Here is a 57,671-nt window from a genome sequence, read left to right on the forward strand (position 1 = left end):
CTCCGAACAAAATTACACGGCGATGAATGTGCCTCCTTTCTGGTTAGAGGGAGGAAGCAGTCTCATCTTCTTGGAACCGATAATCTTGGTAGGGATATGCTAAGTCGGATTATATACGGGACTCAAGTTTCACTGCTCGTCGGTATTTGTTCAGTTGTCGTAGCGGGGTTGATCGGAATGTTCTTCGGTTTAATTGCTGGATTTTATGGTGGGTTTATCGATAATGTTCTGATGCGGATCGTCGATGCTTTTCTGGCTATTCCGAACATCTTGTTCATTCTTGTCATTCTTGGCGTTATCGGTCCTGGGTTATTGACGCTCATCTTTGTCATCGGCCTAACAAACTGGGTGATCTACGCCCGACTCGTTCGAGGAGACGTGCTTTCCATTAAGGAAAGAGAATATGTCAAAGCGGCACGGTCAATTGGGACAAGAGATCATCAGATTATTCGCAAACACATATTTCCGAATGTGATTCCCTCCTTTATCGTCATTTCAACATTGAGCGTAGCGACGACAATCGTATTGGAAGCTTCCCTCAGTTATCTTGGGCTTGGCGTTCAACCACCAACAGTTTCATGGGGGGGAATGTTATCTGCAGGTCGAGATTACTTGGCGACGAGTTGGTGGATTGCCACCTTCCCTGGCTTGCCATTACGTTTACGGTCCTCGGCATTATTTTCCTCGGCGATTGGTTGCGGGACGTACTAGATCCTCGCTCACAGACATTAAGGGCGTGAAAGTGACAACGACCATAAGGAGGTCAGGACATGAGTGAAGAGAAACACCTATTGGATGTGGATGATTTAAAGACCTACTTTTACACAGAGAATGGAACCGTACCGTCTGTAGATGGTGTCTCATTTCACATTAATAAAGGAGAAACCATCGCCATCGTTGGAGAATCAGGTAGTGGGAAAAGTGTCACATCGTTTTCCATCATGGGGTTGATTAAACCACCAGGCAAGATTGTAAGTGGGTCAATTCAGTTCGAAGGCAAGGAGATGACTTCGCTATCCAAACGACAGATGCGAAAAGTAAGAGGGAACGACGTATCGATGATTTTTCAAGAGCCGCTCACTTCATTGAACCCTGTACTAACGGTAGGCTATCAAATATCTGAAGCAATATTGCTGCATCAAGATTTGAATAAGGCACAGGCCAAGGAGAAAGGAATCGACATGCTCAAACGGGTAGGCATCCCGCGTGCTGATAAGGTGTACACATCGTTCCCCCATTCCTTAAGCGGAGGGATGCGTCAGCGAGTGATGATTGCCATGGCACTGTCTTGCAACCCTAAGTTATTAATTGCAGACGAGCCCACTACCGCTTTAGACGTGACGATTCAAGCTCAAATTATGCACTTAATGCGGGAACTTACCGAGGAGCTGGATACGGCAATTATTTTAATTACCCATGATCTAGGGGTGGTTGCCGAACTCGTTGACCGTGTGGTCGTAATGTACGCAGGACAAGTCGTGGAGCAAGCCGATGTGTATACGCTGTTTTCAAATCCGAAGCACCCATACACTGAAGGCTTACTTGATAGCACCCCGCGGATTCATGAGATGCATAGCGAATTGAAATCTATTCAAGGTACAGTACCTGTGCCAACAAACATGCCAAAAGGATGCCGCTTTCACCCTCGCTGTCCACATGCGATGGACATTTGTGCCCAGAAGGAACCGGAGATGACCACTTTGGATGAAGGACAAGTCCGGTGTTGGCTCTATGACAACAACAAGGAGGCAGCGGTATGAGTAAGAAAACGGCGATGGAGACAAAGTCTACTGAATACCTTTTAGAAGTGAAAGGGCTAAAAAAGCATTTCGATGTCACACGAAGCCTTTTCGGGCGCAATAAGCAGTTTCTAAAGGCAGTCGATGGCGTCGATCTTATGATCAAAAAAGGCGAAACACTTGGTATAGTCGGTGAGTCAGGATGTGGAAAATCAACAACAGGCAATGTGATCACCCGACTGCTTGACGCGACAGCTGGTGAGGTATTGTTTGAGGGTGAAGATTTAATGAAGCTGAATAAAAAAGAAATTCGTGAAAAACGAAAAGACATACAAATGGTGTTTCAAGATCCTTTTTCCTCGTTAAACCCTAGAATGCGAGTGTTTGAGCTCATTGCTGAACCGTTACGCACACACAACATCGTCTCTGGATCAGCTTTAAAAGAGGAAGTCTATAAGTTGTTGGACGTCGTTGGGCTCGATCATTCCTTTGCTCGCCGTTTTCCCCACGAATTTAGCGGAGGCCAGCGGCAGCGCATTGGCATTGCTCGGGCGCTGGCGTTACAGCCGAAACTCATCGTCTGTGACGAACCCGTTTCTGCACTTGATGTGTCCATTCAATCGCAAGTGCTGAATTTGCTCGCACGACTGCAAAAAGAGTTTCAGCTCACGTATATATTTATTGCCCACGGCCTACCAGCGGTAAAACATATTAGCGATCAGGTAGCCGTTATGTATTTGGGGAGAGTGGTGGAATTAGCCCCGACAGAAGCCCTTTTTTCTCGACCGAAACACCCATATACAGAAGGCTTATTCACGCAATTCCTGTACCCGACCTACATTGCGGGCAAAAACAGAAGGGGATCTGTTGGAAGGAGACTTGCCAAGTCCGGTGAATCCACCCCCTGGTTGTCATTTCCATACACGATGTCCATATGCACAAGAGAAATGTAAAACCGAGGAACCGAAACTGTTGAACACGACGGACGAAGGTCATCGAGTCGCTTGTCACTTCCCTCTTGAAGCAGGTCACGGTGTGATTGTGGGTACAACATAAGTCAAGAATGTGGAGGAGAGCGTGAATGAATCGTTGTTTGAAAAATCTTTATGACTATTTACCGGTACAGGAAGGGTTGTCATTTTTAAAGGATGATCATAATCGGACACTTGATGAGCAAATCAAGCTAACAGAAATACCTGCACCGCCATTTAAGGAAAAATTGAGAGCTTCCTATATGATACAGGCGTTTGAAAACTATGGTTTGGAAGATGTTGAACAAGACGTTGAAGGGAATGTAACAGGGTTATATCGTGGATGTTCCGATCACCCGTTGCTCGTGGTTTCAGCTCATATGGATACGGTGTTTTCCGAAGGAACAGACACGACCGTACGTCGGGATAAGGAAAGGCTATACGCTCCAGGTATATTCGATGACACGCGTGGCCTTGCAGAAATGCTCTCCATCATCCGAGCATTACAGAAAAGCCAATTGCAAACAGGCGGGTCAATTCTGTTTGTTGCTACGGTCGGAGAAGAGGGCATAGGGAATCTGCGCGGAGTAAAGGCGCTGTTTGATCATCGATCTGATATTTGTGGATTTATTTCCATAGACGGCACGAATGTCGGTCGGCTCGTATATGAAGCCACAGGGAGTCGCCGATACAAAATTGAATACACTGCGACTGGTGGACATAGCTACGGTGATTTTGGTTTGCCTAGTGCCACTCATGCTGCAGGCCGAGCGATAGCAACGATTGCCGATCATAAGTTGCCTGCACAACCGAAAACAACGTTTACCGTTGGGGAAATTCACGGTGGCACAGCGATCAATGCCATTGCCAGTTCAGCTCACTTCTTACTTGATATGCGGTCCACGAGTATAGCGGCACTCGACACGTTGGAATCGGAAGTGTTAGATGCGTGTAGAAGAGCCGCGGAACAAGAGAACTTCCACTGGGAAGCGGGAGATGATGTGAAAGTCAACATTACATGCATCGGAGAACGTCCAGCAGGCAGTCAATCGCAATCAGCGACGATCGTACAAATTGCTGCGGAAGCGGGTCGGCTCGTTGGGATTAAACCCATTTTCCATGGATCCGGAAGTACAGATTCAAATGTACCGATTCACCTTGGCATTCCTGCGGTTACCGTAGGTCGAGGCGGGGAAGGTGGAAGTACCCATACATTAAATGAATGGTTTGCACCGGAAAAAGCATACGCCGGTCCTCAGCGCACATTCCTTGCAATGCTCGCACTTATCGGTATCCTCGGTACGTCTGACCCTATGCTCTCGTCTAGAAATGACGCGTCAATGATCTCACAAAATGAATAAAGGGTCAGATGAAGCAAATTTAATGTAAATAAGGTGAAAAGGATGCCAATCGAACCTGAAAAAACGCATACTCCACGAAAGCGCATCTTTACCGAGCCCGTCTATAAATATTTGTTCGTCTCCGCTGCTCTTTTGTTTCTTGTGATGTCCCGTTATTGCCGGTCCCTGCAGAAATGGGGGAACGAGGCTGGAGTACGCTGGCCATCGTATTTCTAGGTATCTGTCTTTGGTTTACAGGATTAATCCTCCCGCAGTCACAGCAATGATGATCATTGTGCTCTTTCCATTGTTTGGTGTACTTGGCTTTGAAGAATCAGCCAGTACATTGGGTCGTGAAGTCATCTGGTTAATTATTGCCATGCTAATGATGGGTGCAGCCGTTGAAAAAACAGGGATGGACAAGCGGATTACTTACAATATGTTGGTCTTTACGAGAGGAAACATGAATTTAATCACTCTAGCCCTCATTACTGCAGGTTTTATTCTTACATTTTTTGTTCCTAATGCAATTGGTCGCGTTGTTGTGCTTGTTCCGATTGCGCTAGGCATTGTCCACTCCATAGGCGGAGATGAAAACCCTAATGTCGGTAAGGCGAGTATGTTTGCGATTACGTATACGCCGATCATTTGTGCCGTCGGCTCATCACCGGTGCTACGGGATCGGTTTATGCTGCTAGCTTGTTTGAGTCGATGCTAGGATATAGCTGGACCTATGTGTATTGGATGGTTGTCATGCTTCCGAGCACAGCTGCTACCTTGCTCGTATTGTGGCTCGTAATCAGCTGGATGTTCCCGGTTAAAAACGTCAATAAACGTGCGGGTTTAGACTACTTCCATAAAGAAAAAGACAAGCTTGGTCGGATGTCTATGAATGAAAAAAAGCTTGTAGCGCTTTATGCAGTTCTCATACTGCTTTGGATTACACAGCCTGTCCACGGTTTCTCCATCTCACTCTCAGCTCTGATTATCGTCATTTTTCTCTACCTTCCAGGTATGGAAATTATGGTGTGGAAAGAAACGGTGAAAACTGTCGATTGGTCAGTACCTATTCTTTTTGCTGCCGGATTTACGATGGCACTTGCCTTTGAAGCAGGGGGGATTGTCAGCTGGGCATCATCATTGGCATCAGCGCATCTGAACGAACTTCCGCCACTGTGGCTGGCTGCTACACTACTCGGTGCCTTTTCGCTCATTCGTATTGGGTTTACAAACATGACGGCAATGATTGCGTCAATGTTGCCAGTCGCATTAACGTTTGCCGTTGGCACAAGTTTTAACCCGGTGTGGCTCGGCATGATCTGTTTGGCTGCCTGCAGTACAGGGTTTCTTTTTCCGTCTCAATCCATTGGTACGATGACTACGTATTCATTAGGGTATTACACAAGCCAAGAACTTCTGAAAGTCGGTACGTGGATCACAATCGCTGTTTTTGTGTTCACGTTGCTTGCTGCGTTTCTATACTGGCCATTCATTGGTCTGCCCATTCATTAATAAAGAGGAGGAATTACCTTGAACAAACAAGTCCTTTCTGCAAACAAACAACTCATTGCTTCTGCTGTCGATACTCGTAAAGATGAACTGCGGGAACTTGCGCTCAACATCCACGCTCATCCAGAATTAGGCTATCAGGAATTTAAAGCGTCAACATGGCTTAGTGATTGCTTGGAAAAAGACGGGTTCATCGTAGAACGTGGAACGGCCGGACTGGAGACAGCCTTTTCTGCTGTATGGGAAGGTAAACCAGGTGGACCGACACTCGGTATACTCGCTGAGTACGACGCCTTACCTGGTCTAGGTCATGCATGTGGGCATAATCTTATCGGCACATCATCCGTTGGTGCCGCCCTAGCATTAAAAGATGCATTTCCCGAGCTCCCTGCCAAAATTCAAGTGCTTGGTACACCGGCTGAAGAGGGTCTTGGCGGGAAAGTTATTATGTGCGAAGAGGGCGTTTTTGATGATCTTGATGCGGCGATGATGTGTCACCCAAAAAACCAAACGATGGTACTGCGCGGTGGTTTAGCTCGTGTAAGCGTAACGTTCAAATTTTTTGGAAAAGAGTCTCATGCCGCATCCGCACCGGAAAAAGGCATTAGTGCACTGGACGCAGTCATCCAAAGTTTTCACGCAATTAATAGCCTTCGTCAGTTTTTTACCGATGACGTTCGCATTCACGGTGTCATTACAAAAGGCGGAGATGCCGCAAATATTGTACCGGGATACAGTGAAGCGCAGTTCCTGATTCGAAGCAATACACGGACAATGCTTGAAGAAGTGAAGGAGAAAGTCTATGCCGCTGTCCGTCAATCCGCTGCTAGCGTCGGCGCGAAGTGTGAGATTGATGAGCACCTCGTTTACGCTGAACGAAACACGAACGTATCCTTAGCCATGCTATTTAAAGAGAATCTTGAGGCCATGGGAATTGCTGTTCATGCCCCGCCTGCTCAAGGTGGTATTGGTTCATCAGATATTGGCAATGTCAGTCAAATCGTTCCGACAATTCACCCATATGTAAAAATTGGGGAAGCGACCAACCATACACATGAGTTCACTGAGGAAACGAAATCTGAAGGTGGAATTGCGGGTATGATCCAGGCAGCAAAAGCGCTCGCCATGACAGCTTATGATTTGAGCGTACAGCCCGAAGCACTTCAACAAGTTAAAGATGAATTCAAAAAATGGGAAGAAGAAAAGAACGATAAAGGAGTGGTGAATCAATGATTACAGAAAACATTTCCGTAGAAAAAGATAAACTGCTCGTAGCATTAAACAATCATGACAACGCGTTGCGAGATCTAGCCCTGAAAATCCATGCTCATCCGGAGCTTTCCTTCAATGAACAAAAAGCTGTGGGGTGGCTCACATCCTACCTACAAAAAGAAGGATTTAAGGTGAATCAAGGGGTCGCTGGTTTGGGAACAGCATTCACTGCCGAATGGGAAGGGGCACCAGGCGGTCCAATTATCGGGATCCTTGCTGAGTATGATGCCTTGCCTACGCTTGGCCATGCATGCGGACACAACCTCATTGGAACAGCTGCAGTAGGAGCGGCCGTGGCGTTAAAGGAGGCCTTTCCCTCATTGCCCGGGACGATAAGAGTCATCGGTACACCCGCAGAAGAAGGCGGAGGTGGAAAAATATACATGTGTGATGCAGGCGTTTTTGACGATCTGGATGTAGCGATGATGGTTCATCCTAAAAACAGTTCGATGGTTCTGCGAGGTGGCCTCGCCTGCGTGAGCGCGAAGCTAAAGTTCTTCGGCAAAGAATCACACGCGGCTTCTGCTCCTGAAAAAGGCATAAGCGCCCTGGATGCAATGCTCAATAGCTATAGCGCCATCAATAGTTTGCGCCAATTCTTCACAGATGACGTTCGGATTCATGGGATTGTTACCCATGGTGGCGATGCGGCTAACATTGTACCCGGATACTGTGAAGCAGAATTTATTATTCGAGCGTCAACAAGAAAACAGTTGTTGGACGTTAAAAGCAAAGTTTTCGAATCAGCACTTCAAGCAAGCCGTGCCGTTGGTGCGGAGTGTGAAATTGATGAAGGACTGGTCTATGCGGAGCGCAACAACAATAAAGCACTTGCCCATCTATTCCAAGCCAATTGGGAAACGATAGGTGTTGAAGTGGTAGAGCCCCCAAAGGTGGGAGGCATCGGGTCATCTGACATCGGCAACGTCGGCCAAGTCACCGCCACGATTCATCCGTATATAAAAATCGGTGAAAGTATTAATCATACGTTTGAGTTTACAGACGAAACAAAATCCGAGGGTGGCATGATCGGGATGCACCAGGCCGCCGCAGGTTTAGCAATGACTGCATACGACCTTTGCACAGATGCAGAAGCGCTCAAAAACGTCCGAAATGAATTCGAAAATTGGAAAAAAGAAAACGAAAAACAATAAACACGAAGCCTAAGCAATAAGACGGGGACACGAATGAAGAACAAACATGCTGTCGGCGCGAGCCGCGCCGAAGTAAGACCGGTTTCGTCCGGCCCCGGTGGGGCCGCGCAAGATTGCTCGTTGTTTGGCAGAATTCCCAAACTGCGCGCAAGTTTGGCGAAATCGTAGCTAAAATCGGTAAAAAGCGCAAACTTGCGCGCAGATGGGGGAAACTCGCGCGCAGAACGCGGGTTCGTCCCGCTCCTGCCACTCCGCCCCCCCTGCGGCAACCGGCCCAAAAACCATTCTCTGCATCCCCATAGCCAAACCCCTAACATCTTGTCGGCGCGCGCGCCGAACCGACGCCGGTCTTGCTTCGCCCTCGGCCCGCAAGCGTTCTTTCTACCCTGTCTTTTACTCCCCACAAAAAAAAATCAAAAAAAAGTTTTAAAAATAGGTTTAGTTTCTTTGAAAATGGTGAATATCATAAGTAACCCCATACCCCCTTAGTTATATATATGACCGGGCGCTATCCCCTGAATGCGAACGGTCGCTGGAGTGAATGAGAGTACATAGAACTCTTCAGAAGCTCCGGTACATATTGGAGGCCGCAAGAGGATCGCCCTCTTGCGGCCTTACGCGTTTCTTCCTATTATAAAGAAAACCCGCAAGGCGGCTGCCTCACGGGTTGGTTCACTTATTGAATGTCAAGTGCGCGGTGCAAGAATGCTGCGAAATGTGCGCGATTTGCGGTACGCTCTGGTTGGAAGTCTCCGTTGTTTCCAGTTGAGATGCCTGCCGTTGCAAATGCGCTAATGGCATCGTAGTTGGCATCGTCTGAGCTAATGTCGTTGAAGCTTTCACCACCAACATACTCATCAAGTTCAAATGCTTGGAAGAATACGGATGCAACGTGAGAGCGTGTCATCGGTTCTGATGGCATGAATTCGTTGTTCGAGTTTCCGCCGAAAAGTCCGGCTTGCTCTACAGCTGCAATGGCTTCAGCGTTATGGTGAGTAGCAGATACGTCGCTAAATCCTGGCTCGCCGTCAGCACTCAAATCAAGTGCGCGTGCGAGAAGTGTAGCCGCTTGTCCACGGTTTAATTCAACGCGTGGGCGGTATGTGTAGTCAGAGTAACCGTTGATGATGCCGCCTTCGCCAAGCTCTGTAATTTCAGTATAAGCGAAGTGGTCACTGTTTACATCGTGATATTGTCCTGCGGGTAGTGGTTCTGGTTCCGGCTCTGGTTCAGGTGTTGTTTCAGAAGCAACCTCTTCTTGCTCCGTGAGGACACGCTGTGCGCCTACATAACGGCTTCCCCAGTAGTATGGGTCGTTGATGCTGACGATGGATACGCCGCGTGATGATGCTGAGTGGATCATGTCGCCTCCACCGATGTACATGCCGGAGTGAGATACGCCACTTCCAGAAGTGTTAAAGAAGACTAAGTCTCCAGGTTTCAAGTTGCTTTTCGAGACGCTTTGGCCCGCATTTGATTGTGCGGCGGCGGTTCTCGGTAAGTCTTGGTCGAGTGCGCGATCGAAGATGTAGACGAGATACCCTGAGCAATCAAAGCCACTCGGTGATGTCCCTCCGAATCGGTATGGTGTTCCTAAATGTTTCTTTCCTTCTGCAATCACTTCATTTGCAGCTGAAGAAGCGCTCGCTGGTGTGTAGTCTGCAGCAAATGCAGAGAACGCCAGCACGGCACTGGCCGCAGCCATTAAGAATTTACGCAATGTTACTTTCCCCTTCCCCCGTAGCACCCCTGCTACTTAAGTAATGAATAATAAAACTTATGTAAGTATGTAATTGTGTTTGTTAGTTGTCGTGTTGGTTGAACAATTCATAGTCTATCATAGGAAAATAGCCATGACGTTTACAGTTATGTAACAAGTTGAAGACAGAATGAAACATTATATGTCACAATATCGTAAAATAAAGGCAAATTAAGCTTCGGAATAAAGAGGGTTCGACAGAATTCTCCGTGCAAATGTCGATTCTTGCCGCATTTCTCATGTATAAGTCCCTAGAAGCGCCTTGTATTCTCGTTTGTAACATGGTTGTAACAACACTATACAAAGAATTCTCGATCGGCTAAAATAAGATAGAATTGAACACAGGCACACGAAGGAGTATGTATGAAGAAACTCGGATTATCGCTCGGCCTTTCTTTGCTCGTTGTGGCAGCAGGCTGTGGGCAACATGAGCAACCTGAAGAGATTTTTAACCGTTCAAAAGAAGTGATGGCAGACTCGACGGAAAGTACCCATTTTAAGCAGTGGCAGAATTTGAATGTGAGCGGCGAATCGACGAACATTAATACGCGCGGGGCAACGCGTTTGCAGCCGTTTGAATTATATATGATCAGTACGATGGATCTTGTCGACTTCAATGAACCGTTGGAATTCGAATTTATGATTGATGGTGACGAAGCGTACTATAAAGAAGACGGTGAACCGACGCAATTTGCAGACGACGTACAAAGTACGGTCGTTGACATGATTAACCCTCTCGATGAAATGGATCGGTATGCGCCATTCGAACAGTCGATGCTTATGAAAGAAATTGAAGACTACTATGAAGTGTCGTTTCGTACCGACCAGGAGCAACATATTCCTCTCGTTATGGAAAAGATGGAACAGTGGGGTGTAGTTGAAGAGGACTTGGAAGGTGCAATAGAAGATTCTATTGAAATTGAGCGAATTGATATGGTCGCGTTTATCGATAAAGAGACGTATCAACTTCATCAATTTGATACCCGGTATCGTTTCCTCGTCAACATCCAAGGGGACTTGCATCAGATTGATGATCAGCAAAGCCTTCGTTACGAATACATCAATGAAATCGATGGCGATTTAGAAACGTTCGTCCGTTGGTTAATTGAAGAAGAGCAGCAAGAAGAAGATGATGAAGAGGAAGACGAAGAAGAACTGCTTTAAAAGAATGAAGAAGAGCGGACGATGACTCATCGTCCGTTTTTTTAATTTGTAATCCACTGCCGAGCATGTATGATCAGATACATATTCCTATAAATAATTCATACGCATCAAATATAATGACAAGTAAAACAATCGAAAAAGTATAATAAATGGACTAAAATCCTAATTTTGTTAAGAAGATTAAAATACTCTCGGAAAAAACTAGCAATATATGTCTTCATATTGTAAAATTGGTGACAACTTGTCGAAATATCCATACTAGTGCAAGAACGAACTGGAATAAATTGCATGGATTTATGAAAAACCGCCTAGTTTTTAATTGACAGGTGGTTTTCAAGGTCTATATAATGAATCTTGGTAGTCTTGCAATCTAGGAAAATATGGTGATTGACGAAGTTACCAAGGAGGCGATGAGGAACGAGTTACTAATGATCATCATGTAGTTTGACCATTTGTCGCCCGTCCGAAATGTCTCAGAAGTTAAGAATGGCGGTACAAAGTTGTTTCATAATTCTAAAGAGGCAACTTGTGCATTATACAAAAGGAGGAGTAAGAATGGCTTACCAACCAAAGTCTTACCGAAAGTTTATTGCAGGTACGATGACTGCAGCAATGGCAGCATCAGCATTTGCTGTCACTACGCCTCAGCAGGTTGCTGACGCTCAGGAGCAAAGATTCTCGGATGTATCTCCATCGCACCACGCGTTTGAAACAATCCAAAGAGCAGCAGACAGAGGGATTGTAAATGGTTACTCCGATGGTACATACCGTCCAAGCGAGCAACTCATCCGTGGGCAAGCAGCACGTATGCTCGCAAACGCAATTGATTTGGATACACCACCTGTAACATCAACACCATTTGAAGACCTAAGTGCAGATCACGTATATGCAGATGTTGCATCGGCAATGCATGAAGCAGGTATCATCATTGGACGTCATGGCGGTACGCAATTTGATGCAGGTACAGTCATCTCCCGTGAGCAAATGGCTTCTATACCTTGTTCGTGCATTTGACCTTGATCCTATTCCAGGCGCAGATCACGGAATTGTTGACCTTGATGACGCGTATGAAGCTCACCTTGAGAACATTGAAATCCTTTCCCACCACGGCATTACACGTGTCGACAACGGGAACTTCCGTCCAAAAGAATCTGTTGACCGTACACAAATGGCTGTCTTCCTTGACCGTGCCATGGACGTACGCAACACATTGGATGCAGGCCTCGTAGATATCGAAGCCGTAAACAACCAAACTGTACACGTTACATTTAATAGTGAAGTTACAGGCGTTGACGCTGAGCAGTTCGATATCCCTGGTCTTGAAGTTCTTGACGCAACTGTTGTTGCTGGACCAGAAGGTGAGAACAACGTCGTAAGCCTTACAACTTCTTCACAAACAGCAGAAGAAGAATACCGCCTTTACTACAACGGCGAGCGTACTTCTCTTACATTCCTCGGCAGTGGCGCAGAAGCAACAACTCCGGTTGATGTAACAGAAGTTACTGCGATCACTCCTTACGGCGTTTACGTAGAATTTGACGCTCCAGGCGAAGAGCTCGTAGACGCAACTGTCGTTGTTCAAGACCCTAATGGTTATACACACGAAGTATATCCACAAGACCTTGCTGCTGACGATACGGAAGCACTTTTCGAATTCGTTGAAGCCCCAGTATTCCCTGAAGCAGGTACGTGGATTGTTAACGGCGTGAACTACACAATGGAATTCGGCATCGGTGTAGAAGCTCTTGACCGCATCGGTGAAACGGTAGAACTTACATTCAATTCTACAGTAGAAGAACTTTCTGTAAACGACATTGTCGTTCGTGATGCGATCACAAACGAACGTCGCGGAATTGCTTCTGTTGTTCTTGCCGAAGATGGTAGATCAGCACAAGTAACGTTCTTAGCATCATCTGATCAAGGTGGCGGTGCATACTTAGAGCCACTTCGTGAGTATGTCTTCCAAATGACGATTCCTGGATTCCCTCCAGCATCTTACACATATGAGCGCCCGGGGTATCTTGAAAATGTACGTGTGGTTGACTCAAGCGCGAGCAACGAAACAGTCACTTTTAACGATGGAACGACATTGAATGCATATGAAGGAACAGACTTCGAAGCTGTTCTTGGTACAGGCGGTACAGTAGCATTCAACAGCAACTATGACATCGTTGATTTCTTCATCGCTGACGAAGAGGTACTTCTAGGTGCTGTAACTGATGTAGAATTCGATGGCGATACACCAGTTGAAATTGCCCTTAATGGCGAGTGGTATGACCTTGCTGATGGTTATGACCTTCGTTACAATGGCGAAGTTGGAACATCACTCGCATCTGTAGGCGGCCCAACAGCTGACTATGCGAAGTTTGTTTTAAACAGCCAAGGTGAAGTTGCATTCTACGATGCGTATGATTGGGATGCTTCAATTCTTGTTGAAGAAGTAAATGACGGAATCGTCTCTGGATTCGGTCAAGAACTTGACGTTAACGATTACACAATCGTTGAAGATGGTCAAACGATCAGCTACGGGGATCTAACTCGTGGAGATAACCTCTTCTTCAATGACAGTGCAGAGTATGCAGAAGTATACAATGACGTTGTTGTTGGAAACATTGACCGCATCTTCCAAGACAGTGTAGTCATTGATGGCGTCGAGTATGACTTCGATACAGACAGTGCGTACTACATTGATGAAAATGATGAAGTAAGACCATTAACTGCTCAAGTTTTTGAGGACTTCGAGAACAGCGATGAGCCAGTTTCTCTATATCTTAACCGTGCAGGTGAAATCTCCTTTGTTCTAGGTGACCTTGGTAGCCTAGTACGTAGTGAAGATGGCGCTTACCTTACTGCGGATGCAAATGCATTCTCTCAAGGAAACCGCGAAATTCTTGAACTAAACTACGTGAACACTGCAGGTGAGGCAGAAGCTGTCACTCTAACCAACCAAACGATTACTACATTGAATGGGTATACACCTGGTCAAGCGGTTTCTAGTGACGATGATCGGATTGTTGATGACTTTACATTTAGTTTCGCTGGTGACGGCACTGGCTCAATTCAAATCAGTGCTGAGGGTGACTTAATTAGTACAGTTACTATCGACGAAACCAATAACGTTGCAGGACAAATCATTGACCTTGTTCGTAACTCAGATGGAGAAGTTGTAGGGCTTAATACTCTTGCACCAGCAGCAAGCTTTAATGTTGGTCGTGATCTAGACTCTGCAAATGTAGGTCAAAACTTCCTAAACCTTGGTACGGAAGATGATCCAGCCAACGTTCGTGTATTCAGTCAAACTCCAGTGTTCCTTCAAGATGGAGATGGAGACCTTGAGGGTGTATATAGCTGGGGTGAGATTGAAGACTTCGATCTAGTACACGAAGCAACGGTATACCACAGCAACAGCACTGACGGTGTCGTTGATTACCTGGTCGTTGATATCGACAATACAGATATCGAGAGTGCAGTAACAGACTATAACGTCGTTGTAGACAGCGTTACGCTGAATGCTGCAGGAACTGAAGTTGCTCGACTTACTGCCATCGTAAATGGTGAGCGTCAAACATTTGATGTAGACCTCGACGATGAAAATGAAGGCAATGACAGTGGTCTTGTAGACGCTGAAAATGCAGATGATGAAACAGTTCGTGGCGCATTAGCAGAAATTGGTGTGAACGAAGACGGAGTTGTTACAGAACTTAGCGCTGTTGAAGATGCTTCAGTTGTAGCTGGTGAGTTAACTGTTGAATCACTTACAAATCGTACAGTTAGCTTCGAAGTAGATGGTGTACAAACAACATTCACTATTGAAGCTGACGGCTACCTTGTAAGCAACACAGGTGACACACTAACAATCAATACTTCAAACCTTAACTGGTTAAGTGATATTGGTGAAGGAAACAGCGTTCGCGCAGTCCTAGCTGAAGAGAACAGCCGTTTCATTGATTACATCGTAATTGATGACGCTGGTGAAGTTGATGAAGAAGACGAAGAAGCTCCATTTGAAACTTTCTCAGAAGCACGTGCAGCACTTATTGCAGCATTCGCTGATCGTGAAAGAAACGACTTCCACACAGCTCTGGGCGCTATTGCAGATTTCGTAGACGTAGACTTCTATGATGAGAACCAAGAAGCATATTTTGAAGCATACGAAGATCTAGTTCTTTCTTCTGACGATGACGCTCCTGTTACTAGAGATGAGTTTGCAAGCTTCATTACAGACGTAAATGCTGCTAACCCAGTAGATGATGATGAAGATGAAGATGATGATGGAGACGAAAACGAAGATGTATCTATCACAATTAACTCCGCTACTCTTGAACTTGAAGATGGAGAATTAGAATTAGACATCGATTTATCTAATGAAACTGGCGATGTAACTTATGCAATTGTTATTGAGGATGACAGTGAAGAAGTAGTAAGCATTGCAGATGGTGATATAACTGCTGAAGACGGAACACTTACTGCAACTGTTTCTGAAATTGAATTATTTGATGCTAGTGAAGAATACACTGTTACTGTTACAGTAACAGATGAAGATGCTTCTGCTAATGATACATTTGATTTAACTGTTAACCCTGAATAAAACTAATCGAAACGTTCTCTGTTAAGCTCTGAAACAATGAGTAAACCAGAGGGAAAGTCCCCGCCTCCCGAGAGGTGGGGTTCTTTCTAACTGTTATGTGGAAATTGGTTGGTGAAAGCCTAACCCGTGGTTCAGCAAACTTTATATGACCACGTGCTTAATCTCCTGCGTCCAGTGACACGCATTTCCGTGGAAGGGGGCGAAGTCAGGTGAAGTCGTAGCGCCAAATGGCGAGCGGAGCTCCTTAAAAGGTTCCTATGGCTAGGGTGACGAATCCGTGTAGATGGGGCTAGAGGGAGCAGGTGCTTTGGAAAATATCGCATGCTAGGGTTTCGGCATCTGCCTCCTTACGATAGGTTGCAGTCGTAATTGCTGTAGTCGACGTCTCTCTTGCTCGAGAGCGGGAGCCTAAGGGAATCAAAACAAGGGATACACATAACGGAACGTTTGAAGCTTACAAACGCGAGGCTGGAATGAGCCTGAGACCTTTGTAAGTGGCAGCGGATTCGTAGTAACTGTGAAGCCTGCCGTTTGCACAATGCAGGTAACTGTGTTGGAGGAGAAAACAGGTGGAGTGAAGGAATCCAGTCAATGACGTTGCACAATAATAATCGGCTAGTGTGACCCCCTATTTCACACTAGCAACGGAGAAGGAGCCAATTGGCTCCTTCTTTTTTGTTATGCAAAAATAAGGTATTTGTCAGTTTATGTGTCTTAAATGGGCTTTTATCTGATATATATTGTAAACTAGACACTTTGTTCGTCGAAGCTATTGAACATAGGTCTTTCCTGCATCATACTTTTCTCAACAAGTGGGGGCTTGTTGTGCGAAATTATTGACGGATCGCCGCGTGCGATGAAAGTCGCCTGCGTGGTGAATGCCTGATCGTGAGACAGGAATAGCGAACCCGTACCAGACATTTTTGATTTTCAAGAGGTGATGCAAAAAACAATACGTCAAGCATCAATCACTGTCACTTTTAATTTTGAAGAGCCACAAGATGGAAATGTAATCGTAGAAATGATTACTCCAGAAAGTCGTGAGTGGGGTCAGATTGAGTTGCGAGAAAATGTCTATCATCTCCCTTTAAATCAGCGTGCAGAAACAATGTTTCGCTTACGAGTTGACGGTGGGGTGTATGATGGTCAATACAGTCGTGAATACATTTTAGAAAATATCTAGCAAGTGCAGCATAGTTGCTTGCTTTAGACACCCAATTTATTTGGGTGTTTTTTTTATAAATATTTTAGTCTAGCCTATATTTCATGCAAATCTAAATATACTATAATAATTAAATAATTAAGTCGATTAGTGTTGATATTGGAATATTAAACTAATATAATAGTAGGAAAGGTGGGGGCCTTTTGTGCAAATTTGACGGATCGCTTTGTGCATGAAAGTCGCCTGCATGGTGAATGCCCGATCGTGAGACGGGAATAGCGAATATGAAGAAATAGATATTAGTATAGACTATGAAAGACCTTACAATTTTGATGGACAAATTTATGGAAATCAAGTGCGGGTTAACCTTCCTAGTGAACTTCAAGGAAAGACCGTTGCGCCAGGTGATTTTAATTTTACAGCCATAACTACCAATGGTGTTGAAGTGAGAAACACCTCTAAGATTGAATTATTGTTAGGTAATCGATTAACAACAACCTTTCTATGGAACCCAAATAATGATAGGGAAGGCGGCTCTTGGACTTTTGGAACCAACTTTGAAGAAGGGGATACGATTGAAACCGTGAGGATTACCGTTACACTAGATGGAGTGACTTATGTTGGTTCAGATGACGTTTATTAATTCTTACTTTAATTCACAATGGAGTAAATAAATGGTATGAGAGAAGGACTGGAGGATAACCTCCAGTCTTTTTACCACTTCTCTTAGTCAGTACTAAATAAACAAGAATCTTTATTGGCAATGGATTCATATTCAAAAACAATTCTAAAGTAAGCCTTGAGAAAGCTAATTTTCTTATTTTAAAGGTGGGAACTTTATAAGAAGAAATTTGCAAAGTGAAAACAAGATAGAAATTGAGGTGAAAAGCGGAGTGTTAAAAGTGTTTAATTGCCATGAAGCCATATCACCACCATATTGAAATTTTAATAACCTATGACAAAGAGTTGGTTGAAAGTTTTATTGGTTAGTGAGCTATTCTCAATTATCTTGTTTGTTAGTTAAAAACGATGCTCAATGACTACTTACGATTTTGGAATTGATACAACTTTTGGTTAGAATTTTTGTCGTGGTCAATTGTTTACCCCTGTTCAAATTTGAAATATTTATTAGGAGGATTTTTTAATGGATAATGCAAGAATGACACGATTAAAAAAATTGAAAAATAAGAATGAAGTTGATAACCCGGCAACTCTAAATGATTTGGTCGTTTTATTTACCCCTTTTGCAATATTTGTATTGTTAATATATGATATTACTTGGTTAATGGACTCGGAAATGGCAATTGTTTTTGCAGTTACTTCTTCATGCTCTGCAATAGGTATACTCAAGGTCATGAATCACAGAAGACAAAAGAAAACAAATCGAGTTTTTAACCGTGAATATGCTCAGATGATAAAGTTTAGACGTGCTATATTCTCAATTTCATTATTGCTAATTGCTTCTACAAGTTTTGCTTCAGAACACATTACAATGCTTGTTGGGCTGTTTGCCATCTTGCAATTCGGGTTTTTAACTGTTTACAGTGTTGCATTGCGAATTTACTGGGAGGGAATCCTCAATTCTAATCAGCACATTGGAAAAAGTTTGAAGAGACTGAGCACCTCGTTTTTCATGCCAAATACACAATAACTATATAATTAAATAACCGCCCGTCTACGGGCGGTTATTTTTTACATCAATAGCCTTCGCCGTTGCTGCTCTCTTCCAAATAGGCTTCACGGAATGAGTGGTGTTCGGATGCAAATTGCTGAAACCCTTGAACATCTTCATGGACACCTAATAGATAATTCGGATTGACATAATCAATACGCGGGACGTCTTCTGCTAAGATTGTCTGAACGTCTTGGTACAGTTCTTCGCGACGAGCGTCGTCGCTTTCCTGTCGTGCTTCAATCAGCATTTCGTCGACGTCTTCATTCTCGTAAAACATGCGGTTGCCTGGACCTCCGAAATTCGCAGAATGGAACTGACGATAAAGGGCGTCATTTGGGTCTCCGAGATTGTTCGACCAACCGAGCATGTACATATCATGCTGACCTTCAGCCGTTTCACTTAGTAGCGTTCCCCACTCAAGCTGTTGCAAAGACACATCAATGTTTAGTGTCTCCTTGAGCCGATCTTGAATGTACTCTCCTGCTTGCAAAGCAAGCGCGTCACTTTCTTCAACCCATAACGTCGTTGAAAAGCCACCGTCAACGTCTGTTTCAGACAACAATGCCTGTCCTTCATCCACATCATAGGCTGGATAAGCGGCATTCGGATTATAGCCGAAGATGAATTCGTTAATGGCGGCTGTCGCTTTGCTTCCGTAGTCGCCATAAAGCCCTTGAACAAGCGTGTCCGTATCAATCGCCGCTGCAATCGCCTGACGGACGGTCGGATCATCAAACGGTTCAGATTGAACGTTAAACCCAAAGTAGTTGGAACGCATGCTCTCTGTTGCCAGTAGGTTTGCGTGCGCCATGGACTCAACCAAGCTACTGTTTACAGGCTCAATATCATCAGCAATATGAACCTCGCCGGTATCAAGCATGGCGATGCGCGTCGACTGCTCAGGGACAATCTGATACGTTAAGTGATCAAGGTGTGCCTCTTCTCCCCAGTAGTCATCATGTTTAGTAAATTCAATGCGGTTTCCTTGATCCCAAGAATCAAAGACGAATGGGCCGGTACCGACAGGATGAAGGTCAAGGTTGTGATTTCCTGCTGCATCATCTTCCATTGCTTTTGGACTAATCATGCCGCCTCCAAAGTGCGATAAATTATTCGGCAACGATAAAAATGGCTCTTCCGTCACGATGTGCACGACATGGTCGTCGATGACTTCAACCTGATCAATCATATTAAATTGCGAAGCCATCGGAGAGGCAACTTCTGGGTCTAACACACGGTCAAAGTTGGCTTTTACCGCTTCTGCATTAAACGTTTCACCATCATGGAAGGTGACGTCTTGTTCCAATACAAACTCCCACGTATGATCGTCCAATTGTTCGTAACTTTCGGCTAGAAGGGGTTGCAAATCCATGTTTTCATCAGGAGCAACTAAAGTCTCGTACACATTTAATTTAACCGTTCCGGATGTACGGTCACTTGCACCATGGGCATCAAGATCGGTAATGTCCGCTGGAATGGCCATGGTTAGTTCCCCACCCGCAGTGGGCTCGCTAGCAGAATCAGCATTGGCATCGGCTTCTGATTCAGTATCTTGATTCGGTGTTTCTTCTAAATCAGTTGAACAACCAGCAATGATGAACAAAGCGCTAAGCAAAAATACAAATCGTATGTGACGCATTAAACCCATCCCCTTTTTAAGTAATAATGAGCGATTCCAAGTCACGCGGATAATACGTTAACATGTCCATTCCCTCGTCTGTAATTAGAATGGTATCTGAATGCCTAAAGCCACCGAGACCTTGAACGAATAACCCAGGTTCTACGGAGAACACCATTCCTGCCTCAAGAACGGTGGCGTCTCCAGTATCAAAGAACGGGGCCTCATGAGTATGAACAAGACCGAGAGCGTGCCCGGTGTGATGCAGAGACAAGTGGGATATTCCTTCCTCTTTAAAATAATTTTGGACAGCGATGTCCACAGCTGACGCCTTGACCCTGGCTTAATGGCATCGAACGCGATTTCTTGTGCGGTTTTCATGTGGTTGAAGTAGCGCTCCTGTTCTTTGCTCACTTCTTCAACGAACATCGTTCGCTCAAGTTCACTAATGTAGCCCCACACATGGGCTGCGGCTTGGGAAATGACATTATAGCCACGTTTTAATACTAAATTTTGATTTTGTGAGTGTGGAAAAGCGGAATGGGGTCCGATCTGACCACGATAGAAAGCGTGAGCTGGACTTCCGTTTGGTAAATATCCTTTCCCGAGCGTTTCAATCATCGCCAATGTCGCTTCCGCTGTTGCCTGTGTCTCAATTTCAACTTCTGTTTTGCCCGCGTTTGAATATTTGACGAGAAGTGAATGGGCGAGGTTCGCCCAGCGGCACGATTCTTTGATCAATTCAACTTCATTTTTAGATTTCACACTTCTCAATTCTTCCACAAGACCGTAGACCGATGTATAATGATTATCGAGCAATTCACTCAGCTTCGGTCCCCGATATCCTTTAGGGGAGCTGTAGCCGTCGCCATCAATCCCAATGGTTAATTGAGTCATACCTATCGAATGAAGATAATCTTTAAAATGTTCCATCGGGTGTTTGAGCCCCGGGTACTCAGGATAATCGTGAACGTGATCAACAAGGGCATACGTCTCTGCATGATCTTTCTCCATTAAAGGAACGAAGAGGTGAGAGCTGCCTTTTGATCAAAACTAAGGCAATGGGCCGTTCTGAGGGCCGAAAGTGAAACGCGGTCAAGTAAAAAATATCGATGGATGCGTACAAAATGGCTCCGTCAATGGTACGATCTTGCAATCGCTGTTTAAATATTTGCTGCCTCTCTTTAATTTCAGTTTCGGGAATTTGCAGTAGCATCATGACCACCCTCTCATTTTTTCCAAATAGTATTTCATTTAGCATAACAAAGGTGAAGGCGCTTTCATCATACTTATGAGTCGGTGTATAATACGCAATAAGTATTAAACAAATATTTAAATTACGAGGGAGAGATTTATGCGTGGAGCTTAGACATTTACGCTATTTTATTGCGGTAGCCGAAGAACTTCACTTCGGTAATGCCGCCAAAAAATTAAAGATTTCCCAACCTCCACTCAGCGCGCAAATCAAAGAGCTTGAAGAAGACTTAGGTGTCCAGCTATTCGAACGGACAAAGCGGACAGTCGCTCTCACTGAAGCGGGGAAATACTATTACGACATGTCACGTAAAACATTACAGCGAATTGATAAAGACCGGGATACTGTTCAAGTTATCGCCCGTGGTGAACAAGGAAAAGTTGCCATCGGTTTTGGAGGATCGGTCGTCTATGAAATCTTACCGAAAGTATTGAAACAAATTAAGAAGAGTTTCCCGAAACTTGAGCTACACGTCTCGCAGCAGACGACAAATCAGCAAATGGCATCACTAAAAACGGGGGAGATCGACATCGCTCTGCTCGTCCCACCAGTTGATGATGAAGATATTCATACATTCCCTTTTTACAGGGAGGCACTGATTGTCAGCTTGCCGAAGACTCACCCTCTCGCTAAAGTTCCGGAACCATTGACGATGGATCAGCTGCATAAAGAACCATTAATTATCAGCCCCGTTCAGCAGGGGAAGGTTATTTCGATGCAATAAATGCCCTCTTTATAAAGTCACATACGACAATGAACATTTCTCAATATTCAACGGAACAACAGACCATGGTCTCCCTCGTCGCTGCTGAATTCGGCATTTCCTTCGTTCCGGAGTCAACCCGACTCATCAAACATGAAAACGTTGTCTATCGACAAATTGATGTTCTCCATCATAAAGAAACGGTCCTTGCCTGGAGTAAAGCAACGCAAGTGCCGGTCGTTCACCGGATTGTGGAGCTGCTGCAAAAGATGAAATCGGAGAGGTGAAAGAAAGCCGGTTACAACATGAAAAAGCGATAAGGGACTCACCCCTTATCGCCGCCACGCTATGAAAAAATTCCCTTTTTCCCCCTACTCGTCCTCATTTTTCTATACAATTTCCCGGGTGCTTCTGACGATATACCAATTACCTGATTTCTTTTTACCTGCCGTATGTTTATGTGAACGGAGTGCCCACACGTTCCGTCACGCACTCGTACGAAAGGAAGTTGCCGATATTCAGAGTCCATTAGCCCATTCAGATATAAAAACGACCGAGCGTCTACGTGCCCACCGACCAAGACTCATTATTGGCCTCCGTCGATTTGTTATAACAGCGTGCACTCCAGTAGCCCTTTCGGCTTGTATTGCAAAAAATACTCATTTTTATCGCTGGAACACATAGCCTTCTTACATGGCCTTATAGCCGAAAGGAGATGGGTTTGTCATGAGCGAAGAAAATAAGCACCACCATCCAAAAAAGAAGGATAATTTCGTTAAGAATACGTCTCGGGAAGTGACGGACGCATTTGGGAACACGGTCGATTCGGCGGGACGCATCGTCAAGTCGGTTTCTGGAGAAGGCGGTCTCGTCGGAAAAGCAACCGACACGTCGGGGCGAATTCTAAAAGGCACGGCAGGCAAAGCCAATCAAGTGATTGGCAAATCGTCAGAAGCTCCCGGTAATCTGTACAGAAAAGCAAGAGGGACACGTAAGAAAAGTGAGGACGATAAGGAGTAACCTGGCGGTGATGGCGATAAGGATTCGTTCCTTATCGCCATCAATGCTTTTATCCTCGACGTAACATTCATGTGGGAATTTGATGGACAAGCCGCAGTTGTAAGGTGACAGAATAGGCCGATCCGTCAAACTCCTGTTTTTCCTAGCGAGCAGTGAACAGAATTAAAGCAATGCTTGCATAAACTAATGTTATTAGTTTATGCTGTAACTAATACCATTAGTTTAAGGGAGTGCTTTTTATGAAGGTATCTACATGGGGTCATATTTATCAACTTGCGTTTATGCCAAATATCTTTCCTGTGAATTGTTACTTGATTGAGGAAGAAGCATGCTTAACATTAATTGACACGGCACTTCCGACTAGCCATAAAAAAATTAAAGAGGTGGCAAGGAAGATAGGTAAGCCGATTACACACATCGTGTTAACCCATGCCCATAGTGATCATGTCGGTTCGCTCGATGCACTTAAGGATACGATAACGAAGGTTGAAGTGAGCATATCCGAAAGAGATGAACAGTTGTTAAGAGGAAATAGAGAGTTACAAGCCGGGGAACCAAATTTGAAAATTCGTGGGGGAGTCCCTAAAAACATCCGAACAAAACCAGATCGAACGTTACGAGAAGGAGATCGAATCGGTTCGCTGGAGGTTTTGGCAACACCGGGGCATACTCCAGGTTCAATTAGTCTGATTGATACACGAACCGATGCTGTGATTGTTGGAGATGCTTTCCAAGTGCGTGGGGGTTTTTCTGTATCGGGAACGTTAAGATGGACCTTTCCAGCACCTGCATTGGCAACATGGAACAAAAAAGAAGCCATTCAAAGTGCGAAAAAAATCCAGACGATTCACCCAAGTATGATAGCAGCAGGTCATGGGAAAATGGTCGATTCACCTGCGAAGTTGCTTGATCAGTCGATCGAAGATGCGATAAGAAGGACGTATAAATGACACCAAGAAGAGGATTAACGAGCAAGGATATTGTCAATTCCGCAGCCAAAATTGCAAATCAAAATGGACTAAGTTATGTTTCCATCAGTGTGGTCGCTCAAGATTTGGATATAAAACCGCCGTCTCTTTATAATCATATTCGTGGATTAGACGAATTGCATGAGTTGCTAGCGATTCACAGTTGTCTGCTTCTTTATCAAAAACTTCATTTAGCCACTCACAACCAAAGCAACCGTGAAGCGTTAACATCTTTTAGTTATGCATACATTGATTTCGCAAGAGCTTACCCTGGGCAATATGAAGCCGCTACGCATTCTTATGACGAGCACCATGCGCAACTGAAAGAACTGCAAGATCAAATAATCAATCTTGTGCGCACACCGCTCTATGAGCTCGGGTTTGAAGAAGAATATACGGTTCACTTGGTCCGAATGTTACGAAGCCTATTACACGGCTTTGTTATGCTAGAATCAGCGCAGGGATTTAAGATGGATTACCAAATAAACGATTCTTTAGATGTAATGATTGAAACGTTTTTAATAGGTATCCAACGATTCGAAAAGTAATTGTCCATGTGGCATCACTTGCTTGGAGTTGTTCCTCTAACCAATCGGCTTGGATTTCTATCTCTTCTAGCTCCGCCTCACTGTTTAGCAAGAAGAATTTAACATTCCCATACGTAAAGAAGGAAATCGATGCTTCTTGCCTGGTCGGTTGTGCGCGTTAAGAAAGCAAGTGACTATGAACGTTCGGAAGACTGGGTGGGTATGTGAAATGGGTACTGCGAGCGAGACGATACGATGAGCTCGGGGAAAATGACATTGAAGGTTCCGCGCACCCGACAAGGGGAGTTCTCACCTTCCACTGCTCATGCAGCTTGAAGAAAGCAATTCAAACGATTAAGTGGGTAATGGTGCACCGTTCATTTCAAAAGAAATTTAATCGCAAGGTTACCTAAGAAAGAGACTAAAGAATTCCGTACAATCCTGACGCATCTATTTTTACAGAGCTGCCCAGATCGCGCACGCCGGATGAAAAATGAGCGTGTGGCTTCCTATGAGGACAGCCACAATTTGAGTATGCTTTAGCCGTGTTCGATGAAGGCTTTGAAGATGCCATTCAGTTTATGAGTGAGCCTGTATCGTTATCATCCACAACGACGGACAACCAAATACATCGAACGACTCCACCTTGAAATTCGTCGATGGGAGCGCATCATCAACATCTATCTGAACCCCCAGCCAGCATTCCGACTTATCGGTGCGGCACCGAAAGATTATGACACGTCGTTGTAGCATAACAAACGACCATTGTTACGAGAAAGTTCTTCTAAGAATTGGTTTTCCAAGGGGCCTGCAAGCTCTTTGAAGACAACACCTCAAACCCAAATGAATGACTTGGCTCCTCGTTGTAACACGTTTACACATAAAGATGGACTTGACCTCGGCAACTGCCCTTTAATGTGCACTATCTCTTGCTTTTTTATTTCTGGCATAGAAGTCAGCTGCTTTTTGGCGATTTCCGCATAAATCCATACTACACCAACGTCTTTTTCCTGCTTTTGAAGTATCAACGAAATGAAGACGGCACTCTGGATGATCACAATTCCTAATGCGCGAAATTGCCACATTGTCTAACGTTTCAAAAATCGACTGAAATAATGTGTAGAGAACGTGATCTATAGTCGTAACTCCCTCTGAAACCAACACTAGCTTTTCAGCTTCAAGGTTAATTTTTAGGCCTTGCCGTATCTCTTTAGTGAACGCTTGCAACGAATCTACAACAGCTAAAGAAACCTTCCCTTCGATTTTTAAATCCCTTAGAACCAATCTGCTAAGGTCACGAAGTAAAGTGAGCTTAACAATTAGCTGATCAAACAATTCCTGATTTCCTAATGCTTGAACGTCTGAAGGACGAAGTAAAACATTTTCATCTAGCCAGTGCAGAGCACTTGATGGTTGAAAGAGAATATCAAATTCTTGATTATCAGCGATATAATTCGTGTTTATTAGGTTAATCCACGCCTTTCCACCTAATGTGAATAGTTGTTTGTCCAAAACTTGTCACCTCACGCTTCATTCTAACCTATAAAAAATATGTTTACAAGTTAAGTGGATGGGGGTATTATGCTTATTATAACCTTTAAAATAATTTATTAAAGGTTATAATATAAAAAGAAAGGAGATCGTGGTGTTCATTCGTTTCTGTTAATAAGGTGAATAAATCCTACATGAGGTGATAAGATTGTTTATTCAATATAAGTCAGAAGAAATTGATCAGATTAACGTTTTTTACAGAGAAGCTGGCAATCGGGAAAATCCGACAATCCTCCTGCTGCATGGTTTTCCGTCTTCTTCCCATATGTTTCGCAATTTAATACCTAAGTTAATGGATGAGTTCCATATTATTGCACCTGATTATCCTGGTTTCGGAAACAGCGATCAACCAGACATGGCGAATTTTGAATATAATTTTGATAACCTTGCGCTTACAATTGATAAATTTGTAAAAAAAATAAAGTTGAAAACATTCAGTATATATGTCCATGATTACGGGGCGCCTATAGGCTTTCGATTGGCAGTAAAGCATCCTGAACGTATCCAAGCCATGATTACTCAGAACGGAAATGCATATGAGGAAGGACTAATGTCAGCTTGGGATCCTATACGCACGTATTGGGAAAATCCTAGTGAAGAAAACAAGAACAGTTTAAGACACCTCTTAAAAGTAGATTTTACGGAATACCAGTACAGAGATGGCACCCGTAAACCTGAAGCAATAAGTCCGGATGCTTGGAACATGGATCAATTCGTTTTAGATCGCCCAGGTAATGATGAAATACAGCTTGCGTTGTATTACGATTATCAAAACAACGTTAAGCAATATCCAGAATGGCAAGACTACTTCAGAACCCACCAACCTCCAACATTGGTTGCATGGGGGAAAAATGATATGTTCTTTGGTCCAAAGGGAGCTTTAGCTTTCCAAAACGATCTAAAAGATTGCGACGTTCATCTATTAAATACGGGACATTTTCCACTAGAAGAAGAATTAGAAACAAGTGCCCACCTAATTAAACAATTTTTGAAAGATCGTTTAGCTTAAATACACGCTACGAGAGCTCTTCACTGCGCTGTCCAGTGAAGAGCTCTCATCCAGAACAGTAGATGTACTGGCTATGATCACAAGTACATCTCAAGCAGCGTATGTCAGATTACGATACCGACTCTGGAGAACATTTGACTTTCCAATAATGAACGTGTTTGAAAAAGATTTAATCATCTGTATCGTGACGTGAATTTCGCTTTACTTTCTTTGAAAAACCATGCCCCCCATCATCTAACACGAGGTACCCAATACCTGACTCTGTGCTGCGCAATACTTCAACAATTTTATCTTATTCTTCTTTCATAACGCACGAATCATTTGCCCCTTGAGTGATTAGCATGGGTCTTGTCGTCGTATCGAATTATGTGATTGGAGAATCTCTAGTAAACCGTTCGGGCTTGTAATCCACATTTCCATGATTGGCTTCTAGAATTCAGAAACAGAATGATAGGAACTAAAGAGGTTGGAGACACCAAAGATGTCAACTTCTTAAGTGTCTACTTTGGAGGGGCATATCATATCAAGCAATAAGCGGGTTTATTATTATTAAGATGATCAAAATTTTGTTTGATAATGTGATGAATGATAATCCTAAAAAGAGCCCGCATATCGCGGGCTTACCGAACAGTTAGGCAATCGTGGAAACTTTCATCCAATTTGTGGATTGTCCGTCAAACGTGCCTCCGTCAATAACTAGCCTGATTTCAATCTCCTCGAAAGTATAATCCCCTTTACGAACCAAGGGCACTTCATTGCCACTGGTAACGTTCTCAATTACATATTCGCAGGTCGGATTATTCATTTGTAAATTAACTAGACCATTATCAGGTTCAATGAATGAACATCTAATAGTGACATCCAGAAGCGATTGAAATCCTACTCTCTGATCTCTCTAAATTCGGCTCTATATGTTGGGGTGGAAAAATAACTGAGTCAAAATAAAATACGCAGGCTCCTATGTCCTCTATACTTGAATTTGCCAAAATAATTCATAGACAAGGAGCTGCGTATCCATGCATAAACGGATTAGACGATCATTCCAATATTCCGCGCAGGAGGAAGTAGTCAGGATATGAAAGCCTGACTGCTTTTTATTTGGCAAAGTGACAAAAATATCACATTGCCTCCCAATTTATCACCTAAAGCGTACGACCCATACCCATATAACAATTACACTATATATAGAACAACTTGATTGGAGTGTATGGAATGAAAAGTCAAAAGACACCAAAGACCGTTTTAAATGCTGAGGGAGTAAGTAAGTCTTATGGCCAAAAGGGAAATGCACAAGAGGTATTGCAAGGAATTAATCTTCGAGTGATAGAGGGAGAGTTTGTTGGCATTATGGGCCTTCAGGCTCAGGCAAGACCACTCTTCTTAATACATTGGCTACGATTGACCGTGCCACAGACGGACAAATATTTATAAACGAGCACGAGATTTCGAAAATGAAAGATCGCCAACTTTCAAGCATTCGCCGTCAACATCTCGGATTTATTTTTCAGGATTACAATTTGCTTGATACGTTAACGGTAAAAGAAAATATATTGCTACCTGTTTCTTTAACAAAAATAAGCAAAAATCAAGCTGAAACGGAGTTTCGTGCCATTTCAGGGATTTTAGGTATTACGGAATTAGCGAATAAGTACCCTTCTGAAATTTCGGGTGGACAAAAGCAACGCACCTCTGCAGCAAGAGCGTTAATTCACTCGCCTTCCCTTGTTTTTGCTGATGAGCCCACAGGTGCCCTTGATTCAAAAGCAGCCTCCAATTTATTGGAGAATTTAGATGAAATTAATCAAACACGACAAGTCACGATTGTCATGGTCACTCATGACCCATTGGCCTCTAGCTATTGCAACCGTGTTGTCTTTCTAAAAGACGGAAGAATTTTTTCTGAATTGTACCGAGGAGAGAAAACGAGAGAATCCCTCTTTAAGGACATTCTTGATATGCAAGCCGTTCTTGGAGGAGGCACGCAGAAATGAATACACAGAAACTAGTGATGCGGAGCATGCGAAAAAACATCAAAATGTATTATCTCTATTTTTTCGCCATGATCTTCAGCATAAGTTTGTATTTTATCTTTTCTACCCTACAAAATGACGAAATGATTGTTACTATGGGTGAAGCTAGCGTGAACTTCTCCATGGCCTTTCAAGTTGCTGGATTATTACTCATTCTCATTACCATTGTGTTTACGATGTACGCGACGAGCATCTTTATTCGAAGACGCAGTCAAGAAATCGGATTGTACCAGTTAATTGGCTTGTCAAAGGCTTGGGTCGCTAGGGTACTGATCTTGGAACACACAATTCTTGGTCTAGGCGCTTTACTCATCGGGTTGCTAGTCGGCGCTTTGCTCTCGCGACTCTTTCTTTTACTATTTATGAACCTGATCGGTATTGAAACTACGATTGGCTTAAGCTTCTCCAGTCAGGCGCTTATCCAAACCATTGCTGTTTTTTCCTGCTTGATTGCGGTTACATCCATTCAAATCATATGGACGACTTATCGAAGTACACTACTGCAATTGTTTCAAGCAAATCATCAAAATGATGAATTTGTCAAACGTCCAAGCATTGTTTCAAGCATTTTAGGGGTAGCAGGAATAAGCCTCATCGGGTTTGGCTATTACGTGTCTACCTTGATAGTAGACAATGCCGATCAGCTGCTGTTTCTTATGCTACTCGTTCTCACAAGTACCATTCTTGGAACCTATGTCGTCTTCCATACGACAATAAGTTGGATATTATATGTTTATCGAAAAAAGCAAAATGGAAACCTCGGTCTGTATAATAGCCTGTCGATCGCACCATTAATGCACAGAATGAAGGGACACGCCAATTCACTAACCGTAATCACAGTATTGTCTGCGATGACCATCACGATGATTTCCCTTTCTTATTCCTTGTATTATTCAATCGAAAATGATACGAGGTTGGCGATGCCTTTTGATTTTGCGGTGGAAAATATGCCGGAGGAAGCTGCCGCGATATCAAGTAGGTTAGAAGAGGAGCAGATTAAGTTCGAACATTATCAACTAGATGCCATACGATTTGATGGCGCGTGGGTGGAGCAGGATCCAAATGAAGACAATCGTCAAACAACGTTTATGCTTTTCTCAGCAGAGCAGGTGGCACAGGCTGGATTAGATGTTGAGTTTCCCCAAGATGGAAACGCCATACTTCATAATAATCGAGCCATTATCGAAGGGATGCAGTTTTCATCTCCAAAAGATGTGCAGTACACATCAAACGATGAAACAAATCGGCTAACTGTCTCCGAGTATCGGTTAGATAACGTAATGAATTACAGGTTCTTTGGCAATCAATTGCTTGTTACTGAAGAAACATTCGAAGCAATGAGAGATAGCATTCAAGACGATGAACACAAAGAATACTTGAGTTTTGATACATTTCAGTTATCAGAAACTGAAAAATCAGATATCGCCTCCGAGATCTTTCTAATCAGTGTAAATAGTGATTTTATCATTGACTATTATACCTCATATGAACAATCGGTCCAAAACTTCGGACTTCTCATTTTCATCGCCGGATTTTTAGGTTTGGTGTTTCTCCTTTCAACAGGAAGCATATTGTATTTTAAACAAATGACGGAAGCTGAACAAGAAAAAACCCATTATCGAACACTACGACAACTTGGATTCCATGTAAACGATTTGATGAAAGGCATCGTTCGTAAACAGCTCTTTGTTTATTTGATTCCTCTAGGAGTTGGGTTATTGCACGCTACTTTTGCTCTTAATGTGGGCTCTGTTCTTATTGCCGCAAGCATGCTCACCCCAATCATCATTAGTATGGTAGTGTATATTGTCATCTATTTGCTGTTTATCATAATTACCATTCGCTATTACAAAAGAATCGTCACAAATGCTTTATAGAAAGGAAGAAAAGTGATGAAAAAGAAGATCATCATTTCTTGTCTCGCTGTCATCGTCACTATAGTTACGATTGCTAGCTTGTACCTGCTATTTCGTGAAACAATTGATCGTTTTAATCCATTGATGGAGCAGGAATATGTATATGTCGAGGTTCGAGAAGAACCTGAAGATGATGACGGAAGATATAGATATAGGGAGCAAGGTGTCACTGAAAGCGGAGAGACGAAACGAGTAGTATTCACCACCAGCACTACACTTGATCAAGGTACATTCGTAAGAGTACTCGCCAAAGGGTCTTATACAGAAGAATACGAACTTATAGAGGAAGAAAATATGCCACGGAATGAATAAACTAGCTAATGTTACGGTGTTCAAATACAGCGCCCTGTGATAGGCAAGAGAATACCTTTTTACACGGAGCTGCATCAACAAGTTTGTGTAACTCAGTAATGCTATTACTCATGTCTAGAGGGGAAGATTCAAATTTCCCCTTCGCTTCATTTTCATATCGCGGATTAGGTGGTCTGGGTGGCTGTTCATGGTTCTCGCTTATTGAATGATATTTATTGTATAACCCTTTGATCGAATGAATGAGGGAAACTGAAGGAATGTCAGAGAAGGTTGAAGGACTTTCTGATACTTCTGTAAATGCCTAAAGAATTGATTAGCTTCTACTCTTGCTATTGCTTTGTGCATTGCTTTTTAATCTTTAGCCGTTTTTTAGAATATCCTCGTATAGTTAAGATTAATTTTATAATTATTGGATCGTGTAATTTTTGCTGTGTTTTTCTGACACCTGATAAAAAATGGAACTTTCATGCCGAAGTGTGTAGTTAAGGGTACTAAAACATGTGTCGTTTCAGGAGGCAGGTCCTAAATCTCTGCAAACCTTTAGCCCTTTCGGCTTGTATTGCAAAAAATACTCATTTTTATCGCTGGAATACATAGCCTTCTTACATGGCCTTATATCCGAAAGGAGAGGGGTTTGTCATAAGCGAAGAAAATAAGCACCACCATCCAAAAAAGAAGGATAATTTCGTTAAGAATACGTCTCGGGAAGTGACGGACGCATTTGGGAACACGGTCGATTCGGCGGGACGCATCGTCAAGTCGGTTTCTGGTGAAGGCGGTCTCGTCGGAAAAGCAACCGACACGTCGGGGCGAATTCTAAAAGGCACGGCAGGCAAAGCCAACCAAGTGATTGGCAAATCGTCAGAAGCTCCCGGTAATCTGTACAGAAAAGCAAGAGGGACACGTAAGAAAAGTGAGGATGATAAGGAGTAACAAGGGGGATTATCCCTTACCATTACATGTGCCTTAGAGGACATATGTCTCCAACATGGGCATAACGGCAGAACCACAAAACCAAAGAACACCACCGAATTTCGGTGGTGTTCTTTGGTTTGAATGGTGAATGCCATACCAATCTCTTAGAAACGATGGGTGCGGGTTTATGAAGGCCGTGCGTACCGATTGATCAATGTGTGTAGGCTCGACTTCTTCAGCTTGTGATTCTTCAAGATGATGAGGTTAAACCCGGTTTTGCCATAACTTAACCTATAACAAAAATAATTGACATACTCGACCAATGAAAATATCAAAATTGCTATGGCGATGATGATGTCTGTTCCATTGCTATAATTTATCGCGATGTTCAATACGACAGGTAAACATAAAAGGCTCGTTATTTTTTGTAAATATCGATAGGTTTTAGCGACTTGAGTATGAAAGTTCAATTTAAATTTTATGGACAGGTAGCGATATAGCCAATAGAAGATCCCCTGCAAAAGGATAAAAACAAGATAAGCGAATGCAAAAAGGCTGGCAGCCCCCAAATCCAATAGGTAATAAACATAAATAAATATACACACGGCTACAAATTCACCTAATGCAAGGTTGACTAAGCGTGCTTTCATCTTTTTTACCGTAATTTTTCCACCACCTTCATCTTCAATTAATGAAAAGTAATCTCGCCTAAAGAAGTGAGCATTCTGTGATTCCGTGCCCATTGAAGTAAAGTGATTTGTGCATAATGCCCCACTGAGATAACAGAAAAGCGGGATTCGTCAGATTGATTTTACGATAGATCTTGCTCAAGCTCTACGTTCAAAAGAGGATGAATGGTGAATTTAACTTCCTCAAAGCCCCATTCGTTAAAGAGAATAACAAAGGCAAACATGCACCTCTTGCTTGCTGTTTCGTTCGCCCGGGCGATCTCTTGCCATTAGCGCTTATGGAGATTGTGAAAGGTTCTTATGAGCACGAAATGATCTACATGAACACTCGGTGTTCATGTAGAAAGTGATGAATCGCAAAGGAAGCGGTTCCTTTCGCACAAGAGTAATGCCCAAGTCTTGAATAAATGACAGAGGTCGATTGACGGTTTTGGGTGGGGAGCCTCTGATCGAGAGATCGATGAATCCCATTATTTAACCAAGGTTCAAACCTCGCGAGTCGATTGCCGATGATGATTTTTTCAGGGTTAAATGTGTTGATAATGGTCACTAAGCCGATTCCTATATTAACGCCTATATCATGTAAACGTTGAAGTACTTCAGCATCTCCCTTTTTCGCCTTTTCTTCTAATACATGAAGGTTCTGATCATCGGTTTTGTCGAGTAGTGCCTTTTCAGACGCGTATAACTCCCAGCAGCCTCGGTTACCACAACGGCATTTTTGACCATTTGCTTCAATGGTCATATGCCCCATTTCCCCAGAAATTCCGTTTGATCCCCGGTACAATTCATGATTAATAATGATGCCAGTGCCAATTCCTATGCCTATACTTACATAAACGAGATTGGCTTCTCCTTTTGAAAGGCCATAAAGGTGCTCAGCATAGACGCCTGCATTTGCTTCATTTTCTATAGTTACGACTAGCCCTGTCTGAGACGCAATCTGTTTTTTAAGATCTACATTTTCCCACGCCAGATTCGGTGCAAAAAGAATTTCTCCTTCATGATTGACAATACCAGGAACGCCGATGCCAACACCAACGATCCCATAGGACTTTCAGGAGCACGATCTTTCAGGGAAGAAATCATGTTGACGATGATACGAACGGCAGCCTCTATACTTTGTTCCTGCAAACTCTCCGTAAGTGTATCTAAAATATTTCCACTCAAGTCTGTTAGAACCGCTAATACATAATTAACACCTAAATCAATACCGATGGAAAAACCGGCTCGATTGTTGTAGTAGAGCATGACAGGTTTTCTCCCCCCATTTGAATTTCCTGTCCCGATTTCATAAATGAGGGAGTCATTCATCAGGTCATTAGCCAGTGTCGATACGGTGGCTTTGTTAAGACCTGTGTCTTTTGCAATTTGTGCCCGTGAGATGGGGCCTCTTGTTTCTATAGTATTTAACACAATGGATGTATTGATTTTCTTCACGAGGTTCAAATCTCCAGTTTTCTGAGAGCGCATGTATTTACCCCTACCTTCGTTTAATGCCTATCTTAATTCCTTTTATTATACACAATTATTATTGACAACGCTTACAAAAAAACCTATAGTTAGTTTAATCATTAAACTAACTATAGGGGAGGTTCTACAATGTTCAAAAAAACAATGGGTGTTGGCTCGTTGATTCTACTATTAGGCGCGTGCAGTGGTGAATCCATAGACGAAATGGGGAATACTGAAGGGGAGACGGATGTTGAAGGCGGTAATAGCGGGGAAGTTACACTTTGGTACTACTTTACAGGCAATCAAGAAGATCTATTTGTTGAATTGATTGAAGAATACAATGATTCTCAAGATGAAGTAGAAGTGGTTGGAGAATACATACCTTTTCCCGACATTGCTCAGCAGCTTTCTGTTGGAATCGCAGGAGGGAACCTTCCTGACCTTGTGTTTTTAGACAATGTTGACAATGCATCGTTCGCAGCTATGGATGTGCTGGAAGATATGACTCCTTTAGTGGAGGATTGGGAAGAATTAGAACATTTTTATGAGGGACCGCTTCAATCGGCGATGCACGATGGGAAGCATTATGGTTTGCCATTCGCCAGTAATGCACTCGGCCTCTATTATAACGAAGAATTGTTGAATGAAGCAGGGGTAGAGCCACCGGAAACGTGGGATGAACTTCGGGAATATGCAGAAATGTTGACGAATGATCATATCCAAGGTTTTGCGATGTCAGCCGTCCGCTCAGAAGAAGGAGCGTTTCAATTTTACCCGTTTTTAAAGTCGACAGGTGCCGATTATGATCGCCTCAACACAGAAGAGGGAATCCGTTCACTAGAATTTTTAAAGAGTCTCATGGATGACGGCTCCATGAGTTCAGATGTACTCAATGCGACTCAAGATGATCTTGCTCGCCAATTCGCTCAAGAGAACCTGGCAATGATGATAAATGGGCCGTGGAATATCGACCGGCTCACTTCTGAAAACCCGGATTTGGAGTTTGGCATCACACAAATTCCACGCGATGAAGAGCATGCGTCCGTACTTGGAGGAGAGAATCTCGCCATTATTCGTGATAGCAATGTGGAAGATTCATGGGAGTTTTTCCAATGGTTATTTGAACCAGAGCGTTATGAGCAGTATACAGCCGATACAGGTGTGTTTCCTGCAAGACAAGACATTTTAGAAGGATCTGATTTTTGGAGCGAGGATCCCTATTTAAGTGGGTTTGTTCCAATTATGGAAGATGCTCATCCGCGAGGCCCATCACCAGAATGGCCACAAATATCAGAAGTGTTGCAGTTGGCTCTCCAGGAAGTGCTTACTGACAGTTCAACACCAGAAGAAGCAATGGAAAACGCGGAAAATCAAATCGACGATATTTCGGGTGAGTAACGAATTTGTGGGTCTAACGTCGAGACCTTAGGCCCGCCCTCTAAGGGGACCATGATCGTGAAAAAAATTGAAGGTTATGTATTTGTGTTGCCTGCAGTCTTGTTTATGATTATTTTGATTGGTTATCCACTGGTGTACAACGTAGTCCTAAGTTTTCAAGATGTTGACCTAAGCAACCTCGCCGGTGATCGCAATGCTGTAGGTCTTGATAACTATCGTGAGCTAATGAATCGTGATGCATTTGGTCTTTCCGTCTGGAACACGTTGGTGTATACCGTAGGTAGTGTTTTCTTTCAGATGGTCATTGGGTTTTTGCTTGCGCTTTATTTCAGTATGAAATTTAGGTTTGCGGGTTATTTACGAGGCATTATGATGATTAGTTGGTTGATTCCACTTACGGTAACTGCGTTGTTGTTTCGTTTTATGATGGGATCATCAGAAGGAATTTTCAATCAAATGCTGATGTCGGTAGGAATTATCGACTCGGCAATTCCTTGGCTTTCAAGCCCGGAGGTTGCGCTTTGGAGCATTATCATTGCAAATATCTGGGTAGGGATTCCATTTAACATGCTTTTGCTCTCAACAGGATTAAGCAGCTTGCCAGAAGATGTATTTGAAAGTGCGAGTCTTGACGGAGCCAATGGTTTCCAGAAGCTCGTCCATATTACGCTTCCAATGTTAAAGCCGGTCATACTCATTGTGATGATGCTTGGTTTTATCTATACGTTCAAAGTATTTGATCTTGTTTTTGTGATGACAGGAGGAGGTCCACTAAATTCAACTGAGGTGTTGTCCACATTGGCATACCGATTGTCATTTAATGAGTTCAATTTCAGTTTAGGTGCAGCCGCTGCGAACGTACTCTTTTTAATCTTGCTCGTCGTGAGTCTCGTCTACCTTTGGATTATGCAAAAAGATGAAGGAGGGGACAAGATATGAGTAAGAAGAAAGAATGGGTGTTAAACATTGTCGGTGTCGTGATTGTTGCTCTGTTTTTGTTTCCTGTCTATTGGATGGTCATTACGGCATTTAAGACACAGACAGAAGTCTTTCAAACACCGCCAACTTTTTTTCCTGTAAACTTCCAGTTTGAGAGCTTTGTCAATATCTTTTCCAGTGGGGTAGGCGGGTATTTTCTGAACAGTGTGATCATCGCTTCGGGTGCGACCCTTCTCGTGTTGCTATTGGCAGTTCCGTCTGCATACGGGCTGGCTCGTTTGCGCGTACGCGGGAAAAAACGATGATCCTGCTTTTTTTAGTCACGCAAATGTTACCGGCAACGGTCGTTCTAACTCCACTATTTATTGCCTTTAATGAATTGGCTATATTAAACAGTTATTGGGCGCCGATCCTAGCCACTTCCACACTAGGCATTCCTTTCTCCGTGTTAATATTACGGACGTTTTTTATTGGCATACCTAGAGAACTGGAGGAGGCGGCAACGATTGATGTTGCAACCGATTTACCGCATTCATCCGCGTGATTATCCCAGTCTCTTTACCGAGCATTATTGTATGTGCAGCGATTTCGTTTTTCTTTGCTTGGGGAGATTTGATTTTTAGTATTACGTTTAATCGTGACCAGAGCCTTTGGCCGCTGACCGCAGGCATTCATAATGCAGTGGGACGATATGGAATTGAATGGAATGATCTGATGGCGTTTGCCACCGTCTCTGTCCTTCCAGTCATTGTGATCTTCGTGCTTTTACAAAAGCACTTAGTGAAAGGATTAGTCAGTGGTTCAGTGAAGTAAGAGAGGGGAAACATTGTTATGAAATTTACCGACGGGTATTGGCTGACAAAACCAGGATACACCATCCACCACGTATATGATGTTCGAGATGTGCGAATCGAACCAAACGCGGTCACAATCTATGTTCCTTGCAAGAAAATTAGACACCGTGGAGATACGTTGAATATTCCTCAACTCACCTTGCGACTCTCGTCTCCACAGCCTAACACCGCTAGAGTGCAAGCTTGGCATCATCAAGGTGTAAGAAATGCAGGGCCCAACTTCGCGATAAATCATACGGAAACGCCCATAGACACTGAATTAACCGATGATTTGGTCATTGTCCATATGGGCGCCATGAGAATCGAGGTGAATAAACACCCATTTCGCATGACATTCTTCCAAGGGAACCGCGTGCTAACCTCTGCAGATGAGAAAGGTTTCTCGTGGATTGAAGGCCCTAACGAAGCGACCTATATGCGAGGTCAGTTGACCCTCGGTGTAGGAGATGTTCTATATGGGCTTGGAGAACGATTCACTCCATTTGTTAAAAATGGGCAGGTGGTTGACACATGGAATGAGGATGGGGGGACGAGCTCAGAACAATCGTATAAAAACGTTCCCTTTTATTTAAGCAATAAAGGGTATGGCGTGTTTGTCAATCATCCGGAACGCGTAAGTTTTGAATTGGCCTCAGAAGCCGTTTCAAAAGCGCAGTTCAGTGTTGAAGGGGAGGCGTTAGACTACTTTGTTTTTGCGGGTGAACCGAAAGAAGTACTTGGTTTGTATACAGATTTAACCGGAAAGCCAGCGCTACCCCCGAAATGGTCGTTTGGTTTATGGCTGACTACGTCGTTTACAACAGATTATGATGAAGAGACGGTGCGTCACTTTGTGGATGGAATGTTGGAGCGGGATTTGCCGTTACGCGTCTTTCATTTCGACTGTTTTTGGATGAAGGAGTTTGAGTGGAGTAGCTTTGAATGGGACCGGGACAGCTTCCCGAACCCGGAAGCGATGCTGAAGCGTTTAAAAGCACAAGACATAAAAATCAGTGCGTGGATTAATCCTTATATTGCTCAAAAATCCTCTAAATTCCTAGAGGCTGCAGAGGCAGGTTATTTATTGAAGAAAGAAAATGGAGACGTTTGGCAGTGGGATCTCTGGCAATCGGGAATGGGGATTATTGACTTCACAAATCCACAAGCCGTGCAGTGGTATCGCAATCAGTTGCGCGCATTAGTTGAGATGGGGATCGACTCGTTTAAAACCGATTTTGGGGAAAGGATTCCAACGAATGTGGTTTATCACGATGGTTCCGATCCGAAACGAATGCACAATTACTATTCCTTTCTCTATAACAAAGTGGTCTTTGAATTGTTACAAGAATTATTAGGTGAAGAAGAAGCCGTCGTTTTTGCACGCTCAGCGACCGCTGGCGCTCAGCAATTCCCGGTCCATTGGGGAGGAGACTGCGAAGCAACTTACGAGTCGATGGCAGAGAGCCTTCGAGGAGGGTTATCCTTAGGGCTTTCTGGATTTGGGTATTGGAGTCATGACATTGGAGGCTTTGAAAATAAAAGCACTCCTGATGTGTTTAAGCGTTGGCTCGCATTCGGTCTACTGTCGAGTCATAGTCGGCTCCATGGAAGTGACTCTTACCGTGTTCCGTGGTTATTTGATGAAGAGGCGGTTGAAGTCACGAGGGAATTTGCAAAGCTAAAAAATAGGTTAATGCCTTATTTATATGATTGTGCATTGGACAATAAGAAATCGGGCGTACCACTGATGCGGGCGATGATGCTTGAATTCCCCAATGATCCGACATGCGCGACATTAGATCAACAGTATATGCTAGGGCCTTCACTGCTCGTTGCGCCCATTTTCAATGAGGCAGGAACGGTAAAGTACTATTTGCCACAAGGCCGTTGGACGCACCTTTTATCAGGTGTCGTCAGAGAGGGTGGCTGCTGGTATGAAGAGACGTATGATTATTTTAGCTTGCCGTTATTCGTACGTGAAGGGTCTGTTCTTCCCGTAGGTTCAGTAGATTCAAAGCCAGATTATCATTATAAAAAAGACATCACCTACTATGTGTACCAAGCCATAGTAGGTGCTAGTGCCGGCGGTATGACAGTTGAAAAAGTGACAAACGAGAACATCACCATGACGTTCAGTGCAGGTGTTGAGAACTCTACAGTTGTGTTCGTCGGAATGGATGAATTTTTGAATGCAGACGGCAATGAGTCTGTACAGGAAGGGAACACTCATATTGAAATACCGGAAGGCACCCGTGAGATGAACATAAAAAGAGGTGAGAGTAATGACTTGGTTTAAAACAATTTCTTCTGTTAATTTTGAAGGATTACATTCTAACAATCCGATCGCATTCAAGATCTACGATTCGAAAGAACGTATAGATGGCAAGACAATGGCTGAGCACATGCGCTTTGCGGTTGCCTATTGGCATACGTTTACGATGGATGGGTCCGATCCTTTTGGCAAGGGCACTATGATGCGCCCGTGGGAAAGATACAGTGGGATGGATTTGGCAAAAGCCAGGCTTGAGGCTGCTTTTGAGTTCTTCACTAAATTAGGGGTCCCGTACTTTTGCTTTCATGACATTGATATTGCGCCCGAAGAGGCCACGCTTCGAGAAACGAACCGCAACATCGATGTGATTGTTGAACGAATGAAGGATTATATGAAAAGCAGCAACATGAAATTGCTATGGAACACCGCAAACATGTTTACGCATCCAAGGTTTGTTCATGGCGCCGCTTCATCCAATTCTGCAGACATCTTTGCCTATTCGGCCGCAAAAGTGAAAAAAGGATTGGAAGTAGCCAAGGAGCTAGGTGCTGAGAATTACGTATTCTGGGGTGGCAGAGAAGGCTACGAAACATTACTGAACACGAACATGCAATTAGAGCTCGACAATCTCGGGCGCTTCTTCCACATGGCCGTAGATTATGCAAAAGAGATCAGCTATGAAGGTCAATTCCTCATTGAACCGAAACCAAAAGAACCGACGAGCCATCAGTACGATTTTGATGTGGCTTCCGGCTATGCGTTTCTGCAAAACTATGGTTTAGAAAAGCAGTTCAAATTTAATGTCGAGGCGAATCATGCGACACTGGCTGGCCATTCATTCGAACATGAATTGCGTTATGCACGTGTTCATGGAATGCTCGGTTCAGTAGATGCCAACCAAGGCCATCCTTTACTCGGTTGGGATACCGATGAGTTCCCTACTGATTTGCAAATGACAACGTTAGCGATGTATGAAATCTTACAAAACGGTGGACTTGGGAGCGGCGGACTGAATTTCGATGCGAAAGTACGACGCACTTCGTTTGAACCGGAAGATCTGTTTCGAGCACACATTGCAGGAATGGACAGTTTTGCTGCAGGTTCAAGATTGCACATCAAATGCTGATCGATGGTGTGCTCGATCGTATTATAAACCATCGGTACTCAAGTTTCGACTCTGGCATAGGCACCCAAATCGTAGAAGGAAAAACGAGTTTTGCGGAGCTTGAGCACCATGCTCTAAATCTAGGTGACATTGAACAGCAGTCCGGAAAGACGGAAGAAATAAAAGCGACCATCAATCAATATATTTTAAAAACATTAACCTAAGCAAGGGGAGGAGATGAATGGAGTACGTTGTCGGTATTGACTTGGGAACAAGTGCTGTAAAAACAATGTTGTTAGGCAGAGATGGCGCGGTTGCCGCGGAACGATCACAACGTCTGGCGCTCATTCAAGATCAAGTCGGGCATAGCGAACAAGACCCAGAAGCTTGGGTCAATGCAGTCATCACCTGTTTACGGCAGTTGCCAGTCCAAGCTCATGAAGTAAAAGGGATTAGTTTATCCGGTCAAATGCATGGCCTTGTTCTTCTTAATAAAGAAGGCAAGCCTTTACGACATGCAATTCTTTGGAATGATACGAGAACAACAGCGCAATGTGAATATATTCATGATGTAGTGGGGAGGCAAGAGCTTCAACAGATCACGAACAATTGGGCACTTGAAGGATTCACACTTCCGAAGCTATTATGGGTGAAAGAGCATGAGCCAGAAATCTATGAGCAAGCGGAAGTGTTTTTGTTGCCAAAAGACTATGTGCGCTATCGGCTGACCGGGGTAATCGGAACGGACTACTCTGATGCGGCAGGGACGTTATTATTAGATACGATCAAGAAGGCGTGGAGCAACGAATTGATGCAAGCCCTTCACATCAAGTCCTCAATGTGCCCTCCGATCTTTGAGTCGACGGAAGAGGCCGGTCGAATATTGAGTAGCATCGGCTGTATGGAGAATGTACCGTTTTTGCTGGTGGCGCAGATAACGCGTGCGGTGCTGTCGGTGCAGGTGTATTGGAGCATGGGGATACACTCGCAAGCATCGGAACCTCAGGTGTTGTTCTTTCACAGAGTAGTACGCCACAAACGGGGTTGCACTTTTTCAATCATGCAAGCCCCCATGATCACTATATAATGGGGGTAACATTATCGGCAGGTGACGCTCTTGAATGGTTTCGAAAGACATTCGCTTCTCAAACCAGTTATTCAGAGCTTATGCATCTCGCTTCCCAGTCTGTACCCGGAGCCAACGGACTGTTGTTTGCACCATATATAAATGGTGAGCGGATGCCGCATACCGACGCTAAAGCCCGAGGCAGTTTTATTGGTATTGATCGCCAGCATACGCTTGAAGATTTTGCGCGGGCTGTCGTTGAAGGAATCACGTATTCATTAAATGACTGTTTGCAGTTCATGCATGTCGACCAGGTCATTGCCATTGGTGGAGGTGCACGCAGTTCATTTTGGCTACAGATGCAGGCAGATATCTTTAATCGTCCGGTGATTACTCGAGCGAGTGAACAAGGACCAGGATATGGTGCGGCGATCATTGCCACGGTCGGATGTGGTTGGTATTCTTCGCTTAAGGAGTGCGCCCGGGATTATTTAACGATCTCCTCAACCTACCAACCTTCAAATGAATACGGTAAAGCCTTTAAAACTTTTCAAGAGGTGTATAACGCGACAAAGCTGATGAACGATCAATTAACAGATTTTCGTAAATCACTTAAGTAAAAAGAAAGTGTGGTTGAATGATTGAGTAGCTCTGGTCTATAAAGGGATTCGGTGTTACTTGTGTGCACGTAGTCTAGCCATGAGCTGCTTGTAGCGAATTGGAAAGTGCCCGACACGCAGCGCAAATGGAGGTACTCAAGTATTGAATCTTTCCGAATGAGATTCATCACTCAGCTATGGTAGTGCAGAAGAAGTGGAGGGGTATGACGTACAAGAATTGATTGAGTTTGGATGAGGGAATTACGTACACTGGATTAATCAAGAAACGTCTTCAGCATGAGATCAAGGTGTAACGGTCCTTAATGTTCAATTGTCATCCTTGGCGACGCAGAAAGGCATGCGATGATCATACCCCGACAGAGCCCGTCATTCTCACCCCTTTTACCGGCAAGGAGAACATTAAAATATAGAGGCAGCTCATATCCGTTTAATGTTTCGACAGAATATCTCTGAGGGATTGTCATGAGCTGTTAACCTCTACATACACGGTGTCAGTCCACCAAATCCTCCAATTCCGTGTCACTTGAAATTCTAGCAACGATGGCCACCGGATAAGGGGGCCATTGAATTCTTCAATGGCCCAGAAGTGAGTTTCTTCGCCATGATCAACGCTTACAATTTTTCCACCATCACGACAATAATCCTCCAAGTGTTCAAATCCTTCATCAGGGAAATAGTCATACGAGGCGTACTCTGGGATGTCAAGGCTGTTATAGCCGCCTGCCCAGCCCATGAAATTAACAAAGGTCATGCGGTAATCTTCAATCTCTTCTGCGCTAACATTCATGGGCATTCCGTCGAGATGCTGAATCGCATACCAAAATAAAAGACAATTGCCTATTCGTATTCAGTGTATTCGTCCGATGCGATCAGTTAGAATGTCATTCTCTCGTTGCATCAATGAATGAATGGTCAAACAAGGGGTTCTCACTTGGTCATATGCAAAACCCTACGCGAAGAAAAACCGAATTAACCCGAATAAAGCGAAACAAAATAGCACGAATCCAGACGAAATCCCAGTAATGGCGCTGTTGCGTACGTTCATTTTCTTGGAAATAGTAGGGGACATTGCGGAAATCACGATGAGCAGTATGGCTAATAGATATAAACTCGAATCGTTAAAGACGTTAACGAGGAAGATAAAATGAATGCCTACGATGAAACAGATCCACGGAGCCACGTAATCGCCTTTATTGGCTCGAATGAGCAGAAAAGCGACGATTCCGCCAATAATGAATTCGGCATAAAACACGATCAGATAGGTAGTTAACGAACCGACTTCGGACAACGCCGTTGCTTCGTTCCAATTCATAACGCTTAGATAAATACCGAGTAAACTGACGAGTAGCGCAATGCCTGACGCAATGCCGATGTATTTGCGCCAGTGTTCCCTCGGACCTTCCTGTGCCCACCCAAACCAAGCAAAGCTGAACATACCGAATACCGCTGTGAACATCGCATAATCTCTTATATACTCCATTTTTCACCCCTTCTTCGGAATCGTATCCATGCAAAACCCTTTATTAAAGATTCTTATGCACCATACCCTCTCATGAGGAGAGTAATTCTTATTTATGGCTTGACCGTAAGGCAAACGAGGAAGCGCAATCAAAGGTGGCCGAGCGAATAGCAATATTCCAACGATGCCGTCGGGACATTGCTAGTGTCCCGACGGCATCATTTTCTTAAGCTTTCGTCTTACTTTTCAATCACATATTCATCGACCGTCTCCCCGTGAATGTTCATCGCTTCTAAGCGAATATGATCGTTAGTAATGGCAAAGGAGACGATTACCTGCTCATTGTCATCATAGAGCACATCGGTATACTCGTACGAGACACCGGGATAGAACTTCGGCCCTGCCGACCCACCGATGACATAGACGGTTCCCCCATCATCGGCAACGTTGCCGTCTACCATTGGATGGGTACGCATGTACGAATGGTCATGCCCCATGAGCACGAGGTCAACGCCTCCTTGTTCAAGAACCGGTGCGAAAATGTCAGCGGTTCTTTCTCCGCTCGTGAGCGGATTGCTTGAATAAGCCGGACGGTGGAACATCGCGATCGTCCATGTCGCATCGCTTGTTTGAAGCTGTTCTTCCAACCAATCCGCTTGCGCCCGCATCTCTTCTGCCTCTGCCTCGCTGTTTAGTAAGAAGAATTCGGCATCCCCGTACGTGAAGGAAGAAACCGCGCCTTCTTGCCCCGCCGGTCCGTTGTGTGCATAAGGAAGCAGCTGTTTGAACGTATTGTAACCATCTCCATACACATCGTGATTGCCGAGCACCGCCATGAGCGGTCGCTCCCGAGCAAACGCGCCGACAGCGTCTAATAAATAATTCCACTCCGTTAAAGAATCCCCATTCTCCACCAAATCCCCGGCATGCATGAGAAAGCGATGTTCGTCTGTGGCGAAGTCTTCAAGTAATGCGGTGAGCAGTTCAAATTGCTCCGGAGTTTGCGCTTGTGAATCGGCCGCGAATAAAAAGCTAAAGTCGTCGTCACTCGCCGTTTGAAATGTCGATGTCTCGCTCCAGTTCTCATCTGTACGCACACGATACGTGTACGATTGCCCTGGCTCGAGATCCTCCACGGTCGCCTGAAACACTTGCACTTCCCCGTCCTCGTGGTAATACAACTCGGAATCTGCAAGGATTGTAGTCCCTTCGACTTCGAGTGCACCGCTGTCAACGAGGGGAGACGCTTGCCACGTAACGGTTTGCGACGTGGCCGGATCAGCGCTCCACGTGAGCGTCACATGCTCTGGGTTGTTGCTGCCGAGCGCGCTCACAATGCTGCCATCCCACCGTGCACTCACGTCCCCATCAGGAGAAACCGCCTGCAAACGCACATCTCCTCCGAACGCAGTCAGACGTTCGGTCCGCACCTTTCCGTCCCGATCTGTGACAGGTAGCGACGCCCAGTCCACTTCCCGAATGGCATCAGTACGCACGTATCGTTCAGTTTCCGTATCATCAATCACGCGCGCATAGCGTTCATCTTCGTCTAGAAGCTGAAACGACGTGCCTTTTCGAACCGGTAACCAGCGGCGGGTAAACTCGCCGTCTTCTTTCGTGAACGCCCACGTGTTTGCGATCGCCTCCACCCGTGTCGGGTCGGTTCCTACATCGAATCGCACCCCCTCGACCGGTTTGCCGTCCCGGTCAGTCACCGTCAACTCTGTCGGCGTCCCGATTGATCGGCCGTCAATTTCAAGTGTGAGCGGAGGATTCGCCGGAGCTTCGAAGACATCATAAAAGAAAACAGCATCGTTCACCTGGGCTTCGGTGAGTTCTATCACAACATCCTCGCTCACATATCGGTCAACATCAAACGTCAATACGGCGTGATCGTCCATTGTGAGGGTAACGGATTCTTCGTCCGCATCATACGTTCCATCCGCTACGTGCACGCGGTCGAGGGTGACTTGGTCTGTGTCAAACTGCAACACCGCCCGCGCATCTTGGATGTCTTCGGCATTGACGAGGTCGACGGTTAAATCAAACGTCTGATTGGGGCGCACTTCCTCTGGCCCTTGTAACACAAATGCGGCTGATCTGCCCGAACCTCAAAGCGCCAGCTCGTGTACATGAGATTCCCAGCCTGGTCGCGAACCTGTATCTCGACTTCATGAAACCCATTGGCGAGCGGCTTCTCAGGTGTGAACTGTACCGTCTCTTGTTCGTAAACAAAACCGACTTCTTTTCCATCCAAGTGTACGGCAATCGTTTCTGGATCAATTCCTGATTCTTCATCGCGTAAGGTGATTTCGATGTCGGGTTCGTTCGTTTGCACGGTTTCGCCAGCGGCTGGCGTTTTCTGTATAATTTCAGGGTTGGTTACGTCTTCGTCGAAGTCCCGATACACCGCACGGATGTCGTCAATGTACAGCGTGCCTGCCCCTTTCGTTTCTTCCCGCGTGGCCATATAGCGGACGGGCATGTCCATGACATATGGTGCTTCGAAGTCTTCGGATATCGGGGCCTCGACATACTGCCAGCCTTCCCAAGTCACGCCCTCAGGCGCTTCGGGTGTGAAGTCGATATTGAACGTTTGGCCGTTTGCGTCTTTCAGCTGAGAACGGAGCCAATGCCCGGCTGCATCGCCATACACCCACATGCCGATTCGTTCAGGGTCGCCAGGGATGTCAATCCCGCCATCGACAGCTGCGTATACCCCTGACGTGCCGGCAAACCCGGTGAAGTCATAGTCGATTTTCAGTGCGTAGTCTCCAAAGCGCACCTGCTCATTGGAACGATCTAACTGTACCTTGTGATGGTTGACGCCGGTGGCTTGCCAGCCATCCAGCTCTGTTTCGAAGTCTTCCACGACGACATAAGCGGGATCCTCCGCGCTGGAAAAACCGGCAAACAAGCAGAGTGTCAGGATCAGGAACAACGGTTTGCAGAAACGTTTCAAATGAACCTCTCCTTTCATTATAGGGCGCTGGCATTGAGAACGGTTACTACGAGGAACAGAACGGCGAGTAGGGCATAAATAACCACTCTAATGTAATTTTTTCGTAGGAAGTTCTTGGATGATTTTATAGAGAAAATTGCGAATATAAAGACCGGAACTATTATCGCCATTGTGTTCGTGTACCATTCGATATTTGCAGCCTGTGCGAGCACACTTGAACCGAGGAGTAGCGCGAGAACAACCCATAGAAAGGCTTCAATCCTTGCGAGCGTTCGTGTAGACAATGTATCACCTGCCATAATTATATATTTCTATAGGGCTGGGGTTGCTAGGCGCCTTGAAATCACATGCTTCAACTCAGCTAACCAGCTAAACACACGGCTTTTGCTGACTAGACACCCTCTCTGCCTATTTATGTGACACTTCAATCTTAAAGCGTGTCATTTTAAGGTGCAAACTGCCCCATAAATTTTTATTTGTGACACTTCGCGAAGCTTATGTGACACTTTGCGTTCATCATGGTGCGTTTTACGAAGTGAAATGTCTCAAAAACGAATATTTGTGACACTTTGCGTATTTCTATAAAATTTTGCGCCTGCTGTTGGAGTACCGGTTTTAAACTTAGAAAAATCTAAAGTTTACGATTTGCAGGTTGCAATGAGCTCCCATCTGCACGCCTAGTCACCTAGGTCTAGCGTAGCAAAGAATTCCCCGTCTGTGTATAGGTAAAAGTGTACTGGGTCGTTAAAATAGGGTATAAAGGTGGAAAAGGGTGACGATTGATCAACTAGGCGGTCAAGCGCAGACAATCTTCTGGTTCTCGAAAGTCGATTCACCCCTTATTTCGGCTAACGATGTACGTTCTGAAATATAAAAGTGTTGGACAGCTTTACAAGGTGGCGACGAAACATTTCATGTACATCTTCTTTTTGAACCAGAGCTTGAGCAATATCTTTAGTAAAATTAGATACAAGGAAGTTTTTTCTGTGTGTAGTTGTAGTGACTTACTTCTACTAGAAAAGGGGGTCCTTTTTTCGTGCTTTTATTCATTTACACATGATATTTTACACTGACCTTACACAGCTTAAGTAAGGAATTAGAGAGGAACAATATAGTATATGAATTTATTGATCCTCCTCACTAAGGACATTACGAAGTTGATTGTATTGATGTTTAACACTTTCGCTATCTTCAAGTAATTCATATAACCTCATGAGTGCCGTGTAGCTTTCAGTAAAGTAGGGATCAACATCTTGAATGCGCAAGTAAATTGTTACGGCTTCAGTTATCCTATCTTTTTTTAAGAAATATTCCCCTAGTTGTGTACCAAGTATGTGCCATTTTTTTCTGAGTGATAATCGCGTACTCTCTGCCCATAAATATCCTTCTTCGTTTAAATAATCACCGGTGTAATCATAAAACAATTTCTCATATTGCCTGATGTTTTCTTCGAGACTTGAGGGCAAGGAGAAAAATCTTTCTTCCCAGTCATAAACATCCAATTTAATATTTTCGGTAAATAATCGATAACTTTCTTCTTCATTAATCACTTTTATTTGTGAACTGACAAGAGATAGAGTTTTACGAATCTGATACACGGTTGAATATAACAGGGCATAACTTTTTTGTGGATCTTGGTCCGGCCAGTACAAGTCGAGGAGCGTATCTTTTTTTACCGACGTGCCTTTTGCATGTAACAAGTACAAAAAGATCTCTTTCGCTTTTTTTGTACGCCATTTTACTGAAATCGGTTGCGTGTAGGACATGAACACTAGAGCGTTGAAGCAGCTGATAGAAGTAATCGGTGTGCTGCTAACGCCAATTTCTTTGTCCGTTTTTGTAAAATGGTCAATCGTTTTTAGTAATCTTTGGAATGTGACCGGTTTTAACAAGTAGTCGACCGCGTTTACTTCAAAAGCTTGAACCGCATATTCTTGAAACGCTGTAATAAAGACAATGTTCATGGACGGATACTCGTTATAAATTTGCTCTGCAAGCACCATGCCACTAGCGCCGGGAAGTTCTACATCAATGAATAGAATCTCTGGTTTATCACGATTCAACGCGTCCCATGCCGATTCAGAAGAGGTATACATCCCACAGACGATAAATTGATTCGTACGTTTTATTAGATGCGTTATATATTCAAGTGCTAACGGTTCATCTTCAATTACAACTGCTCTAATCATATAGTCCATCCCCCTAGCTGGCACGCGATAGATATAAATATATAAGACTAAATTACTGTTTTCAATCATTCATCCCTGCATAGTCAATGATTTAAGTGAGGGCAGTCATGTACTTTTAGACGGGTAAGTAGAAGCAAGATGCACAAGCGTTTACTCCACATAATAACTTTCATTGAGCATTATTAAAAAAAGAGTATCTAGGATGTCTTTAGGTCTAGTGATTAACTCGTGAGTAGTTATTTATTACTATTTGTAAATTGCGTTATCATCGTAAAAAATCGAATATGTACAGGATATGTTCAGAACTTCCCTCTATTGTTTACGCTATATGCGCAAATAACAAGGCAATAATCATTCATTGCGGAGGAGGAAGTTAGACATTGAAAAGAAAATCGACGATGGTTTTGCTAGCCATTCTGTTATTCATGCAACCCTTTATGAGCACGTTAGGCATGGAACGTGCATTGGCTGAAGGACCATCAACCGAAATAACCGGTGAGGCAAAACTCCTTGATTCAGAGGGTAACGAAATAAGTGAAAACAATCAAGTAGAACCGTCTTCATCGGTTCATATTGCATTAAGTTGGCAACTAAACCATGAGGGTGAGCAGGAAGAATACATCTGGACGTTGCCTGACCAATTACATTCAACGGATGTGGAAGATTCACTAGTGAGTCACAATGGGCAAGTAGTGGGGAAATATAGTGTGAATAGTGGACGTGTACATATACAGATTGAAGCATCTGAAGATCCTTTGAACGAGCAAGGGACGATGTTACTTGAATCCACACTAAACGAGGGTGCTCTAGCTGGAGAAGAACGTGAAGATGTACTGTTCAATTTTGTTAAGCACACACAAAGTGTGCCAATTTTCCTTCAAGGAGCATCTCCGGAGGAAAATCAGGAGAATGAAAAATCGACGGGTGTAGAATCCGAAGATGACCAAAACAGTGATGAGAACAGTGAAGAAAATCACGAAAATAAAGAAGGGGAATCTACTGAAACAGATGCTGTCAACGAAATAGAAGGTTCTTCTGAAGAAATCCAAGAAAATATAATAACGAGCGTTGAGTTGCGAGACGAGAATGGGAATATCATTGATGCGGGTGAGAATCCAGGGAACAATCCATCATTAGGGGATGCGGCGGACATTTCTATGGATTGGGCTTTGCCGAATGGTCATGGATACCAAGCAGGATCTACCTTCACCTTTCAATTGCCACAGCAATTCGAAGTGTTTAATGATGTGGAAGGGGACCTATTAGCCGATAACGGTTCAGTAGGCACGTTCACACTGAGCATGAATAACACGGTCGTCATGACGTTTAATGAGCAAATTGAAGAACTGTCCAATGTCCATGGAATTCTTTGGTTTCAAACCGTCATTCGTGAAGAATTAGAGGGGGCCGTCGAGCAGGAAATTGTTTTTCACATTAAGAACGAGGATGTTGCCCGCATCCCTGTTCGGTTTCAACCGCCAGCTGGGAATGATCTGGACAAGGCTGGAGAGGTTGATCGCGCCTACAATGCTACCTCGGTTACGTGGACCGTCGATCTGAACAAGCAGATGAAATCCTTGGATAATGTTGCACTCCAAGATCCAATTGAAGACAATCAAGCATTAAAACCCGATACTATAAGAGTCTATGAACTAGACGTGAACTTAGATGGTTCGGTTTCTCGAGGGAATGAAGTACCAGCGAATGAATTTACCATCAATGATCATCCATTTGCGATTGAATTTGGTGACATATCGAAAGCGTATCGCGTTGAGTTTGAGACGACCATTACCGATGAAGAAGGCACGAACTATCGTAATGTCGCCACTCTCATTGCTGACAATCAAGAGAACATGACCGCAGATGCCTCCGTCTCGACTGGACGAGGAGTCCCGTTGGCAAAGGAGAGCAAAGATTACGATCCAATCACTCAAACCATCGATTGGGAAATCCGATACAACTACAATGAAAATGAAATTCCAGAAGCGGATGCATTGCTCGTTGATTCTTTCAGCGATGAACATAATTTTGTAGACGGCTCACTACAAGTGGAGCGAATCACAATTGATGCGGATGGAAATGAGTCAGGTAGCACAGTCGTTAATTATGTTTCATTAATCCCAACGAATGAAGGCTTCAACCTTCAATTTACCCAAGATATTGAAGACGCCTATAAGATTACGTATCAAACACGTGCCAATGATCTTGTTGTAGAGAATGGCAGGATTACAAATACAGTAGGAACTGGTGGAAATGAAGCGAATGCTGGTGTAGGCACTGAGCAGCAGGTTCTTCATAAATGGCACACAAACATTAACTACAACAGCAAAACCGTCGATTGGGTGATTGACATCAACCGTAATGGGTATGAATCAATAACTTAATCGTTTCTGACGAATTTACGAATCGCGGGTTGATTCTAGATGAGGATAGTTTTACGATCACGAACATCCGTACTGGAGAAGCACTGGGAACGGATGAATACTCGTTCGATTATGATCTAGATGGGTTCAATGTTGAGTTTCAGAATACGATCCATGATCGACATCAGATTACGTATACAACCGAATTTGAGTATGACGACCTGAATGAGGGCAGCAACCGATTTAACAATGACGTTCGTATTGACTGGACCGATGGTCAAAACCGTGAACAGCGTCTAGAATCAAATTCCGGATTCATTCCTGATGAGTTCACGCAGAATAACGGGTTTAAAAACGGTACGTACAATGCGATCAATAAAGAAATTACGTGGAACATCGGAGTGAACTATGACTTAAAGACGCTCACCGATATTCAGGTGAACGATCCGATACTTGGCAACCAGAACTTGATTGAAGATTCTGTGACGATCCACTACGCCAATTTAGGCGGTGGCAGTAATCAAGCCGAAAAAGGCGATCAAGTCGATGAGGGTGACTACACACTCACAATAGCAGATGGTTCGATTAATGTTCATATTCACGGAGAAACAGAGAGAGCATACTGGATCGAATTTAAAACAAGTCTTGAAGGTGAATTGATTGAAAAAGAGTATAACAACCTAGCAACAGTGAGCAGTGAAGGTCGAGAAGATATTCATTTAGACAACACTGTGTCGATAAATCACGGCGGGAGTTACGTAGAGAAATCGGGTCTCCAAAGTGGCAGTGTGATCGATTGGAAGATTGACATTAACGCCGGACAGTCCTTTGTTCAGAATGCCGCAATTAAAGACGAACAATCAGCAGATCAAATCTTGTTGGAGGATTCTTTTGCACTTTACAGCACGAATGTAAATGAGAGAGGCGTCATTAGCAAAGCGGACCCACTCGTTAAAGGGGAAGATTACACCATTGAAATTGATACCGCTGATGACGGATCGCAAACATTTGATCTCGCTTTTAACGATGATATTGATGAAGCGTATATTCTTGAGTACCAATCGTTCATTAATACTGGCAATGGGGAGACCGTCAGCAACAGCGTGACGTTTAGTGGTGAGAATATTACGACTGAAACCGTTGAGTCGGGAGAATCAATTGTTGTTCGTCAAACGGGCGGGGGAGGTACGGGTTCAGGAGAGCGCGGAAGCCTTGAAGTCATTAAAGTTGATGCAATTGACAACGAAAAGGTGCTTGACGGTGCTGTATTCACCTTGTTTGATTCCGAAGGTGAAATTGAGCTCCGTACGGTTGAAACCGCTGAAGACGGGAGAGCGTTATTCAATAACCTACGGTACGGCGATTATATTTTAATAGAGTCTGAAGCACCTGAAGGTTATGTTGTCGGCATAGAAGACGAAAAATCCGTTACCGTAGACGCAGAGTCTACAACCGTAATGATTGAGAATGAGCAAATCACACAAGCTGTCGAGTTAACGAAGCAAGATTCAGAAACTGGAGAAGTGTTAGAAGGAGCAGAATTCAGCATCAAACATGTCATGGATGGTGAAGAAACGCTCATTGCAAATGAATTGATGACAGACGACGAAGGAAAGATTCTCGTTGAAGATTTAGACCCTGGATCCTATTATTTTGTGGAGACAGAGGCGCCAGAAGGATATGTTCTTAATGAGGAACCGGTAGTCTTTGAGATTATAGAAAATCAAACAACCGTAACGACGGTAACAAAGAGTAACGACATTATTAAGGGGAGTGCTGAACTCCTGAAAGTAGCATCTCATAACGGGGAACCACTCGCAGGCGCAGTATTTGAGTTAAGGACTGAAGACGATGAAGTGATTCGTGAAGACGTGATGAGCAATGAAGAGGGTGTCGTATTGCTAGAAGGTTTACGCCCTAGTCAATACAAACTAGTTGAAACAAAAGCACCAGACTGTATCAGCTGGATTCAACGCCAATTCCATTTGAGGTAGGGTTGGGCAATGCTGAGACCGTTTTTCTAGAGGACTTTACGAATGAGCTCATTACGAGCGGTGTTCGAATCACGAAAGTTGATTCTGAAGATGACAACATCGTACTAGAGGGTGCAGAATTTACTCTCTACGATGAGGAATGGAAAATCGTAAGAGACAATCTTCGCTCTGACGCTTATGGCGAAATCATAATTGAAGACTTCATCCCGGCACGTATCAACTCGTAGAAACAGCGGCACCTGAAGATTATCTACTCGACACGGAACCAATTGAATTTACAATTGATCAGCGTGACGAAGTAGGGATTGTCGTTGATCGGCAAGTTCCGAATACGCTCATACCTGGTGATGTAGAACTTACCAAAGTTGATGATCAAGATGACGTGGTTTTAAAAGGTGCGGTCTTTGACTTGTATAATGAAGCAGGTGAGCGAGTGGAGGAAGGGCTGGCAACGAATGAAGAAGGGTCAGTAACCGTAACCGGCCTCAGACCGGGTAATTATTATTTTGAAGAAACCGATGCACCGGAACATTATCAATTGTCTGTTGAGCAACATGAGTTTACCATCGAACGCAGCCAAACAACAACGTTGCAAGTAGAAGTGGAAAATCAATTAGTAGATGGAGCTGTCGTACTTGTTAAAGTCGATCGAGCCAATCAAGACCGACGGTTGGCCGGTGCAGAATTCCAATTGGAAAGTGTAGATGGAACGATTCTTGAGAGCAATCTTGTTACAGATCCACTGGGACAAATTCTGATTGGAAAATTAGAGCCTGGGGAGTATGCATTTAGAGAAACAAAAGCACCTACAGGATATAGACTCAATCGCACGCCGGTTCAGTTCGGGGTTGAAGGAGATGAACAAGGAAGATTTGAAGTATTTGTAACGAATACTCGCCGCACTTCCCCACCAACGAACCCACCTGATCCGGGAGACCCAGGCCCAGGTGATCCGGGCGAACCAGATCCAGGTGACCCGGTAGACCCAGGCGACCCGAGTGACCCAGGTCCAGGTGACCCAGTAGACCCAGGCCCAGGCGACCCGAGTGACCCAGGTCCAGGTGACCCAGTAGACCCAGGCCCAGGCGAACCTGGATCGGGTGAGCCAGGCACGGGAATTGAAAGAGTAAATGATGTAGGGAATTCGAACGATCAACATGGAACATCAAATGAGAATGAACGAAAAGAGAACAGCGTTCTTCCGCAAACAGGTGAGGAGAGGTTACTTTATCTCTTGATCTCCGGCATCCTGCTTCTCAGTAGTGGTATTTATTTCGTTACTCGTTCAAGAAGACGACGTATAATGTAATTGAAGAGGTGTCGCAATGCAAAAGAAGACATTTCTATTTGGTTCGCTGCTTATAATCGCGGGATTGATATGTCTATCAATCCCGCTTTTCCATGAAATTCAACAACTAGTAAAAGTGAATCAATTAGAAGCAGCGATGAGTCAAATCAGCTATGAAAATCACGAAGAAGCAAACGATGAAGAAATCGATTTCGAAGGCTCTCCATTGAGCGAGATCTACACGGTAGAAGTACCATCAGTACGTGTTAAAGAATATGTGAAGGCAGAAACGACGGAGGAGAATTTGAAGATTGCGGCGACTCAAATTAAGCCCAATCAAAAACCTGGCGAAGGAAATTTCGCCATTGCCGGTCATCGTGGTTATCGAGGTGATCGCTTGTTTGGCTCGCTTCCTGATGTGGAAGTTGGCGAATCCATCTATCTCCATGATGAATCAAAAACGTATGTATATGAAGTCAGTCAAGTTAAGAAAGTTTCACCTGAGTCGATAGAAGTGGTAGAAGACATTTCAGATCACAAAATAATTACACTCGTGACATGTACCCGAGACGGTAAAAATCGCATTGTCGTTCAAGGTCATTTGAAATCGTAATGATAACATTCGGAGGTTGAGTCGTATTGGTCAAAGAAATTACAATTAAGATCACATCTCAGTCCGATGGTGGGACGGTTGTGTACCCAATGATGAGTGAAGACATGACACAACAGGATATAGCGATTGCGATGCTTTCGCTTTTCAGCGAACTGAATGATCGTAATTGGAGTTATGAGCATACGAAAGATGCAATCGATGCTGCTTATGAGCTTGCGTCGATGAAATAAGATAAATACCGGGATGCCGAAAATTAAAGTCGGTTTCTCGGTATATTACGTTTCCATTCCTAAGGAGTAACGCCAGTGAATACAAAAAAAATCCTTGCGATTGTGCTGATTTTTATTTTTGCACTTATGGGTGCAAGACTTCTTTGGATTACCTCCTTTACTAGTTCTGTTTCTGTAGAGATTGAGGAGGGGGTGCTTGATCTTAGGGAATGGAGTCGTCATGATTTGAAGAATGTAACGTTAGATGGTGATTGGGAGTTCTATCCATCGACTTGGTATGACCACCATCAAGATGCTGAAGAAACCGAAGCCATTTACTTAGAAGTGCCTGGAAGCTGGAACGATCAATTTGACGGTCCAGAAGGTTTTGGCTCTTATCGGTTACGTATATTGGTGGATGAAGAACTGGAAGAGACGTATAGTTTATATGTTCCGAGTGTTCGCAGCTCTTCTGAACTATACGTGAATGGGATAAGGGTCGGGCATTCCGGAACGCTTGGTGAGAACGAAGATTCACATGTTGCTGACAATATCCCTTACATTGCATCGTTTTTACCGAGTGGTGAAGGGATGATCGAGGTCATCATTTATGCCGCGAACTTTTCTGATTTGCGTGATAGCGGTATACCCCGATCAATCACGTTTGGGAAACAGCGAGCGATTTCGGATGAATTGCAACTTTCTACAGCGATGCAACAACTCATGGCGTTAATGCTATTGATGAACGCTATCTATGCCACCATTTTCTATTTCATGGGGTTTCGGGATAAACGATTGCTTTATTTTTCTCTTCTGATCATTAGTTCGTTTACCTTGATGACAATGGTTGCTGAACAAAAAATTATGCACATGTGGATTTCAATGAGTTATGAATGGGGATTTAGGATCGTACAAATTGCGATGGTTTCTGTCGCATTTTCTCTGTTGAAATGTGTAGAAGATTTTTTGCCGCCGCTCATGAAAAAGCATTCGAAGAAATTTTTTTACCTATGTGGGGGTTGTGCACTGCTCATGGTTGTCGTCCCTTTTCAATCTGTGCTACTGCTTCAACCTGTTTACTATCTTGTGTTTTTAATTGCTGTTTTGCTCACAGTGGTTACAGCTGTAAGTACAGCGATTAAACAAATGAGACATAGCATACTCTTATTCCTTTCTGTTATTGCGTTCGCCAATCATTTTTTATGGATGCTTATTATGATGGTGGCCGGAATTCATGTGATTTACTATCCATTCGATTTCATTATCGCAATGATTTGTTTTGTGGCTATCTGGTTTCGCGATTATAATCAAATACTCGTCCGTTCAAAAAAGCAGACAGAGCAATTACTGCAAATAGATAAACAAAAAGACATATTCTTGGCAAATACATCTCATGAATTGCGGAATCCCCTTCATAGCATTCTTAATATTTCAAGTGCTGTCTTGAATCGAGAAAGGGATTCACTGACGAACAAAAGCATTCATGATTTAGAACTCGTTCGTTCTGTTGGAAATCGCATGACATTTTTGCTAAACGACTTGTTAGACGCGATGACATTAAAAGAGAAAACATATCGTCTGTCGATGCGATCGTTTTCCATTCAAGCAATCATTACGGGCGTCTTTGACATGCTTCAATTTATGACGGAAAGAAAACCTGTGCGTTTAAACAATGAAGTCCCCCACGATTTTCCGTTAATTCGAGCAGACGAAAATCGGGTGATTCAAATTGTATTTAATCTTGTTCATAACGCACTGAAATATACGGCTGATGGGAATGTGACGGTTAAAGCATTTGTGAAAGGTGATTGGGCGGAAATTGTTGTCTATGACACAGGCATCGGAATTGATGCGGACACTATCGACCGGATGTTTCAACCGTATGAAATCGGTGGGAATGAGGCTATGGCCGAAGGAGGGGTTGGCCTTGGCTTAAGCATCAGTAAGCAATTGGTAGAGAAACACGGGGGAACACTTCGCGTGCAATCCGTCGTCGGAGAAGGGTCAGCGTTCAAGTTCAACCTTCCGCTTTCTAAAGAATTGCCCGATTCATCAAGTAT

The 57,671-nt window shown here is 43.9% G+C and carries 40 protein-coding genes and 9 pseudogenes (2 of these 49 cut by a window edge); 38 read left to right on the forward strand and 11 right to left on the reverse strand.

Going from position 1 to position 57,671, the window contains the following annotated elements:
- The 8 genes and pseudogenes from JCM19039_RS13200 to JCM19039_RS13235 form a co-directional block, all read left to right on the forward strand.
- Positions 1 to 740, forward strand: a pseudogene (locus tag JCM19039_RS13200) (ABC transporter permease) (it extends 143 nt beyond the left edge of the window).
- A gap of 30 nt (positions 741 to 770) precedes the next feature.
- Entirely contained in the window at positions 771 to 1,760 is a 990-nt protein-coding gene (locus JCM19039_RS13205) for an ABC transporter ATP-binding protein (RefSeq protein ID WP_042427894.1), read from the forward strand.
- Between the two features lie 14 nt (positions 1,761 to 1,774).
- Positions 1,775 to 2,795, forward strand: a pseudogene (locus tag JCM19039_RS13210) (ABC transporter ATP-binding protein).
- A gap of 25 nt (positions 2,796 to 2,820) precedes the next feature.
- Positions 2,821 to 4,071, forward strand: coding sequence for a M20/M25/M40 family metallo-hydrolase (locus JCM19039_RS13215; protein ID WP_042427897.1), 1,251 nt, complete (start codon positions 2,821 to 2,823; stop codon positions 4,069 to 4,071).
- A 226-nt stretch (positions 4,072 to 4,297) separates the two neighbouring features.
- Positions 4,298 to 4,768, forward strand: a complete 471-nt coding sequence (locus JCM19039_RS26600) for an SLC13 family permease (protein WP_193744236.1) — start codon at positions 4,298 to 4,300, stop codon at positions 4,766 to 4,768.
- Positions 4,762 to 5,562, forward strand: coding sequence for an SLC13 family permease (locus JCM19039_RS13225; RefSeq protein WP_255343665.1), 801 nt, complete (start codon positions 4,762 to 4,764; stop codon positions 5,560 to 5,562). Before JCM19039_RS26600 ends, JCM19039_RS13225 begins: the two co-directional genes overlap by 7 nt.
- An 18-nt stretch (positions 5,563 to 5,580) precedes the next feature.
- Positions 5,581 to 6,792 (forward strand): M20 family metallopeptidase, encoded by a 1,212-nt coding sequence (locus tag JCM19039_RS13230; protein ID WP_052398790.1) that lies wholly within the window; start codon positions 5,581 to 5,583, stop codon positions 6,790 to 6,792.
- Positions 6,789 to 7,985 carry a M20 family metallopeptidase gene (locus JCM19039_RS13235; RefSeq protein ID WP_081834515.1) on the forward strand — a complete coding sequence of 399 codons (1,197 nt, stop codon included), beginning with the start codon at positions 6,789 to 6,791 and terminating at the stop codon, positions 7,983 to 7,985. The genes JCM19039_RS13230 and JCM19039_RS13235 overlap by 4 nt, the downstream gene beginning before the upstream one ends.
- 676 nt (positions 7,986 to 8,661) lie before the next feature.
- Here the strand turns inward: JCM19039_RS13235 and JCM19039_RS13240 are convergent.
- Positions 8,662 to 9,705 carry a C40 family peptidase gene (locus JCM19039_RS13240; protein WP_052398791.1) on the reverse strand — a complete coding sequence of 348 codons (1,044 nt, stop codon included), beginning with the start codon at positions 9,703 to 9,705 and terminating at the stop codon, positions 8,662 to 8,664.
- Between the two features lie 402 nt (positions 9,706 to 10,107).
- Between JCM19039_RS13240 and JCM19039_RS13245 the strand changes: the two genes are divergently transcribed.
- The 5 genes from JCM19039_RS13245 (at position 10,108) to JCM19039_RS13270 (ending at position 18,309) form a co-directional block, all read left to right on the forward strand.
- Positions 10,108 to 10,908, forward strand: a complete 801-nt coding sequence (locus tag JCM19039_RS13245) for a DUF6612 family protein (protein WP_042427905.1) — start codon at positions 10,108 to 10,110, stop codon at positions 10,906 to 10,908.
- Positions 10,909 to 11,463: 555 nt separating this feature from the next.
- On the forward strand, positions 11,464 to 11,922 hold the full coding sequence (locus JCM19039_RS13250; protein WP_042427908.1) for an S-layer homology domain-containing protein: 459 nt from the start codon (positions 11,464 to 11,466) through the stop codon (positions 11,920 to 11,922).
- Positions 11,861 to 15,496: a hypothetical protein gene (locus JCM19039_RS13255; RefSeq protein WP_152550209.1), complete on the forward strand. Its 3,636-nt coding sequence runs from the start codon at positions 11,861 to 11,863 to the stop codon at positions 15,494 to 15,496. The genes JCM19039_RS13250 and JCM19039_RS13255 overlap by 62 nt, the downstream gene beginning before the upstream one ends.
- Before the next feature lie 940 nt (positions 15,497 to 16,436).
- Entirely contained in the window at positions 16,437 to 16,679 is a 243-nt protein-coding gene (locus JCM19039_RS13260) for a hypothetical protein (protein WP_042427915.1), read from the forward strand.
- A 1,123-nt stretch (positions 16,680 to 17,802) separates the two neighbouring features.
- Positions 17,803 to 18,309, forward strand: coding sequence for a hypothetical protein (locus tag JCM19039_RS13270; RefSeq protein ID WP_042427921.1), 507 nt, complete (start codon positions 17,803 to 17,805; stop codon positions 18,307 to 18,309).
- 46 nt (positions 18,310 to 18,355) lie between these two features.
- Here the strand turns inward: JCM19039_RS13270 and JCM19039_RS13275 are convergent, their stop codons facing one another.
- A complete protein-coding gene (locus tag JCM19039_RS13275; protein ID WP_042427924.1) occupies positions 18,356 to 19,972 on the reverse strand; it encodes a glutathione ABC transporter substrate-binding protein in 1,617 nt (538 codons plus the stop codon).
- A gap of 16 nt (positions 19,973 to 19,988) precedes the next feature.
- Positions 19,989 to 20,965: pseudogene (locus tag JCM19039_RS25610) on the reverse strand (M24 family metallopeptidase).
- A gap of 344 nt (positions 20,966 to 21,309) precedes the next feature.
- Here JCM19039_RS25610 and JCM19039_RS13285 point away from each other — a divergent pair.
- The 6 genes and pseudogenes from JCM19039_RS13285 to JCM19039_RS27990 all read left to right on the forward strand — a co-directional run.
- Positions 21,310 to 21,930, forward strand: a complete 621-nt coding sequence (locus JCM19039_RS13285; RefSeq protein ID WP_052398792.1) for a LysR family transcriptional regulator — start codon at positions 21,310 to 21,312, stop codon at positions 21,928 to 21,930.
- 29 nt (positions 21,931 to 21,959) lie between these two features.
- The gene (locus tag JCM19039_RS26605; RefSeq protein ID WP_052398793.1) at positions 21,960 to 22,196 is read left to right on the forward strand and encodes a LysR substrate-binding domain-containing protein; all 237 of its coding nucleotides are present in this window, start codon (positions 21,960 to 21,962) and stop codon (positions 22,194 to 22,196) included.
- Positions 22,197 to 22,635: 439 nt separating this feature from the next.
- The gene (locus JCM19039_RS13290) at positions 22,636 to 22,929 is read left to right on the forward strand and encodes a hypothetical protein (RefSeq protein WP_042427927.1); all 294 of its coding nucleotides are present in this window, start codon (positions 22,636 to 22,638) and stop codon (positions 22,927 to 22,929) included.
- A 239-nt stretch (positions 22,930 to 23,168) separates the two neighbouring features.
- Positions 23,169 to 23,879: an MBL fold metallo-hydrolase gene (locus tag JCM19039_RS13295; RefSeq protein ID WP_042427929.1), complete on the forward strand. Its 711-nt coding sequence runs from the start codon at positions 23,169 to 23,171 to the stop codon at positions 23,877 to 23,879.
- On the forward strand, positions 23,876 to 24,445 hold the full coding sequence (locus JCM19039_RS13300; protein ID WP_042427931.1) for a TetR/AcrR family transcriptional regulator: 570 nt from the start codon (positions 23,876 to 23,878) through the stop codon (positions 24,443 to 24,445). Before JCM19039_RS13295 ends, JCM19039_RS13300 begins: the two co-directional genes overlap by 4 nt.
- 219 nt (positions 24,446 to 24,664) lie before the next feature.
- Positions 24,665 to 24,760 (forward strand): annotated as a pseudogene (locus JCM19039_RS27990) (hypothetical protein); the annotation flags it as partial.
- A gap of 576 nt (positions 24,761 to 25,336) precedes the next feature.
- On the opposite strand, the gene JCM19039_RS13305 reads toward JCM19039_RS27990, so the two are convergent.
- Entirely contained in the window at positions 25,337 to 25,936 is a 600-nt protein-coding gene (locus JCM19039_RS13305; protein WP_042427934.1) for a CGNR zinc finger domain-containing protein, read from the reverse strand.
- 187 nt (positions 25,937 to 26,123) lie between these two features.
- Here JCM19039_RS13305 and JCM19039_RS13310 point away from each other — a divergent pair, with 187 nt between their 5' ends.
- From JCM19039_RS13310 to JCM19039_RS13330, 5 genes and pseudogenes are all read left to right on the forward strand, one after another.
- A complete protein-coding gene (locus JCM19039_RS13310) occupies positions 26,124 to 26,984 on the forward strand; it encodes an alpha/beta fold hydrolase (RefSeq protein WP_042427937.1) in 861 nt (286 codons plus the stop codon).
- Between the two features lie 1,212 nt (positions 26,985 to 28,196).
- Positions 28,197 to 28,975: pseudogene (locus JCM19039_RS13315) on the forward strand (ABC transporter ATP-binding protein).
- A complete protein-coding gene (locus tag JCM19039_RS13320; RefSeq protein ID WP_042427940.1) occupies positions 28,972 to 30,891 on the forward strand; it encodes an ABC transporter permease in 1,920 nt (639 codons plus the stop codon). Before JCM19039_RS13315 ends, JCM19039_RS13320 begins: the two are co-directional and overlap by 4 nt.
- A gap of 15 nt (positions 30,892 to 30,906) precedes the next feature.
- Positions 30,907 to 31,242: a YxeA family protein gene (locus JCM19039_RS13325; RefSeq protein ID WP_042427942.1), complete on the forward strand. Its 336-nt coding sequence runs from the start codon at positions 30,907 to 30,909 to the stop codon at positions 31,240 to 31,242.
- A gap of 606 nt (positions 31,243 to 31,848) precedes the next feature.
- The gene (locus JCM19039_RS13330) at positions 31,849 to 32,175 is read left to right on the forward strand and encodes a hypothetical protein (protein WP_238545043.1); all 327 of its coding nucleotides are present in this window, start codon (positions 31,849 to 31,851) and stop codon (positions 32,173 to 32,175) included.
- 987 nt (positions 32,176 to 33,162) lie between these two features.
- On the opposite strand, the gene JCM19039_RS25615 is transcribed toward JCM19039_RS13330, so the two are convergent.
- Both JCM19039_RS25615 and JCM19039_RS25620 read right to left on the reverse strand, forming a co-directional pair.
- Positions 33,163 to 33,891 (reverse strand): ROK family protein, encoded by a 729-nt coding sequence (locus JCM19039_RS25615; RefSeq protein ID WP_307190259.1) that lies wholly within the window; start codon positions 33,889 to 33,891, stop codon positions 33,163 to 33,165.
- Complete coding sequence (locus tag JCM19039_RS25620) at positions 33,804 to 34,319, reverse strand: helix-turn-helix domain-containing protein (RefSeq protein ID WP_238545044.1); 516 nt, start codon at positions 34,317 to 34,319, stop codon at positions 33,804 to 33,806. Before JCM19039_RS25620 ends, JCM19039_RS25615 begins: the two co-directional genes overlap by 88 nt.
- 129 nt (positions 34,320 to 34,448) lie before the next feature.
- Between JCM19039_RS25620 and JCM19039_RS13345 the strand changes: the two genes are divergently transcribed.
- From JCM19039_RS13345 to xylB, 7 genes and pseudogenes are all read left to right on the forward strand, one after another.
- Positions 34,449 to 35,699 (forward strand): ABC transporter substrate-binding protein, encoded by a 1,251-nt coding sequence (locus JCM19039_RS13345; RefSeq protein WP_052398795.1) that lies wholly within the window; start codon positions 34,449 to 34,451, stop codon positions 35,697 to 35,699.
- A 51-nt stretch (positions 35,700 to 35,750) separates the two neighbouring features.
- Positions 35,751 to 36,638, forward strand: coding sequence for a carbohydrate ABC transporter permease (locus JCM19039_RS13350; RefSeq protein ID WP_042427943.1), 888 nt, complete (start codon positions 35,751 to 35,753; stop codon positions 36,636 to 36,638).
- Positions 36,635 to 36,943 carry a hypothetical protein gene (locus tag JCM19039_RS25625; protein WP_238545045.1) on the forward strand — a complete coding sequence of 103 codons (309 nt, stop codon included), beginning with the start codon at positions 36,635 to 36,637 and terminating at the stop codon, positions 36,941 to 36,943. The genes JCM19039_RS13350 and JCM19039_RS25625 overlap by 4 nt, the downstream gene beginning before the upstream one ends.
- Positions 36,944 to 36,966: 23 nt before the next feature.
- Positions 36,967 to 37,451, forward strand: a pseudogene (locus JCM19039_RS25630) (carbohydrate ABC transporter permease).
- 18 nt (positions 37,452 to 37,469) lie between these two features.
- Positions 37,470 to 39,767, forward strand: coding sequence for an alpha-xylosidase (gene yicI, locus JCM19039_RS13360; protein WP_052398796.1), 2,298 nt, complete (start codon positions 37,470 to 37,472; stop codon positions 39,765 to 39,767).
- Positions 39,754 to 41,072: pseudogene (gene xylA, locus JCM19039_RS13365) on the forward strand (xylose isomerase). Before yicI ends, xylA begins: the two are co-directional and overlap by 14 nt.
- 17 nt (positions 41,073 to 41,089) lie before the next feature.
- Positions 41,090 to 42,534: pseudogene (gene xylB, locus JCM19039_RS27995) on the forward strand (xylulokinase).
- Between the two features lie 460 nt (positions 42,535 to 42,994).
- Here the strand turns inward: xylB and JCM19039_RS13375 are convergent.
- The 5 genes from JCM19039_RS13375 to JCM19039_RS13400 form a co-directional block, all read right to left on the reverse strand.
- A complete protein-coding gene (locus JCM19039_RS13375) occupies positions 42,995 to 43,321 on the reverse strand; it encodes a hypothetical protein (protein ID WP_042427945.1) in 327 nt (108 codons plus the stop codon).
- 162 nt (positions 43,322 to 43,483) lie between these two features.
- The gene (locus JCM19039_RS13380) at positions 43,484 to 44,014 is read right to left on the reverse strand and encodes a hypothetical protein (RefSeq protein ID WP_042427947.1); all 531 of its coding nucleotides are present in this window, start codon (positions 44,012 to 44,014) and stop codon (positions 43,484 to 43,486) included.
- Positions 44,015 to 44,232: 218 nt separating this feature from the next.
- Entirely contained in the window at positions 44,233 to 46,080 is a 1,848-nt protein-coding gene (locus tag JCM19039_RS13385) for a metallophosphoesterase family protein (protein WP_152550211.1), read from the reverse strand.
- The gene (locus JCM19039_RS13390) at positions 46,032 to 46,955 is read right to left on the reverse strand and encodes an Ig-like domain-containing protein (protein ID WP_042427952.1); all 924 of its coding nucleotides are present in this window, start codon (positions 46,953 to 46,955) and stop codon (positions 46,032 to 46,034) included. Before JCM19039_RS13390 ends, JCM19039_RS13385 begins: the two co-directional genes overlap by 49 nt.
- A 1,124-nt stretch (positions 46,956 to 48,079) precedes the next feature.
- Positions 48,080 to 49,144, reverse strand: coding sequence for a response regulator (locus JCM19039_RS13400; protein ID WP_052398797.1), 1,065 nt, complete (start codon positions 49,142 to 49,144; stop codon positions 48,080 to 48,082).
- Between the two features lie 380 nt (positions 49,145 to 49,524).
- On the opposite strand from JCM19039_RS13400, the gene JCM19039_RS13405 reads away from it, so the two are divergent.
- From JCM19039_RS13405 to JCM19039_RS13435, 7 genes and pseudogenes are all read left to right on the forward strand, one after another.
- Positions 49,525 to 51,528 carry a collagen binding domain-containing protein gene (locus tag JCM19039_RS13405; protein ID WP_042427958.1) on the forward strand — a complete coding sequence of 668 codons (2,004 nt, stop codon included), beginning with the start codon at positions 49,525 to 49,527 and terminating at the stop codon, positions 51,526 to 51,528.
- A 29-nt stretch (positions 51,529 to 51,557) separates the two neighbouring features.
- Positions 51,558 to 53,501, forward strand: coding sequence for a SpaA isopeptide-forming pilin-related protein (locus JCM19039_RS13410; protein WP_042427961.1), 1,944 nt, complete (start codon positions 51,558 to 51,560; stop codon positions 53,499 to 53,501).
- A gap of 2 nt (positions 53,502 to 53,503) precedes the next feature.
- Positions 53,504 to 54,099 (forward strand): annotated as a pseudogene (locus JCM19039_RS28000) (collagen binding domain-containing protein); the annotation flags it as partial.
- 3 nt (positions 54,100 to 54,102) lie between these two features.
- Positions 54,103 to 54,810: a SpaA isopeptide-forming pilin-related protein gene (locus JCM19039_RS13420; RefSeq protein ID WP_373975682.1), complete on the forward strand. Its 708-nt coding sequence runs from the start codon at positions 54,103 to 54,105 to the stop codon at positions 54,808 to 54,810.
- Positions 54,811 to 54,826: 16 nt separating this feature from the next.
- Positions 54,827 to 55,402, forward strand: a complete 576-nt coding sequence (locus JCM19039_RS13425; RefSeq protein ID WP_042427970.1) for a class D sortase — start codon at positions 54,827 to 54,829, stop codon at positions 55,400 to 55,402.
- Positions 55,403 to 55,428: 26 nt separating this feature from the next.
- A complete protein-coding gene (locus tag JCM19039_RS13430) occupies positions 55,429 to 55,632 on the forward strand; it encodes a hypothetical protein (RefSeq protein ID WP_042427974.1) in 204 nt (67 codons plus the stop codon).
- Positions 55,633 to 55,707: 75 nt separating this feature from the next.
- Positions 55,708 to 57,671, forward strand: the 5' portion of a protein-coding gene (locus JCM19039_RS13435) for an ATP-binding protein (protein WP_042427976.1). Its footprint extends 1,060 nt past the window's final position; only the first 1,964 of its 3,024 coding nucleotides appear in the window; the start codon lies at positions 55,708 to 55,710; its stop codon lies off the right edge, out of view.

It is taken from the genome of Geomicrobium sp. JCM 19039, from assembly GCF_000698145.1.
Taxonomy (GTDB): domain Bacteria; phylum Bacillota; class Bacilli; order Bacillales; family Marinococcaceae; genus Geomicrobium_A.

Excerpts from the sequence above, each read along its gene's own strand:
- JCM19039_RS13205 (WP_042427894.1), top strand. The coding sequence starts at position 771 with ATGAGTGAAGAGAAACACCTATTGGATGTGGATGATTTAAAGACCTAC.
- JCM19039_RS13215 (WP_042427897.1), top strand. The coding sequence starts at position 2,821 with ATGAATCGTTGTTTGAAAAATCTTTATGACTATTTACCGGTACAGGAA.
- JCM19039_RS13225 (WP_255343665.1), top strand. The coding sequence starts at position 4,762 with ATGCTAGGATATAGCTGGACCTATGTGTATTGGATGGTTGTCATGCTT.
- JCM19039_RS13235 (WP_081834515.1), top strand. The coding sequence starts at position 6,789 with ATGATTACAGAAAACATTTCCGTAGAAAAAGATAAACTGCTCGTAGCA.
- JCM19039_RS13245 (WP_042427905.1), top strand. The coding sequence starts at position 10,108 with ATGAAGAAACTCGGATTATCGCTCGGCCTTTCTTTGCTCGTTGTGGCA.
- JCM19039_RS13250 (WP_042427908.1), top strand. The coding sequence starts at position 11,464 with ATGGCTTACCAACCAAAGTCTTACCGAAAGTTTATTGCAGGTACGATG.
- JCM19039_RS13260 (WP_042427915.1), top strand. The coding sequence starts at position 16,437 with ATGCAAAAAACAATACGTCAAGCATCAATCACTGTCACTTTTAATTTT.
- JCM19039_RS13270 (WP_042427921.1), top strand. The coding sequence starts at position 17,803 with ATGGATAATGCAAGAATGACACGATTAAAAAAATTGAAAAATAAGAAT.
- JCM19039_RS13275 (WP_042427924.1), bottom strand. The coding sequence starts at position 19,972 with ATGCGTCACATACGATTTGTATTTTTGCTTAGCGCTTTGTTCATCATT.
- JCM19039_RS26605 (WP_052398793.1), top strand. The coding sequence starts at position 21,960 with ATGAACATTTCTCAATATTCAACGGAACAACAGACCATGGTCTCCCTC.
- JCM19039_RS13290 (WP_042427927.1), top strand. The coding sequence starts at position 22,636 with ATGAGCGAAGAAAATAAGCACCACCATCCAAAAAAGAAGGATAATTTC.
- JCM19039_RS13295 (WP_042427929.1), top strand. The coding sequence starts at position 23,169 with ATGAAGGTATCTACATGGGGTCATATTTATCAACTTGCGTTTATGCCA.
- JCM19039_RS13300 (WP_042427931.1), top strand. The coding sequence starts at position 23,876 with ATGACACCAAGAAGAGGATTAACGAGCAAGGATATTGTCAATTCCGCA.
- JCM19039_RS13320 (WP_042427940.1), top strand. The coding sequence starts at position 28,972 with ATGAATACACAGAAACTAGTGATGCGGAGCATGCGAAAAAACATCAAA.
- JCM19039_RS13325 (WP_042427942.1), top strand. The coding sequence starts at position 30,907 with ATGAAAAAGAAGATCATCATTTCTTGTCTCGCTGTCATCGTCACTATA.
- JCM19039_RS13330 (WP_238545043.1), top strand. The coding sequence starts at position 31,849 with ATGGCCTTATATCCGAAAGGAGAGGGGTTTGTCATAAGCGAAGAAAAT.
- JCM19039_RS25620 (WP_238545044.1), bottom strand. The coding sequence starts at position 34,319 with ATGCGCTCTCAGAAAACTGGAGATTTGAACCTCGTGAAGAAAATCAAT.
- JCM19039_RS13345 (WP_052398795.1), top strand. The coding sequence starts at position 34,449 with ATGTTCAAAAAAACAATGGGTGTTGGCTCGTTGATTCTACTATTAGGC.
- JCM19039_RS13350 (WP_042427943.1), top strand. The coding sequence starts at position 35,751 with ATGATCGTGAAAAAAATTGAAGGTTATGTATTTGTGTTGCCTGCAGTC.
- JCM19039_RS25625 (WP_238545045.1), top strand. The coding sequence starts at position 36,635 with ATGAGTAAGAAGAAAGAATGGGTGTTAAACATTGTCGGTGTCGTGATT.
- yicI (WP_052398796.1), top strand. The coding sequence starts at position 37,470 with ATGAAATTTACCGACGGGTATTGGCTGACAAAACCAGGATACACCATC.
- JCM19039_RS13375 (WP_042427945.1), bottom strand. The coding sequence starts at position 43,321 with ATGAATGTTAGCGCAGAAGAGATTGAAGATTACCGCATGACCTTTGTT.
- JCM19039_RS13380 (WP_042427947.1), bottom strand. The coding sequence starts at position 44,014 with ATGGAGTATATAAGAGATTATGCGATGTTCACAGCGGTATTCGGTATG.
- JCM19039_RS13400 (WP_052398797.1), bottom strand. The coding sequence starts at position 49,144 with ATGATTAGAGCAGTTGTAATTGAAGATGAACCGTTAGCACTTGAATAT.
- JCM19039_RS13425 (WP_042427970.1), top strand. The coding sequence starts at position 54,827 with ATGCAAAAGAAGACATTTCTATTTGGTTCGCTGCTTATAATCGCGGGA.